56 protein-coding genes and 1 riboswitch (1 of these 57 only partly in view) are annotated in these 54,897 nt (G+C 63.7%); of the genes, 31 read left to right on the forward strand and 25 right to left on the reverse strand.

What is annotated here, in order from left to right:
• Window positions 1-63: 63 nt before the first annotated feature.
• A complete protein-coding gene (locus FSY59_RS26235; protein ID WP_043374402.1) occupies window positions 64-396 on the forward strand; it encodes a hypothetical protein in 333 nt (110 codons plus the stop codon).
• A gap of 875 nt (window positions 397-1,271) precedes the next feature.
• On the opposite strand, the gene FSY59_RS26240 is transcribed toward FSY59_RS26235, so the two are convergent.
• A complete protein-coding gene (locus FSY59_RS26240; RefSeq protein WP_003052696.1) occupies window positions 1,272-1,490 on the reverse strand; it encodes a hypothetical protein in 219 nt (72 codons plus the stop codon).
• A 199-nt stretch (window positions 1,491-1,689) separates the two neighbouring features.
• Between FSY59_RS26240 and FSY59_RS26245 the strand changes: the two genes are divergently transcribed.
• Window positions 1,690-2,079, forward strand: a complete 390-nt coding sequence (locus FSY59_RS26245) for a CidA/LrgA family protein (protein ID WP_148729976.1) — start codon at window positions 1,690-1,692, stop codon at window positions 2,077-2,079.
• Window positions 2,076-2,816: an LrgB family protein gene (locus FSY59_RS26250; RefSeq protein ID WP_003052689.1), complete on the forward strand. Its 741-nt coding sequence runs from the start codon at window positions 2,076-2,078 to the stop codon at window positions 2,814-2,816. Before FSY59_RS26245 ends, FSY59_RS26250 begins: the two co-directional genes overlap by 4 nt.
• A 49-nt stretch (window positions 2,817-2,865) precedes the next feature.
• Here FSY59_RS26250 and FSY59_RS26255 read toward each other — a convergent pair whose 3' ends face one another.
• Entirely contained in the window at window positions 2,866-3,795 is a 930-nt protein-coding gene (locus FSY59_RS26255) for a DMT family transporter (protein ID WP_255439784.1), read from the reverse strand.
• 87 nt (window positions 3,796-3,882) lie between these two features.
• Between FSY59_RS26255 and FSY59_RS26260 the strand changes: the two genes are divergently transcribed.
• On the forward strand, window positions 3,883-4,836 hold the full coding sequence (locus tag FSY59_RS26260) for a LysR family transcriptional regulator (RefSeq protein WP_003052684.1): 954 nt from the start codon (window positions 3,883-3,885) through the stop codon (window positions 4,834-4,836).
• 366 nt (window positions 4,837-5,202) lie between these two features.
• Here FSY59_RS26260 and tenA read toward each other — a convergent pair whose 3' ends face one another.
• Entirely contained in the window at window positions 5,203-5,874 is a 672-nt protein-coding gene (gene tenA, locus FSY59_RS26265; protein ID WP_148729977.1) for a thiaminase II, read from the reverse strand.
• 126 nt (window positions 5,875-6,000) lie between these two features.
• Complete coding sequence (locus tag FSY59_RS26270; protein WP_043008342.1) at window positions 6,001-6,966, reverse strand: LysR family transcriptional regulator; 966 nt, start codon at window positions 6,964-6,966, stop codon at window positions 6,001-6,003.
• Window positions 6,967-7,163: 197 nt separating this feature from the next.
• Between FSY59_RS26270 and FSY59_RS26275 the strand changes: the two genes are divergently transcribed.
• The 3 genes from FSY59_RS26275 (at window position 7,164) to FSY59_RS26285 (ending at window position 10,935) form a co-directional block, all read left to right on the forward strand.
• Window positions 7,164-8,357 (forward strand): acyl-CoA dehydrogenase, encoded by a 1,194-nt coding sequence (locus FSY59_RS26275; protein ID WP_003052673.1) that lies wholly within the window; start codon window positions 7,164-7,166, stop codon window positions 8,355-8,357.
• A gap of 273 nt (window positions 8,358-8,630) precedes the next feature.
• Complete coding sequence (locus FSY59_RS26280) at window positions 8,631-9,893, forward strand: CaiB/BaiF CoA-transferase family protein (protein WP_050871987.1); 1,263 nt, start codon at window positions 8,631-8,633, stop codon at window positions 9,891-9,893.
• A gap of 73 nt (window positions 9,894-9,966) precedes the next feature.
• Window positions 9,967-10,935, forward strand: coding sequence for a tripartite tricarboxylate transporter substrate binding protein BugE (locus tag FSY59_RS26285; protein WP_003052667.1), 969 nt, complete (start codon window positions 9,967-9,969; stop codon window positions 10,933-10,935).
• A gap of 122 nt (window positions 10,936-11,057) precedes the next feature.
• Here FSY59_RS26285 and FSY59_RS26290 read toward each other — a convergent pair whose 3' ends face one another.
• From FSY59_RS26290 to FSY59_RS26305, 4 genes are all read right to left on the reverse strand, one after another.
• Complete coding sequence (locus FSY59_RS26290; RefSeq protein ID WP_003052664.1) at window positions 11,058-12,107, reverse strand: porin; 1,050 nt, start codon at window positions 12,105-12,107, stop codon at window positions 11,058-11,060.
• A 72-nt stretch (window positions 12,108-12,179) separates the two neighbouring features.
• Window positions 12,180-13,400, reverse strand: coding sequence for a sugar transporter (locus FSY59_RS26295; protein ID WP_003052661.1), 1,221 nt, complete (start codon window positions 13,398-13,400; stop codon window positions 12,180-12,182).
• 77 nt (window positions 13,401-13,477) lie between these two features.
• Window positions 13,478-13,969, reverse strand: coding sequence for a DUF2127 domain-containing protein (locus FSY59_RS26300; protein WP_148729978.1), 492 nt, complete (start codon window positions 13,967-13,969; stop codon window positions 13,478-13,480).
• Window positions 13,970-14,134: 165 nt separating this feature from the next.
• Window positions 14,135-14,794, reverse strand: a complete 660-nt coding sequence (locus FSY59_RS26305; RefSeq protein WP_043374423.1) for an NAD(P)-dependent oxidoreductase — start codon at window positions 14,792-14,794, stop codon at window positions 14,135-14,137.
• Between the two features lie 108 nt (window positions 14,795-14,902).
• Here FSY59_RS26305 and FSY59_RS26310 point away from each other — a divergent pair, with 108 nt between their 5' ends.
• Complete coding sequence (locus tag FSY59_RS26310) at window positions 14,903-15,814, forward strand: LysR family transcriptional regulator (protein ID WP_003052651.1); 912 nt, start codon at window positions 14,903-14,905, stop codon at window positions 15,812-15,814.
• Between the two features lie 140 nt (window positions 15,815-15,954).
• Here FSY59_RS26310 and FSY59_RS26315 read toward each other — a convergent pair whose 3' ends face one another.
• Together FSY59_RS26315 and FSY59_RS26320 are read right to left on the reverse strand one after the other, a co-directional pair.
• The gene (locus tag FSY59_RS26315; protein WP_003052646.1) at window positions 15,955-17,091 is read right to left on the reverse strand and encodes a branched-chain amino acid ABC transporter substrate-binding protein; all 1,137 of its coding nucleotides are present in this window, start codon (window positions 17,089-17,091) and stop codon (window positions 15,955-15,957) included.
• A gap of 240 nt (window positions 17,092-17,331) precedes the next feature.
• A complete protein-coding gene (locus tag FSY59_RS26320; RefSeq protein WP_043006880.1) occupies window positions 17,332-17,874 on the reverse strand; it encodes a 6,7-dimethyl-8-ribityllumazine synthase in 543 nt (180 codons plus the stop codon).
• 90 nt (window positions 17,875-17,964) lie between these two features.
• Window positions 17,965-18,133: riboswitch (FMN riboswitch) on the reverse strand.
• Between the two features lie 247 nt (window positions 18,134-18,380).
• Between FSY59_RS26320 and FSY59_RS26325 the strand changes: the two genes are divergently transcribed.
• Together FSY59_RS26325 and FSY59_RS26330 are read left to right on the forward strand one after the other, a co-directional pair.
• Window positions 18,381-19,001, forward strand: a complete 621-nt coding sequence (locus FSY59_RS26325) for a hypothetical protein (protein ID WP_232536045.1) — start codon at window positions 18,381-18,383, stop codon at window positions 18,999-19,001.
• 87 nt (window positions 19,002-19,088) lie between these two features.
• Complete coding sequence (locus FSY59_RS26330) at window positions 19,089-19,772, forward strand: DUF4124 domain-containing protein (RefSeq protein ID WP_003052635.1); 684 nt, start codon at window positions 19,089-19,091, stop codon at window positions 19,770-19,772.
• A gap of 121 nt (window positions 19,773-19,893) precedes the next feature.
• Here FSY59_RS26330 and FSY59_RS26335 read toward each other — a convergent pair whose 3' ends face one another.
• Complete coding sequence (locus FSY59_RS26335; RefSeq protein WP_187427993.1) at window positions 19,894-20,841, reverse strand: NAD-dependent epimerase/dehydratase family protein; 948 nt, start codon at window positions 20,839-20,841, stop codon at window positions 19,894-19,896.
• A 110-nt stretch (window positions 20,842-20,951) separates the two neighbouring features.
• On the opposite strand from FSY59_RS26335, the gene FSY59_RS26340 reads away from it, so the two are divergent.
• Both FSY59_RS26340 and FSY59_RS26345 read left to right on the forward strand, forming a co-directional pair.
• Window positions 20,952-21,998, forward strand: coding sequence for a CDP-6-deoxy-delta-3,4-glucoseen reductase (locus FSY59_RS26340; protein WP_003052628.1), 1,047 nt, complete (start codon window positions 20,952-20,954; stop codon window positions 21,996-21,998).
• Between the two features lie 120 nt (window positions 21,999-22,118).
• Window positions 22,119-23,087, forward strand: coding sequence for a tripartite tricarboxylate transporter substrate binding protein (locus tag FSY59_RS26345; RefSeq protein WP_003052626.1), 969 nt, complete (start codon window positions 22,119-22,121; stop codon window positions 23,085-23,087).
• A 114-nt stretch (window positions 23,088-23,201) separates the two neighbouring features.
• On the opposite strand, the gene folK is transcribed toward FSY59_RS26345, so the two are convergent.
• From folK to hda, 4 genes are read right to left on the reverse strand one after another with little or no spacing between them, the layout of a single operon-like run.
• Complete coding sequence (folK, locus tag FSY59_RS26350; protein WP_148729979.1) at window positions 23,202-23,714, reverse strand: 2-amino-4-hydroxy-6-hydroxymethyldihydropteridine diphosphokinase; 513 nt, start codon at window positions 23,712-23,714, stop codon at window positions 23,202-23,204.
• Entirely contained in the window at window positions 23,707-25,272 is a 1,566-nt protein-coding gene (gene pcnB, locus FSY59_RS26355) for a polynucleotide adenylyltransferase PcnB (RefSeq protein ID WP_050872001.1), read from the reverse strand. Before pcnB ends, folK begins: the two co-directional genes overlap by 8 nt.
• Window positions 25,269-25,970, reverse strand: a complete 702-nt coding sequence (locus tag FSY59_RS26360; RefSeq protein WP_003052618.1) for an HAD family phosphatase — start codon at window positions 25,968-25,970, stop codon at window positions 25,269-25,271. The genes pcnB and FSY59_RS26360 overlap by 4 nt, the downstream gene beginning before the upstream one ends.
• 57 nt (window positions 25,971-26,027) lie before the next feature.
• Window positions 26,028-26,726: a DnaA regulatory inactivator Hda gene (hda, locus tag FSY59_RS26365; protein WP_003070849.1), complete on the reverse strand. Its 699-nt coding sequence runs from the start codon at window positions 26,724-26,726 to the stop codon at window positions 26,028-26,030.
• Between the two features lie 356 nt (window positions 26,727-27,082).
• Between hda and purM the strand changes: the two genes are divergently transcribed.
• Window positions 27,083-28,135: a phosphoribosylformylglycinamidine cyclo-ligase gene (gene purM, locus FSY59_RS26370; protein WP_003052609.1), complete on the forward strand. Its 1,053-nt coding sequence runs from the start codon at window positions 27,083-27,085 to the stop codon at window positions 28,133-28,135.
• Window positions 28,136-28,171: 36 nt separating this feature from the next.
• Window positions 28,172-29,230, forward strand: coding sequence for an AI-2E family transporter (locus FSY59_RS26375; protein ID WP_003052607.1), 1,059 nt, complete (start codon window positions 28,172-28,174; stop codon window positions 29,228-29,230).
• Between the two features lie 11 nt (window positions 29,231-29,241).
• Here the strand turns inward: FSY59_RS26375 and FSY59_RS26380 are convergent, their stop codons facing one another.
• Complete coding sequence (locus FSY59_RS26380; protein WP_003052604.1) at window positions 29,242-30,090, reverse strand: SirB1 family protein; 849 nt, start codon at window positions 30,088-30,090, stop codon at window positions 29,242-29,244.
• A gap of 104 nt (window positions 30,091-30,194) precedes the next feature.
• The gene (gene murJ, locus FSY59_RS26385) at window positions 30,195-31,760 is read right to left on the reverse strand and encodes a murein biosynthesis integral membrane protein MurJ (protein WP_148729980.1); all 1,566 of its coding nucleotides are present in this window, start codon (window positions 31,758-31,760) and stop codon (window positions 30,195-30,197) included.
• Between the two features lie 249 nt (window positions 31,761-32,009).
• On the opposite strand from murJ, the gene rpsT reads away from it, so the two are divergent.
• The 3 genes from rpsT (at window position 32,010) to FSY59_RS26400 (ending at window position 35,810) form a co-directional block, all read left to right on the forward strand.
• Window positions 32,010-32,303: a 30S ribosomal protein S20 gene (rpsT, locus tag FSY59_RS26390; RefSeq protein ID WP_003052598.1), complete on the forward strand. Its 294-nt coding sequence runs from the start codon at window positions 32,010-32,012 to the stop codon at window positions 32,301-32,303.
• Between the two features lie 325 nt (window positions 32,304-32,628).
• The gene (mqo, locus tag FSY59_RS26395) at window positions 32,629-34,323 is read left to right on the forward strand and encodes a malate dehydrogenase (quinone) (RefSeq protein ID WP_148729981.1); all 1,695 of its coding nucleotides are present in this window, start codon (window positions 32,629-32,631) and stop codon (window positions 34,321-34,323) included.
• Between the two features lie 110 nt (window positions 34,324-34,433).
• Window positions 34,434-35,810 carry an MATE family efflux transporter gene (locus FSY59_RS26400; protein WP_148729982.1) on the forward strand — a complete coding sequence of 459 codons (1,377 nt, stop codon included), beginning with the start codon at window positions 34,434-34,436 and terminating at the stop codon, window positions 35,808-35,810.
• Window positions 35,811-35,892: 82 nt separating this feature from the next.
• Here FSY59_RS26400 and FSY59_RS26405 read toward each other — a convergent pair whose 3' ends face one another.
• Complete coding sequence (locus FSY59_RS26405; RefSeq protein ID WP_003052588.1) at window positions 35,893-36,219, reverse strand: DUF3579 domain-containing protein; 327 nt, start codon at window positions 36,217-36,219, stop codon at window positions 35,893-35,895.
• A 237-nt stretch (window positions 36,220-36,456) separates the two neighbouring features.
• On the opposite strand from FSY59_RS26405, the gene FSY59_RS26410 reads away from it, so the two are divergent.
• The 4 genes from FSY59_RS26410 (at window position 36,457) to FSY59_RS26425 (ending at window position 39,383) form a co-directional block, all read left to right on the forward strand.
• The gene (locus FSY59_RS26410; RefSeq protein WP_003052583.1) at window positions 36,457-37,653 is read left to right on the forward strand and encodes an aspartate aminotransferase family protein; all 1,197 of its coding nucleotides are present in this window, start codon (window positions 36,457-36,459) and stop codon (window positions 37,651-37,653) included.
• Between the two features lie 17 nt (window positions 37,654-37,670).
• Window positions 37,671-38,594: an ornithine carbamoyltransferase gene (gene argF, locus FSY59_RS26415; protein ID WP_148729983.1), complete on the forward strand. Its 924-nt coding sequence runs from the start codon at window positions 37,671-37,673 to the stop codon at window positions 38,592-38,594.
• Between the two features lie 38 nt (window positions 38,595-38,632).
• The gene (locus tag FSY59_RS26420; RefSeq protein WP_003052575.1) at window positions 38,633-38,896 is read left to right on the forward strand and encodes a hypothetical protein; all 264 of its coding nucleotides are present in this window, start codon (window positions 38,633-38,635) and stop codon (window positions 38,894-38,896) included.
• Window positions 38,897-39,017: 121 nt separating this feature from the next.
• Window positions 39,018-39,383, forward strand: a complete 366-nt coding sequence (locus tag FSY59_RS26425) for a YkgJ family cysteine cluster protein (protein ID WP_003052573.1) — start codon at window positions 39,018-39,020, stop codon at window positions 39,381-39,383.
• A gap of 147 nt (window positions 39,384-39,530) precedes the next feature.
• Here FSY59_RS26425 and FSY59_RS26430 read toward each other — a convergent pair whose 3' ends face one another.
• The 3 genes from FSY59_RS26430 to FSY59_RS26440 are packed head-to-tail and all read right to left on the reverse strand — an operon-like array spanning window position 39,531 to window position 42,002.
• Entirely contained in the window at window positions 39,531-39,725 is a 195-nt protein-coding gene (locus tag FSY59_RS26430) for a hypothetical protein (protein WP_003052570.1), read from the reverse strand.
• A gap of 13 nt (window positions 39,726-39,738) precedes the next feature.
• Window positions 39,739-41,673, reverse strand: a complete 1,935-nt coding sequence (feoB, locus tag FSY59_RS26435) for a ferrous iron transport protein B (RefSeq protein WP_003052569.1) — start codon at window positions 41,671-41,673, stop codon at window positions 39,739-39,741.
• Window positions 41,670-42,002, reverse strand: a complete 333-nt coding sequence (locus FSY59_RS26440; protein WP_019042650.1) for a FeoA family protein — start codon at window positions 42,000-42,002, stop codon at window positions 41,670-41,672. The genes feoB and FSY59_RS26440 overlap by 4 nt, the downstream gene beginning before the upstream one ends.
• A 258-nt stretch (window positions 42,003-42,260) precedes the next feature.
• Between FSY59_RS26440 and FSY59_RS26445 the strand changes: the two genes are divergently transcribed.
• Window positions 42,261-42,581, forward strand: coding sequence for a YkgJ family cysteine cluster protein (locus FSY59_RS26445; RefSeq protein WP_003052565.1), 321 nt, complete (start codon window positions 42,261-42,263; stop codon window positions 42,579-42,581).
• A gap of 35 nt (window positions 42,582-42,616) precedes the next feature.
• On the opposite strand, the gene FSY59_RS26450 is transcribed toward FSY59_RS26445, so the two are convergent.
• Both FSY59_RS26450 and FSY59_RS26455 read right to left on the reverse strand, forming a co-directional pair.
• Window positions 42,617-43,348: a Stp1/IreP family PP2C-type Ser/Thr phosphatase gene (locus FSY59_RS26450; protein ID WP_019042649.1), complete on the reverse strand. Its 732-nt coding sequence runs from the start codon at window positions 43,346-43,348 to the stop codon at window positions 42,617-42,619.
• Window positions 43,349-43,532: 184 nt separating this feature from the next.
• Window positions 43,533-44,006: an Lrp/AsnC family transcriptional regulator gene (locus tag FSY59_RS26455; protein WP_003052561.1), complete on the reverse strand. Its 474-nt coding sequence runs from the start codon at window positions 44,004-44,006 to the stop codon at window positions 43,533-43,535.
• 133 nt (window positions 44,007-44,139) lie between these two features.
• Here FSY59_RS26455 and FSY59_RS26460 point away from each other — a divergent pair, with 133 nt between their 5' ends.
• From FSY59_RS26460 to kynU, 8 genes are all read left to right on the forward strand, one after another.
• Window positions 44,140-45,537: an amino acid permease gene (locus FSY59_RS26460; protein ID WP_148729984.1), complete on the forward strand. Its 1,398-nt coding sequence runs from the start codon at window positions 44,140-44,142 to the stop codon at window positions 45,535-45,537.
• A gap of 48 nt (window positions 45,538-45,585) precedes the next feature.
• Window positions 45,586-46,803 (forward strand): amino acid aminotransferase, encoded by a 1,218-nt coding sequence (locus FSY59_RS26465; RefSeq protein ID WP_148729985.1) that lies wholly within the window; start codon window positions 45,586-45,588, stop codon window positions 46,801-46,803.
• An 8-nt stretch (window positions 46,804-46,811) separates the two neighbouring features.
• Window positions 46,812-47,189 (forward strand): RidA family protein, encoded by a 378-nt coding sequence (locus FSY59_RS26470; protein WP_148729986.1) that lies wholly within the window; start codon window positions 46,812-46,814, stop codon window positions 47,187-47,189.
• A gap of 106 nt (window positions 47,190-47,295) precedes the next feature.
• Window positions 47,296-47,910 carry a LysE family translocator gene (locus tag FSY59_RS26475; RefSeq protein WP_148729987.1) on the forward strand — a complete coding sequence of 205 codons (615 nt, stop codon included), beginning with the start codon at window positions 47,296-47,298 and terminating at the stop codon, window positions 47,908-47,910.
• Window positions 47,911-47,937: 27 nt separating this feature from the next.
• A complete protein-coding gene (locus tag FSY59_RS26480) occupies window positions 47,938-48,723 on the forward strand; it encodes an AraC family transcriptional regulator (protein WP_148729988.1) in 786 nt (261 codons plus the stop codon).
• Window positions 48,724-48,823: 100 nt separating this feature from the next.
• The gene (locus tag FSY59_RS26485; RefSeq protein ID WP_003052550.1) at window positions 48,824-50,203 is read left to right on the forward strand and encodes an amino acid permease; all 1,380 of its coding nucleotides are present in this window, start codon (window positions 48,824-48,826) and stop codon (window positions 50,201-50,203) included.
• Between the two features lie 120 nt (window positions 50,204-50,323).
• Window positions 50,324-50,956, forward strand: coding sequence for an arylformamidase (kynB, locus tag FSY59_RS26490; protein WP_148729989.1), 633 nt, complete (start codon window positions 50,324-50,326; stop codon window positions 50,954-50,956).
• 163 nt (window positions 50,957-51,119) lie between these two features.
• Window positions 51,120-52,427 carry a kynureninase gene (gene kynU, locus FSY59_RS26495; protein WP_043374457.1) on the forward strand — a complete coding sequence of 436 codons (1,308 nt, stop codon included), beginning with the start codon at window positions 51,120-51,122 and terminating at the stop codon, window positions 52,425-52,427.
• A 36-nt stretch (window positions 52,428-52,463) separates the two neighbouring features.
• On the opposite strand, the gene FSY59_RS26500 is transcribed toward kynU, so the two are convergent.
• On the reverse strand, window positions 52,464-53,873 hold the full coding sequence (locus tag FSY59_RS26500) for an SLC13 family permease (RefSeq protein ID WP_148729990.1): 1,410 nt from the start codon (window positions 53,871-53,873) through the stop codon (window positions 52,464-52,466).
• 97 nt (window positions 53,874-53,970) lie between these two features.
• Here FSY59_RS26500 and FSY59_RS26505 point away from each other — a divergent pair, with 97 nt between their 5' ends.
• Window positions 53,971-54,546, forward strand: a complete 576-nt coding sequence (locus tag FSY59_RS26505; protein WP_003052541.1) for a helix-turn-helix domain-containing protein — start codon at window positions 53,971-53,973, stop codon at window positions 54,544-54,546.
• 14 nt (window positions 54,547-54,560) lie between these two features.
• Here the strand turns inward: FSY59_RS26505 and FSY59_RS26510 are convergent, their stop codons facing one another.
• A protein-coding gene (locus FSY59_RS26510; RefSeq protein WP_255439789.1) for a DNA-3-methyladenine glycosylase crosses the window boundary here: on the reverse strand, window positions 54,561-54,897 show its 3' portion. It continues 605 nt past the right edge of the window; only the last 337 of its 942 coding nucleotides appear in the window; the start codon falls outside the window, past its right edge; its stop codon occupies window positions 54,561-54,563.

Raw genomic sequence — 54,897 nt, forward strand, 5'->3', positions numbered from 1 at the left:
GATCCACGTACAGCGCAGCTGTATGACAATTAGTAGGCGTGATTCCTAATCCAGGAGGCCGCTATGGGAAAGACTCTAGCTCTTTTAGCGATGGCACTATGTGGCGCTTCGTCTCTGGCTGCACCCGACTCCAGGGCGGTCAATGAACCGTTGAGCATTCAGCGCCAGATCTTCGGAAGTGGCGAGCAAGGCGCGACGGGAGCGCAGCGAGCCGAGCCAGTGGGTGACTATGGCGTCTGGCATGTGCCCCAGTACCTGCCCGGTTACCCGACTGCCGCAACCATCTGGCCCCGCGCCATCCCTGTGAAATGCAGGGACAGGCAGTGCGAGGGCTATGTGATCACCCCGCAGATGGGGCCAGGTGAGTACCTGTTTTTCGTGCCTACAAGCGAGTAGGCCGCTCAAAGCCATCACAGCGCAACAGCACCTCCATTATGCTGACCGTCAGTCAAGCAACCAGGGCGGACTTACCGTCCCTGGTTGTTTTGCATCGCGCAAATACGCGCTCACCGTGTACTGAGAGCCGCAACCCGCATACCTTCAGGCAATGCAAGCCAGGCGAGGCAGCACGCCCGAGCTCATTCGGCACCAGGTGTTTTTTTGCCAGAAGAACGACTGGAACAATTGCAGCGCCCCAATATGGGCTACAATCCGCCTCCCCATGGACAAGCGCCAGGGCCCAGGAATCCCATGCTTTCGAGGCATGTCCCTGATTCCGGGCATCTCCGGCCCAGAGCTAGCTTCGCTGGCGCAGCCTCCTTTCTCCGTGTGAGAAACCGGAGCATCCAATACGCCACAGATACCTGTCTTTCCCCGTCTGACAAGGCTGGGCCGATCTTGTTCGCTCATTTTTTCGAAGTTGCACAGCCGCTGTGCATAACTTTGCCCAATCTGGTGCATCCACCTGCTTTCGGATCTCATGTCTGGTCGGGATCGCATCCTTGTTCCCTACAGATGCCGATTCGCTACGAGCGGGCTGCGCATACCTGTCTCCAGGATCTTTTCCCTCTCAAAGATCTGTTTTGAGCACCAGCAAAGCTGGACTGTCAACGAGACCTGTTGCTGTCAATCCTCGCAAGCCTGGCTTGATTCAGATCATAAAAAAATCGCTGTTCATGACAGCGATTTTTTCCACAGTTCATGTGGACAAGATTGTGGACATCCAGTGAAATCCTGGTGACAAAGGCTCACAAGCCCTTGTGCTTGCAGCCCGAAAGGTAGGTTGCCTTCAAATCAGGCAACTGCAACCCCGGGGTTAACCCTTGGGCTTTTCAGAGCTGGCGCCGGATCACCAAACGCCCCGACTCGGTGATATGCCAATGCTTCTCTGCATCCTGCTCCACCAGCCCCCGCTCCAGCAGGCGCCTGGAGAGATACTCCTTGGCCGCAGACCACAGGGAGACATCCTCGCCCAGCTCCAGCTTCTTGAGTGTTTCCAATTCATCGACCGTAGGTTCATACACAGGTGCGCGATAGACTGCGGTTTGCATGGTGACTTCTCCTAAGCTCGTGCGATGACTGGCCGCTTCGGTTCCGAAGTGCCTGAGATCCAAGATAAACCTGTCATCCGCGACACGCAATAGTTACCCGCCTGCTTTACCTTTATTCACCCAACCCATACCCCACCCTTACAGAGTTGGCAGCCTGACAACAGGCTGCCAACTCATTATTCAGGAGCTGACCACCTTTATGCTGTATGCGCTTGCCGTACTTTTCGCCTTTCAGCTACTGGGGGAGTTCCTGGCCCGCGTCACGGGCTTGCCTCTGCCGGGCGCGCTGATCGGTACCCTGCTTTTGCTGCTGGGCCTGCTGTTTTACAAACGCCTACCCAAGACACTGGAAGACACGGCTCAGGTGCTGTTACAGAACATGATGCTGCTTTTCATCCCCGTCATTGCGGGCGTGATGCTGGAATTCGACCATCTGCGCCGCGAATGGCTGCCGTTTGTGCTGGCCTGCATTGCCGGCGCTGCCATCACCTTCACCGCGACCGCACTCACCTTCCGCTTCTGCCTGCAGCGCCAGCGCACTCGCAAGCCGGATGACGAGTCCGCCCCAGAGCAGGAGGCCAACGTATGAGCTCCTCACTGCTTGAGCGCCTGCACACCGCCTGGCTGAGCCTGGCCGAAGGCTCGCCCCTGCCCTGGCTGGTGCTGACCATGCTGGTCTATATGGCGGCCATGGCCATCTACCGAAAAAGCGGCAACCGCCCCCTGCTGATACCGGTGTTCACGGGCGTGGTCGTCATCGTCGCCATTCTGATGATCACGGGCACGCCTTATGCGACCTATCGCAGCGGCGTCTCCCTGCTGGGCCTGATGATAGGGCCGGCCACCGTGGCGCTGGCCATCCCGCTGTACGCCCAGCGCGAACGCATCAGCCAACTGTGGCTGCCCATCAGCGTGGCACTGCTGGTGGGCTGTCTGGTCGCGCTGCTTTCAGCCCTGGGTATTGCCTGGGCTTTCGGCGGCTCTCAAGCCACGCTGATCGCCGTGGCCCCCAAGTCGGCCACCATTCCCATCGCCCTGCCCATGGCCGAGCGTTTTGGCGGAACACCCTCGCTGGCCGCCGTGGCCGTGGCCATCACCGGCATCAGCGGCACCATGATGGCACCGCTGCTGTGCCGCATCCTGCGTCTCAGGGACCCGGCGGTCCAGGGCTTTGCGATCGGGCTCACGGCCCATGCCATTGGCACGGCACGCGCCATTCAACTCAACCCCACGGCCGGTGCATTCTCCGCCCTGGCCATGGGGCTGAACGGCGTGGCCACGGCCGTGCTGATGCCACTGGTGCTGGCCATTACCCCCTGGATTTAAAAACAATAGCTACCAGCGCTTTATACATAAGCGCTGAAAGCCATTTTCACTAGGTTTTTCGCTCGCTGCGCCGGTAGGCTGCAAGCGCACCCAGAATCATGGCCATGCCCAGCCACTGCACCGGCTGCGGCCTGGCGCCAAACCAGAGCAGGTCCACCAGCAAGGCCATGACGGGGTAGATGAAGGACAGGCCGGCGATCGCCTGCGCCTGCAGTCTCTGAAATGCCGTGTACATCAATGTGTACATCCAGGCCGTATGCACCAGACCCAGCACCAGCACCGCACTCCAGGCCCTGGGGCCGAAGAGCGCCTGGTCGCGCAGTTCCCACACCCAGGGCAGCAAGCTCAGCGCTCCCGCCAGCATCTGCAGCATGGCAATCTGCGCCGGCGCGATCCGCTTGAGCCGCTGAGTGGCCAAAGTGGCCAAGGCATAAAGACCGGCCGCCAGCAGCGCCAGCCCAATACCCAGCAATTGCCCTTGCGATGCACCCTGGCCAGCCAGTCCCAGCAAGCCACTGCTCAGACCCACGCCAATCAAGGCCAGAACCAGCCAGGGCAGGCGATTGAGCGGCAGCGGCTCACGCTGAAGCAGGGCTGCCAGCAGCAACAGCAAAAAGGGCTGCACGTGATAGACCACCGTGGCGATGGCAATGCCGCTGTACTCATAGGCACGGAACAGGCACAGCCAATTGACGATGAGCGCTGCCGCGCCAAGCAACAGCCAGCCGCACTCGCGCCAGCTAAGCAGTGACCACTGTCCCGACCAGCCAACCCAGGCCGCCAGCCCCAGGCCACCAAGCAAACAGCGCAGCCACACTACCCACAGCACGGGCAGATCGCTTTCCACCACCAGCAGACCGATGGTGCCGGACAGCGCCATGGCCAGCACCATGCGCCAGGTACCACCAGACGGTGGCGCAGCGGCCAAAGCCGGCTTCGAAGCCAGCGTTTGCAAAGAGGAGGAAATCTGGGAAGTCATGACGGCATCGTCCGTCAATCACATCCATGCATCAATACATCCTCATTCCACTTACTATTGCCTGTCAATCAACAATCAAGTCGACCCATGAGCACAGAACCCGGCCTGCTCCCTGAAATGCTGGTTTTCGCCAAGGTGGTGGAGCTGCGCAGCTTTGCCGCCGCTGCGCGGCAACTGGATCTGACCACCTCGGCGGTCAGTCGCAGTGTGGGGCGGCTGGAAGCCCATTGGGGCGTGCAGTTGCTGCACCGCACGACCCGCTCCCTGTCCCTGACCGAGCTGGGTGCCGAGGTCTATGCTGCCTGCAGCCAGTTGGCGCAGACGGCCAGCGATATCCACGCCATTGCCGGCCATTACAGCGGCGTGCCGCGCGGCACGGTGCGGCTGACGGCGCCGACCATTTTTGGTGAAATCTGGCTCAGTGCCCAACTGCCAGCGCTGCGCCGCCAATGGCCGGAGCTGGAGATCGCCGTCAGTCTCAGCGACCAGATGCAGGATCTGGCCCAGCAAGGTCTGGATCTAGCCATTCGCCTGACCCGCCCGGAACAGCTGCCACCCCATATGGTGGCGCGCGAGTTGCGCCAGGTGCGCTATATTGCCGTGGCCTCGCCAGCCTACCTCCAGGGTCTGCCCAAGCCGCCCGGCCATCCGCTGGAGTTGGGCCGCCAGCATGGCGTGGCATGCATCACGCTGGGCTATGGCGACTTTCAGAGCCGGCTGCAATGGCTGCACGGCCAGGATCGCAGCCCGGCGCCTGCCGTGACCGAAGTCGCCGTTCACGCACCTTTGTCCATGGACAGCAGCACGGGCATCATCAATCTGGCGTTGCAGCACCAGGGCATAGGCCTGGTGGCAGACTTTGCCGCCCAGGCCGTGCTGCACAGCGGTGCGCTGATACAGGTTCTGCCCGACTGGCAGCTGACGGGCAATTACGCGCCGCGCACTGCCTATGCGCTGTATATGCCTTCGCGTCACCTGCCACTCAAGGTGCGGGCGCTGATCGACCATCTGGTCGAGGCAGGCCGGCGCCAGCGCTTCTGAAGATCCGGCGCTGCCGTCCACACAGGGGGCAAGTTCTCCCCACCCAGGCACTACAAGCTTGTGGACAAGGCTCGGCAGTGAGCGGGATAAGCAGATCAAGCCATTGTTTTCAAATGATTTTCAGGAACCCGCCCATTTTTTAGGCAAACCACACCCTGCGGCACCCAGAACCCTCAAACTCTGCATTTCATAGCAGCCCAGGCAAGTCTGAATTGGGCTGCAGAGCAGTTCTCCCCAACAAATCGCTACAAGCTTGTGGACAACCCCCGGCAACGCCTTGAATAAGCGAGTTAAGTCCTTATCGGAACTGGATAATCCGAGCGCTGATTATTTTTTAATCAACACGCCATCGGCATCACCAGGCTCTCAGCGCAGCGGCCCTTGCCAATCGGCGAGGCGATAGGCACTGTCCCAGAACAGCCATTCCAGCCGGGCCGCATCCTTGTAGGCTGCATGCATGGCCGCACGCGTGGTCTCGGTGGCCTCCTCGGCCAGGCGATCCACCGTGGCGCAGACGCCGCGCACTGCCGCGTGGAACTCCTCGCTGGCATAGGTATCCACCCAGGCCTGATATGGATTGTCTTTGGCCGAGCGCGCATGAATGTCGCGCCCCACCTCGGCGTAAATCCAGAAACAGGGCAGCAGCGCGGCCACGGCCACCGGGTAAGTGGCGCTCCAGGCCGTGGCCAGCAGATAGCTGGTGTAGTGATGGCAGGCCGGCGTCAGCGGCGTGGCCGCAAACTGCTCGGGCGTGATGCCGAAATCGCGCATGAAGCCGCCATGCAGGGCGCGCTCCACCACCACGGCCTCATTGGCGGCATTGGCAAACTGCACCACGCCTTCGGCGTTATCGGATTTGGCCGCCGCCACAGCCAGCGCGCGGCCATAGGCGACGAGGTAATGCGCATCCTGAATCATGTAGTGGCAAAAGCGCTCCCGACCCAGAGTGCCGGCCGCCAGCTCCTGGTTGAAGGGCAGCTCCAGGGTGCTTTGAAACAGCGCCTGGTTGGCATTCCACAGGCTTTGGCTGAAAGACATGATTCGACTCTCCACTGCAAGAATTCATAGCAGCCAGCGCTTTGCTGACTGGGCAAGCAATCATTCTTGCTGAGATACATGCTTTGGCAGCCCAAATCCCGGCAGATATCCGGTCAAAGCTGTATTTCAAGGCTGGCGCTCTGGCTTGCGGCCAGCGGCCTCCTGCGCCTTGTGCTGCAGCCACTGACTGAACACCCGCAGCGCCGGCGAGGCTTGCGCCTCGGCCGCCAGCTCGGGCGTGACCAGATAGTAGGCGCGGTTGCCGCGCAGCGGCTGCGGGCAGGCGACGATGAGATCGCCACGTGCAATCTCCTGCTCGATCAGCATGGGCGGGATCAACGCCACGCCCAGCCCCTGGCTGGCGGCCACGGCCAGCATGGAGAACAGCTCAAGCCGCATGCCGTCGAGTGCCCGCGGCGCATCGACATGCATCGCGTCGAACCACTGGCGCCAGCCCTGCGGACGCGTGCTTTGCTGCAGCAGCGGCAGGCGCGCAATCACCTCGGGGCCCACCGGCAGCCAGGCACGGCCCGGATCGCGCTGCTGGGCCGTGGCCAGCAATTGCGGGCTGCACACGGGCACGACTTCTTCGTCCATCAGCCACTGCGCCTGCACGCCAGGCCAGCGTTCCACCTGCCCGGGCGTACCCGCATAAAGAGCTGCATCGAACACGGTGTCGGCAAACAGAAAAGGCCGGGTCTGCACATCAATGTGGACGGTGATATCGGGATGCTGCTGGGCCAGCTGCGGCAGGCGTGGCAGCAGCCAGCGGGTGGCAAAAGTAGGCACGGCCGCCAGATTGATGGGGCCGCCCTCGCCCTGGTGGCTCATCAGATCCAGGGTGTCACGCTCCAGCCCCTGCAGCCAGCGCCCGACCTGGGTGGCGTAATGCCGGCCCGCATCGGTGAGCAGCACGCCATGGCGCGTGCGCCTGAACAGGGCCAGCCCCAGAAACTCCTCCAGCGCAATGATCTGGCGCGAGACCGCGCTTTGCGTCAGCGACAGCTCCTGTGCGGCCTTGGTATAGCTGATATGGCGGGCAGCCGATTCGAAGCAGGCCAGGGCCTGGGTGGAGGGAAGCACTCTGCGCATATTACGTATTCCTTGGACGCATTCATAAAAAGCAGATCAAAGTCAAAATCAGATCTATTCGACTTATACATGCATTTCTCTCATCCATAGATGATTATTCATCGTTTGCCAGCCTCTATTTCGGCCACCTAAGATGTGTGCAAGCACTCAGGCGAGAAAGCGCCTGCAGCCCGACACCTTGCATTCAGGAGACGAACATGGCCAATGGCTACCAGTGGGACGACTGCTTCCAGCTCGACCAGCAACTGACCGAAGACGAGCGCATGATCCGCGACGCCGCACGCGATTACTGCCAGGACAAGCTCAAGCCCCGCGTGCAAGCCATGTTCCGCAATGAATCGGTGGACATCAGCATCTTCCGTGAGATGGGCGAGCTGGGCCTTCTGGGCCCTACCATCCCCACGCAGTACGGCGGTGCAGGCCTGAACTATGTGAGCTACGGTCTGGTGGCGCGCGAGATCGAGCGCGTGGACTCCGGCTACCGCTCCATGGCCTCCGTGCAATCGTCCCTGGTGATGGTGCCCATCAACGAGTTCGGCACCGAAGCGCAGAAGATGAAATATCTGCCCAAGCTGGCCTCGGGCGAATTCATCGGCTGCTTCGGCCTGACCGAGCCCGACCACGGCTCCGACCCCGGCTCCATGGCCACTCGCGCCTACAAGGTCGACGGCGGCTATCGCCTCAAGGGCAACAAGATGTGGATCACCAACAGCCCCGTGGCCGACGTGTTCGTGGTCTGGGCCAAGGAAGTGAGCGAGGACGGTACGGTGGGCCAGATCCGCGGCTTTGTGCTGGAAAAGGGCATGAAGGGCCTGTCCGCCCCGGCCATCCACGGCAAGGTGGGTCTGCGCGCCTCCATTACCGGTGAAATCGTGATGGACGACGTGTTCTGCCCCGAAGAGAACGCCTTCCCCGATGTGCGCGGCCTCAAGGGCCCGTTCACCTGCCTGAACAGCGCCCGCTTCGGCATTGCCTGGGGCGCCCTGGGTGCGGCAGAAGACTGCTGGCACACCGCCCGCCAGTACACGCTGGACCGCAAGCAGTTCGGCCGCCCGCTGGCCGCCAACCAGCTGATCCAGAAGAAGCTGGCCGATATGCAGACCGAAATCACGCTGGGACTGCAAGCCGCGCTGCGCGTGGGCCGCATGAAGGACGAGCACCAGAACGTGATCGAGATCACCTCGCTGATCAAGCGCAACAACTGCGGCAAGTCGCTGGACATCGCCCGCATGGCGCGTGACATGCTGGGCGGCAACGGCATCAGCGACGAGTTCGGCGTGGCCCGCCATCTGGTGAACCTCGAGGTGGTGAACACCTACGAAGGCACGCACGATGTGCATGCGCTGATCCTGGGTCGTGCCCAGACCGGTATTGCGGCGTTTGCTAATTAACTCCCCCTGAGCGGCTATGCCGCCGTCCCCCTCCCTGGCGCTTCGCGCCGGAGGGGGACGGGAACCTCGCTGCGGGACGGCCCTTGCTCGTTACCCTTGCGAAAGAGGCGGTGCCGGCCTCCAGCAATAAAAGCCCTTCCGCTATCTATTTGTTAGCTTCTACCGCTTTATTTGCATGGGTTTTGGATAGTTTTTCTATCAAAATCCATACCAATAAAGCGCAAGCAGCTACTGTTTTCATAGTTTTCCACCCGGTTTCTGGACTTCTCCGACATGAATGCATCGACAACCACTCCCACCGGCGCGCTGGCAGGCATCAAGGTGCTGGATCTGTCGCGCGTGCTGGCGGGTCCATGGGCCACGCAGATGCTGGCCGATCTGGGGGCCGATGTGGTCAAGGTGGAGCGCCCTCTCGCCGGCGACGACACACGCCACTGGGGGCCTCCGTTCCTCAGGGACGACGCGGGCAACGATACGCGCGAGGCCAGCTACTTCACGGCCTGCAACCGCAACAAGCGCAGCATCACCGTGGACATGGCGCACCCCGATGGCCGGGCGCTGCTGCAGCGCATGGCGCAAGAGGCCGATGTGGTGGTGGAGAACTTCAAGACCGGAGGACTCGCGCAATACGGTCTGGACTATGAGAGTCTCAAGGTGCTGAACCCGCGCCTGGTGTACTGCTCCATCACGGGCTTCGGCCAGGACGGCCCCTACGCCGAACGCGCGGGCTATGACCTCATGGTGCAGGCCATGTGCGGCCTGATGAGCATCACCGGCCATGCCGATGGCGAGCCCGGCGGCGGCCCCTTGAAGGTGGGCGTGGCCGTGATCGATGTGTTCACGGGGCTGTATGCCAGCAATGCCATCCTGGCCGCGCTCAACGCCCGCGACAACGCGAGAAATGGCAGTGGCCAGGGTCAGTACATCGATATGGCGCTGCTGGATGTGGGCATGGCCGTGCTGGCCAACCAGGCCGCCGGCTTTCTGGCCACCGGCCAGGCGCCGGGCCGCGCCGGCAACACCCATCCCAGCCTGGCGCCGTATCAGGACTTCCCGACGCTGGACGGCAATGTGCTGCTGGCCATCGGCAATGACGGCCAGTTCGCGCGCTTTTGCGCAGCGATCGGCGAGGAAGCCTGGGCACAGGATGCGCGCTTTGCCACCAATACCGCCCGCGTGCGCAACCGCGCGGCGCTGCTTGAGCTGATGAAGCCGCAGATGCGCCAGCGCAGCACCGCCGACTGGATTGCGCTGCTGGAGGACAAGGCCGTGCCCTGCGGGCCCATCAACACCATCGCCCAGGCTTTTGACGACCCGCAGGTCAAGGCCCGAGGCATACACAAGACATTGCCGTCGAGCGCGGGCCACGGCATCTCTGCCATGGCCACCGTGGCCAGCCCCATGCGGCTGTCCGCCACGCCCGTGACCTACCGCAACGCACCGCCCGCACTGGGTCAGCACACTGACGAGGTGCTGCTGGAGTTGGGGCTGAGCCCTGCCGATCTGACGTTGTTGCGGGAGCGCGGTGCGATCTGACACCCTTTTCACCTGGGCAGAGCACGGCATAGATCGGTGCCTGCCTTTCACACATCACACCAAGGAGACAAACATGTTCAAGTTCACCGCCACCGTCGTGGCCGCCCTCGCCGTTTGCGGCGCAGCCCAGGCGCAGAGCAACTACCCCAACAAGCCCATCAGACTGCTGGTGCCCTTTGCCGCCGGCGGCACGACCGACCTGATTGCCCGCATCATTGCCGAGCCTCTGAGCCGTGAACTGGGCCAGTCCGTGGTGGTGGAAAACAAGGGCGGCGGCGGCGGCAGCATCGGCGCCTCCGAAACCGCGCGCGCGGCCCCCGATGGCTACAACCTCGGCATTGCCACCGTCTCCACCACGGCGACCAATCCGGCCATCAACCCCAAGATTCCCTACAACGTGGCCACCGACTTCACGCCCATCGTGAACATTGCCGCCACGCCCAACATCATTGCGGCCAACCCAAAGTTCGCCGGCAAGGACTACAAGAGCTTCCTGGCCGAGATAAAGAACCATCCCGCCAAGTACTCCTACGCATCGCCCGGCCTGGGCTCCATCACCCACCTGATGATGGAAATGTTCAAGCTGGAAACCAAGACCGAGATGACCCACGTGCCCTACCGTGGCTCGGGCCCTGCGCTCAACGACACCGTGGCCGGTCAGGTGCCGCTGATTTTCGACAACCTGCCCTCCACTCTGCCCTTTGTGAAGGAAAAGCGTCTCACGGCCCTGGTCGTCGCCGCTCCGCAGCGCATTGCAGCCCTGCCTGATGTGCCGACCTTCAAGGAAGTCGGCCTGCCCCAGGTCAACCGCATGGCGTACTACGGCATCGTCGGCCCCAAGAACCTGCCCAAGGACGTCGTGGCCAAGATCAACGCGGCCGTGCGCAAGGCCGTGCAGGACCCCAACGTGAAGAAGCGCATCGAGGAAAGCGGCTCCATCATCATGGCCGACACCCCCGAAGCCTTTGCCAAGCAGATGGCCGAAGAGCTGGCCGTCTACAAGAACGTGGTGCAAAAGCAGAACCTGAAGATGGACGAGTAAGCGTCTTCGGCACATGAAAAAAAGTCCTCGCCGGCACATACCGGCGAGGACTTTTTCTTGGCCCCGCCTCATGCACAAGCCAGGTGCTCATGCATGAAACTGGTGCAATGCAAGACCTGTTCTCAGAAACGGTGGCGGATACCCACCAGGGCGCTGGTGCCGGACTTGTTGGGAATGTCCATGCTCACGCGGTCATACATGGCCACCGCATAGACATCGGTGCGCTTGGACAGGAAATGGTCGTAGCCGAGGCTGACGGTGGTGCGTGTGCCGCTGACGTTGCCCACTTCCGACTTGGTGCGTGCAGCCGCTGCCTTGAAGGTGCCAGGCGTGCCGCTGACGGGGATGTCCAGACCCAGCGAGTAGGTGGTGTTCTCGCGATCCTGGGCATTGATCTTGGCCTGGCCGTACGTCGCATAGAGCTTGGCCACGCTGAAGTCATAGCTGCCGCCCACCATCCAGTTGCTCTTGGTCGGCATCACCGCCAGCGATACCGGGTTGTTGATCTGCGCACGCTCGTAGAACGCGGTCAGGCTCAGCGGTCCGCCCGAGTACATCAGGTTCAGGCCCACATTCTTCTTGCCCTTGTTGCCGCTGCTGGTCTGCTCGCCGAACTGGTAATGCACATTGGCCCTGAGGCCGCCGAAACTGGGCGTGGAATACAGGATCTGGTTGCTCCAGCCGGTGTTGGAGGCCGTGGTCAGGCTGTCCGTTCCCCAGGCCGCGGTCGTCATATTGGCATGCAGCACCAGCGGCGAGACCGTGAAGGAGTCGCCAAACGGATTGGTCAGCACCGTGGGCAGGAAGTTAGGCGCCAGGCCACGGCCCAGGCTCACGCGGCCAAAGCTGCCAGCCAGACCCACATTGGCATCACGCGAGAAAAAGGGGTCGGCATCAAAGCGGCCGGGGGTACCGGTATCGGCACGGAAAAAGCTCGTGATATTGAAGTCGGCCTTGAGGCCGCCGCCCAGATCCTCCACGCCCTTCACACCCCACCAGGAAGTGGTCAGACCGCCGGAGCCGACCGAGGCCACGCGCTGCTGGCCTGCCAGCTTCATGGAGCCGGCATAGCTGTCGATGGTGCCGGTGAGCTGCACGGAGCTCTGGGCCTGGGCCGACAGGCTGGCCGCAGCCAGGGCGATGGTGGTGAAGGTAGCGGCAAACGCTTTCATGGGTGGTTTCCTCTCTAAAAAAATTTGAGACAAACCACCCATGCAAGAGTCAGGCCAGTTTTGTATACAAAACTAGGACTTCAAACGAAAGCTGTCGGCCAGCTTCAGCATCATGAACAGCCAGAGCGCGCCGCCCAGCGCAATCAGCAGGCCGCCCACCAGACCGATATGTGTCATGCCCCAATGCTGGCTGACGATGCTGCCCAGCAGCGCGCCGCCGCCAATGCCGATATTGAAAATGCCCGAGAACATGGACATGGCCACATCGGTGGCATCCGGCGCCAGATTCAGTACCTTGGACTGCATGGACAGCGCAAAGCAGATCATGGCAATGCCCCAGACCGAGCTTTGCAGATACAGGCTCCAGACATGCGTGCTGCTCATGACCAGCAGCAGCAGGCTCAGCGCCAGCACGCCGATGGACGACAGCAGAAAGCCCCGCGGAAAGCGCATACCGAACCAGCCGAACAGCACGCTGCCCACAATGCCCATGCCGCCATACAGCAGCAGCACGGCCGTGGTCACATCGCCGGCGTGGCCGGCAATGTCCTGCACAAAGGGCTCGATATAGCTGTAGGCCGTGAACTGACCGGTAATCACCACCACCAGCAGCACATAGATACCTACCAGGGCCGGGCGCCTGAACAGCATGGGCACACTGGACAGGGAGCCCGCGTTCTCGCTGGGCAGCAGAGGCAAGAGCTTGCCCAGCACCAGCATCACCGCCGCCGCCACCCCACCGATGGCCAGAAACGTCATGCGCCAGCCCAGCCATTCACCCACGATGCGACCCAGCGGAATGCCCAGCACCATGGCCACGGAGGTGCCCGTGGCCAGCAGGCTCAGCGCCATGGCCTTCTTGCCCGGCGGCGCCACGCGCACGGCCAGCGAGGCCGTGATGGACCAGAACACCGCATGCGACAGCGCAATGCCGATGCGGCTGATGACCAAAGACGCATAGCTCCAGGCCACGCCCGAGAGCAGATGGCTGAGCACAAACACCGCGAACACGCCCATCAGCAGCTTGCGCCGCTCCACCTTGCGCGTGAGCAGCATGAAGGGCAGCGAGGCCAGCGCGACCACCCAGGCATAGATGGTGAGCATCAGCCCCACCTGCTCAACCTGCATCTCGAAGCTGGCGCCAATGCTGCTGAGCAAACCGACGGGCACGAACTCGCTGGTGTTGAAGACAAAAGCGCCCAGCGCCAGCGCAATGACGCTGAGCCAGGCCTGGGCGGGGGATCGGGCAGGAGATATCGAGGTGGAGATCGGAGAGGCTAAGGGCTCTGTCATGAATTTGCAGCTTGCTGCAACGCAGCATAAAGACCGAATTGTGCGCGCCCATGCGTCAAACAGGGCGCACAGTCCGCTTATTCCGCAGCCATTGCAGGGACGAGGGCCTGCCTGCGCTTCTGAATGAGCCTGGCCAGCAGCACCAGAACCAGTGCAATATTGAAGGCCAGCACCAGCATCGCCTGCCAACTGCTGCGATGCAGCAGATGGAGCAGCTCAAACGGCAGGTACACGGTGCTGGCCAGTACGCCGAACCACTCCCCCCAGGCCTTGTCCTGCCACAGCCCCCAGGCCTCGATGAAGCGCACGGCCGCATAGAGACAGCCGAGCAGCACCAGCGTACTGACCGGCGTGACGTTGAGGGCATCCGCGGCCTGCAGCAGCAGGGCCAGATAGCGTTGCTGAGGCGACAGGCCCGCATGGCCGATCAACTCCAGCACCAGGCGATGGATATCGTGGTGCAGCAGACTCAGCACGCCCCACAGCCCCAACAGCGCCGCCACGCCTTTGGTGGCCTCGAACACGGCCATGGCCTTGACCGCAGTGCGCAGTGACGACTGTGAACTCATGGGCGTTTCCGTCGCTGAAAGCACCACTATAGAAACAACTGCCGGATAGCGCTCGCGCTGACCTTGTGCAGACACGCACCGCCATCCGCGGCAGCTCAAGTGGCTCTAGACGCCTGCGCCCCAGGTAAAGCGCAGGCCCAAGCAGCAGCAGGATCTACGGCAGAATCAATAGGCCACCGTGAAGCGCTCACGCACATGGAGGCCCTGCTCCAGTGCATCGATCAGCGCCACGGCCAGGTCTTGCACCGAAATATCGCCGGGCTGACCGTCAGCCTGCATCAACGGTTCGTCCTTGCCCGTGCGGTACTCGGCAGTGCGGCCCCTGGATTGCGCATCGGAGCCGCCATGAAAGCCCACGGCCGGACTCAGCATGGTCCAGTCCAGAGCGACTTCCCTTTGCAACTCGGCAAACATGTCGCGCGCCGCCGAGGCGCCGGGCTTGATGAACGCCGGGAAGTCGGGCGAATCCACCAACTGCTGGCCATTCACATACAGGCTGCCGGCGCCGCCCACGACCAGATAGCGCTTGATGCCCGCAGCCTTGACACCTTGCACGATGGCACGCGAGCCCTGCATGAAATCGGCATAGATATCGGGATTGTTCCAGCCTGCGTTATAGGCGCTGACCACCGCGTCGCAGCCGGTCACGGCTCGCTGCACCTCGTCGGCGTTGAGCACATCGGCCTTGACGAACTGCACATGCTCGCGTGCGGCAGCGGCCTCGGGCTTGCGTACCAGGGCCACGACATCATGACCGCGACGCAGCAGCTCATCCAGCAATCCGGCACCGACAAAACCCGTGGCGCCAATCAATGCAACTTTCATGAAAAAACTCCTTGTATCTTCAACAGGGCTAAAGATTAATCGGCATTAATCGCGAAAAAAACCCCCTTCAGCCACCATGACCTTGAAGCTGCACTTCAAAATAGCCTCATGGAAGATTTCAGACGCATGGCCATTTTTGCCGCCGTGGTGGAGCGCGGCAGCATGAGCGCCGCCGCCCGCCAGCTCGACATGACGCCCTCGGCGGTCAGCCAGCACATCCGTCAGCTGGAGCAGGAGGCCGGCCTGACACTACTGCACCGCTCCACGCGCCAGCTGACGCTGACTGATGCCGGCCAGCGCTTCTACATCCAGTGTGCCGCCATGTGCGAAGCTGCCAGCCGGGCACGCGCCGAACTGGCCGCCGAGCATCAACGCCCCAGCGGCGAGCTGCGTCTGGCCGCCCCAGCCGGCTTTACCCAGCATGCGGCACCGGCGCTCGGCAAGTGGCTGGCCATGCATCCTGAGCTGCGGCTGCGCCTGCTGATGGATGACGCCCCCATAGACCTGATTCAGGCGCGCGTGGATCTGGCGCTGCGCTTCGGCAATCTGCAGGACTCCAGCTGGGTGGCCCGCCATCTGGGGCGCAGCGCCACCGTGCTCTGCGCCTCGCCGCATTGGATCAAGGCGCATGGCAGCACTCCTCGACACCCGGGCGAGCTGGCGCAGCTGCCCTGGCTGGAGATGAGCCGCAGCGACGATGCCCAGGCCGACTTTCTATGGCGACAGCAGGGCACGAACCAGGAGTTCCGGCTGCAGGTGCGCCCGCTCATGGTCAGCAACCACCGCAGCGCGGTGCAGCAATTTTGCGAAGCGGGTCTGGGCCTTGCCCTGCTCTCGGCCCATGACGTGGCAGCCAGTCTGGAGTCTGGCAGCCTGGTGCGCCTGCTGCCCGACTGGAATATGGGCATGCTGGACATCTGGGCCGTCACCGCCAGCCGCGACACCCTGCCCGCCAAGGTGCGCGAGGCCATCGAGGTGCTGCGCGAGTATTTCGGTCAGCTCCAGGGTATGCAGAACTAGCGCAATCCTCAAGCATGCGAGGACCTGGCACCCATCCAGGCCTGCCGCCCAAGCGCTGAAAGCAAAAAAGCCTGCAAATGCGAGGCATCTGCAGGCTTTGCAAAACAGGCCACACCACATGGCCCTGCGCACTCAAACCATCATTTCAGATCAATAGGCGTCTTGTTGCCGTTCACATAGCGGCTCAGCGTATAGCTGGGGTTCTTCATTTCGCCGTTCTTCTCGAACTGGATCTTGGAGGTCACACCCGAGAAGTCGGACTTCTGCAGGAAGGGGATATAGACCTTGGGGTCCCAGGAGTTGGCACGCTTCATGGCGTCGGCCAGCAGCATGGTGCCGTCATAGAAATAGGGGCTGTAGACCTGGAACTGGCCCGGATACTTGGCGTCATAGCGCTTCTTCCACTCCGTGCCGCCAGGCATCTTGGCAATCGAGGCACCGCCATCGGCGCAGACCACGTTCTCCAGCGGCTTGGCGCCTGCAGCCACCTTGGCCAGCTCGGTCACGCAAATGCCGTCGCCGCCGAACATCTTGACGTCATTCATGCCCAGCTGGGCCATCTGGCGCAGCATGGGGCCGGCCTGACCGTACATGCCGCCGTAGAAGATGGCATCGGGCTTCTTGGCCTTGATGGAGGTCAGAATGGCCATGAAGTCCGTGGCCTTGTCGTTGGTGAACTCGTTGGCAACGATCTTGATGCCCTGCTTTTCGGCATCCTTCTTGAACACATTGGCCAGACCCTGACCATAGGCCGTGCGGTCGTCGATCACGGCAACGTTCTTGAGCTTGAGGTTCTTGGCCGCATAGGTGGCCAGTGCAGCACCCAGGGCGTTGTCGTTGGCAATCACGCGATAGGTGGTGTTCCAGCCGGGCTTGGTCAGGTCGGGGTTGGTCGCCGCGCCCGTGATCATGGGAATGCCGCAGTCCTGGAAGACCTTGGACGAAGGAATCGCCACGCCGGAGTTCACAAAGGCCACGGCACCGGCGACCTTGTCATCGCAGAGCTTCTGCGAAGCGGCCGTGCCCTGCTTGGGGTCGGCCACATCGTCTTCGGCCACCAGCACGAACTTGACCTTCTTGCCGCCGATTTCCATGCCCTTGGCGTTCAGGTCCTCGATGGCCATGCGCACGCCGTTTTCATCGTCCTTGCCGAAGTGAGCCTGAGGGCCGGAGGTCGGGCCGATGTGGCCGATCTTGATGATCTGCTCCTGGGCCATCACCCCGCCTGCCATACCTGCTACGACTGTCGCGATACACAACTTGCCAAAATTCTTCATTGCGCACTCCACTCGGTTGAGACAAGACGCAACCTTATGCCCCGCGGCAGGCAATTGGCAATGAGGCAATCACATAGGTGCAGGGAGTGCTACACCGGCACAACAATCAGTGTTTTCAGGGATCGGCAAGTGCGCCGGGCTGTGCTGGAAAAAGCCGCCGCCAACCCATGCTCGCGAAATGGCAGCAGGACCCAAGAAGAACGCCCCAGACTGGGGCGTTCCTTTATCAACAACTGCCGCTCAGGCTGCCTTGGCCTGCAGGAACGCATCCACCTTGGCATGCTGGTCCAGCGTGCTCAGACAGGCATGGGCCACTTCCACGCCCTTCTTCACGAAGTGCTGGCGGAAGAACTCCACATGATCGCCATGTTCGTGGAAGTCGCGCGGCGTCAGCACAGCGGAGAACACGGGCACTTCGGAGTCCATCTGCACGCGCATCAGCCCGTCGATCACGGCCGTGGTCACGAATTCATGGCGATAGATACCGCCGTTGACGATCAGTGCCGTGGCGATCACTGCATCGAAACGACCGCTTTGTGCCAGCTTCTTGGCCAGCAGCGGGATTTCAAAGGCACCGGGCACGCTGAAATGCGTGATGTTGCCTGCCTGCACGCCTTGTGCCTGGAGCTCGGCCTGGGCGGCATCGCGTGCCTGGTAGACCACTTCGGTGTGCCAGCTGGCACTGATGATGGCAATGCGGCTGCGGCCGGCCACAGCCTTCCAGGGCGTACCGTCGGAAGTCGCGTGAGTGGCAAAGTTCATGGAGATGGGGGTCTGATTCATGGTGGTATTTCCAGAAAATTCCAATGAATCAGGGCGTGCGCGAGAACACCTGCCCATGCGGCAGCGACAGCTGCACCACGGACCAATGCTGCGCGATCTCTTTCATCCGGACTATGACCGTCGGCTCTGGCATCTCACCAGATCTGCTGACCCTGCAGGCTCTGGCGAGACTGCAGGCGCTCGCGGGCTGCTGCAGTCAATGCAAGGCATTGCCGCAGATACCGCCGGTGGGGAATTGCACCCCGCCCTGAGAACGCTGCTTTGCAGTGAACCTGAATTCACCGCAAGACGAAGTCATTCTAGCGAGGCTTTGGCTGCGCTTTTGACAAAAGGGTCACTATGGCGCCAATCTGAAAAATCAAGACAAACTGCCATCATCTCCCGTCCACAAAGCGAAGAAAGCTCTCATTTGAGGAGCACTTGGCATCATGAAGTCAACCCGGAACAGCCGCCGGACGTTGAGAGCACAAAGCCTTGTTTCCACCCACACCTCCAACCGACCCGCCATGAAGTCATCCCTGCAGGCAATGATGTCCACCTCCACACGCTGGGCCAGCATGGGGGCTTTGGCGGTGCTGTGCACGGCGTGCGCGGTTCCCGGCGAGTACGACTCCGGCTATGGCGGTGGCTACGGTGGCAGCTATGGCTCCACCACCGTCTACAGCACCCAGCCTGCTTATCCGGCCTATCCCGCCTACCCGGTGTACCAGGGCCAGGACCGCAATGACTGGGCATGGCGCGAACGTGAACGCCGTCAATGGGAGCGCCAGCGCGAGCTGGAACGCGATCGCGCCCAGAACATGCGCGATCGCGAGCAATGGCAGCGTCAGATGGAACGCGACCGCGCTCAGCAACAGCGCGACCGGGACCAGCAGCGCCGCGACTGGGATCGTCAGCAATCCCAGAATCGCCGCGATCAGGACCAGATGCGCCGCCAGCAGGAGCGCGAGCAGCAACAGCAATCGCAGCAGCGCGAGCGTGACCGCATGCAGGCCGAACGCGATCGCCAGCAACAGGCCCGCGACCGCCAACAGCAAGACCGCGAACGTGAGCGCGATCAGCGCCAGCAGCAACGCCCGCGCGAAGGCCAGCAGCAAGGCTTTCCTCCTCGCGGCGACTGGCGCTGACCGGATGCTGCGGCACGGCACCGCTTCTGCTTTTCCTGCCGCCACTTCATAATTTGCAGGCAGTCAAACGCCTTTGAAGGAGCGGTCATGTCAGAGCCCCTATCTCCCACCGTCATCATGCGCAAGCTGCCGCTGGGCTTGCTGCTGGGCTGGGCGCTGATCGCAGGCACGGCCCAGGCTCAGGTCATGCGCTGTGTCGATGCCAAGACCGGCGAGGTGACCTATACCAACGGCCGCTGCATCCCGGGCGAAATGAGCACGCAGATTCAGGCGGCGCAAAGCGCCGAGGAAATTGCGTCCGAACGCGCCAATGCCAGCCAGGCGCGGGAGCGCAGCAAGGCCCAGATGGCGCGCGACGATGCCCAGCGCCGTCAGCGCGAAGAGCAGGAGCGCAAGGAGCGCGAAGCCGCCGAGAGAGCCCAGGCCCGGGCCGGTGCCAATCTGGAAAACACGGCCGCCTGCCGCCAGGCCCGCGAGCGCTACAACGCCATACTGGCCGAAGCCAGCCCCGATCCGGCCACCTGGGGAGAGCGCAGCCAGGCGGCCCAGGCCCAGATGGAGATGAGCTGCCTGGGCGCAGCCGCCTACCAGCAACTGCAGCAAAGCCGGGCGCTGCAGCCCAATGCCATCAACCGCCCGCAGTGGGGCTATGGCTATCCCAACCGCTACCCGCCGGCACGTCCCACGCCATCGCAGCCACCCGCCAAGATCGTCAACTGCAATGTCTTCCGCTGCTATGACAACCGCGGCGGCGTTCATCCGATACCGTAGTCCCCCTGAGGCGCTGTGCGCCTTCCCCCAGGGAGCGACAGCTTCGCTGCGCGGCGGCGCTTGCTTGCTGCCCAATGCCTGACCGCGCCAATTTTGGACGATCGTGCTCTTGGCCCCCTGCCTAGCTTTGCAGGCCCTCAGTCACCGTGGGATAGCGCAGCCTGAGCCGCAATTCGCGCTTGAGCCGCCGATTCGACAGCCGCCGCGACTCGCTCATGAAGCTCAGCAGACTTGCGGGCAGTTCGGTCTGCGCCTGCTCGCGTGAGATGCGCGGCGGCCTGGCCAAGCCGTAGAGATCGGCCGCCAGATCGAAGTAATCCCCCATCTTCAACTGCGTGTCGTCGCTGGCGTGATAGATGCGCTGCGCCTTGCCACGCCACAGCGCAAGCAGGCAGGCACGCGCCAGGTCATCGGCATGAATATGGTTGGTATAGACATCGTCTTCGGGCTGCAGCACGGCGGTGCCACGCTGCAGCCGGGTGCGGGGCGTACCGCCCTCCCGATCTGGGGCATAGATGCCGGGAATGCGCAGCAGGCTGGTCCGCAGACCCGAGCGCCCTGCAAAGCGCACCGCGAGTTCGGCATTCACGCGGCGCTGAGCTCTGGCAGTCGTCGGCGCAACGGATCGGGTTTCGCTCACCCACTGCCCCTGGCAATCGCCATAAACGCCCGAGGTCGATGCATAGACCAGGCTGCGCGGCAGGCTGCGCAGGCGCAGTGCCCGCAGCAGCGCCGTGGTGCGGGTGTCCAGCCACCAGCGTTCATCCCCGGCAGCCGGTGCCGGAGGCGGCGCCAGGTGCAGCACACGCGTCGCGATACCTGCCAGTCTGCGCAGGCTGGCCGGATCATCCAGATCCCCCCACAAAGGCCTCACGGCCTGGGCATGCAGCAAACCGGCCCGCTCCGGATTGTGGCTCAAGGCCAGCACTTGGACTGCCTGCCTGCCGCGGCCCGAAGTGAGCAGCAATCGGGACACGCGCCGACCCACATCGCCGTGGCCGACGATCAATAGACGTTCACGACGAAAGCGCGCTGGCAGCGCGCCCAATGGGCTTTGGTTTGAGGGCAAAATCGGGACCTGGTGCGTACAAGTTCTAAGGAGCCGCTGGCGTTGCTGCGACAGCAGCAGCGCCGACAAAAAAGGCTGCCGGATACGCCTTCAAGGATAACCAAAACGTCATGACCGAGATTGCCCACGCTTCGTTTGAAATTACCGTCCAGCCCAGTGGACGTGCTTTTGCCACTCAGGGCGCTGAAACCATTCTGGCTGCGGCGATTCGTACCGGCGTCGGCCTGCCCTACGGCTGCAAGGACGGTGCCTGCGGCTCCTGCAAGTGCAAGAAGCTCAGCGGTGACGTCAGCCATGGCACGCACTCGGACAAGGCTTTGAGCGCCGAGGAGGAAGCCAGCGGCTATGTGCTGACCTGCTGCGCCACACCCCACAGCGATGTGGTGCTGGAGTCGCGCCAGGTCACGGATGCCAGTTCCTTTCCCATCAAGAAGATGCCCGTACGCGTGGCTGCGCTCGAGAAGAAGTCGCATGACGTGATGCAGGTGCGCCTGCAGTTGCCGGCCAGCGAGAAGTTCAAGTACCACGCCGGCCAGTATGTGGAGTTCATACTGCGTGACGGCGCCCGCCGTGCCTATTCCATGGCCACCGCGCCTCATGTGCAGGAAACGGCGCCCGGCATCGAGTTGCATATCCGTCACATGCAGGGCGGCAAGTTCACCGACCATGTCTTCGGTGGCATGAAGGAAAAGGAAATCCTGCGTGTGGAGGGGCCGTTCGGCAGCTTCTTCCTGCGCGAGGACTCGGACAAGCCCATCATCCTGCTGGCCTCGGGCACGGGCTTTGCCCCCATCAAGGCCCTGATCGAGCATATGCGCCACAAGGGGATCAACCGCCCCGTCGCGCTGTACTGGGGCGGCCGCCGCCCCTCCGATCTGTACGACGCCAGCTGGATTGCCGAGCACACGGCCGCGATGCCCCAGTTCAGGTATGTCCCCGTGATCTCCGACGCCCTGGCCGAGGATGCCTGGACAGGCCGCACCGGCTTTGTCCACCAGGCCGTGCTGGACGACTTTGCCGACCTGTCCGGCTACCAGGTCTATGCCTGCGGAGCTCCCATCGTCGTGGATTCGGCTCGCGCCGCTTATACCAGCGAACGCGCCCTGCCTGCCGAAGAGTTCTACGCCGACGCCTTCACCTCCGAAGCGGACAAGTAAGAGCGCTGTTTTTCGCAAGCCCCGATGCATTCCATGACGCATCAGGGTTTACGCGCAATTTTCTTGCACAAGTAACCGCCAGTTCCGGAGCCGCTGCAATTTTTTGCACAATAGAGCTCTATGAACCGTAGAAACAGCCTTCTCTCGGTCATGGCGGCCGTTGCTGCCTTGGCCTCTCCTCTCTCCCAGGCCCAAGAACCCATCCGTCTGATCGTGCCCTATGCGCCCGGTGGTCCGCTGGACATCACCTCCCGCGCTCTGGCAGAGCGGGTGCGCGATTCTCTGGGCGTCGTCATCATCGACAACAAGGCCGGTGCCGGTGGCAATATCGGCGCCGACGCCATTGCCAAGGCCCAGCCCGACGGCCTGACCATAGGCCTGGCCGCCACGGCCACGCATGCCGTCAACCCATGGCTCTATACCAAGATGCCCTATGACGCGGGCAAGGACTTTGCCGGCATCACCCAGATGGTGCGCGTGCCCAATGTGCTGGTGATGAATGCCGCCAAGGCCGAGCAGCTCAAGATCCATAGCGTGGCCGATCTGATCACCTACGCCAAGGGCCATCCCGGCAAGCTCAACTACGGCAGCGGCGGCAATGGCTCCGCAGGCCATCTGGCCGGCGAGATGCTCAAGCAAAAGGCCGGCATCTTCGCCCTGCACGTACCCTACCGTGGCGCCAACCCCGCCCAACTGGCCCTGCTGTCTGGCGAGGTGGACTTCAATATCGACAACCTGGCTGCAGCCGCTCCCAATATCAAGAGCGGCAAGCTGGTGGCCCTGGCGGTGACTTCGCTCAACGCCTCGCCGCTGCTGCCCGGCGTGCCCGCGCTGTCCAAGACCTACCCCGGTTTTGCCATCGACACCTGGTGGGGACTGGTGGCCCCGGCCGGCACCCCCAAGCCGGTGCTGGACAAGCTGAGCAAGGCCTTCAATGATGCCCTGCACGCACCGGAAACCAAGACCCGCTTCAACGCCCTGATGGCCGAACCCGTAGGCTCCACGCCTGCAGAATTCGACAAGTTCATGGCCGCCGAGCGAGCCAAGTACCAGCCCATCGTCAAGGCCTCCGGCGCCAAGGTCGACTGACGGGCCCTGACACGGATAAAAAAGCCCCGGCAGCCTGACGGCCCCGGGGCTTTTTTCAGTCAGTTTCAGCCTCAATCGCTTGCCAGGCAAGCGCAAGAAGCTATCAAATCTGAACTACGCTGACAGTTCTATCCACCAGCCCTGAACCAGGCTGCGTTCTATGCCCTGATCTGCCACGGCCTGCAGTTGTTCGGCGCTCACGCAGCCGGGCGCAATTTCGGCCAGTGGCACCAGCACAAAGGCGCGCTGCCACATGCGCGGGTGGGGAAGAATCAGCTCGGGAGCCTGCGACTGCCTGTCGCCCCATAGCTCGATATCCAGATCCAGCGTGCGCGGTGCATTGCGGTAGGGGCGTTCGCGTCCGGCCTGCAGCTCGATCGCCTGCAGCGCGTGCAGCAGATTCAGCGGCTCCTGCTCGGTGCGCAGCAGCGCCACCGCATTCAGATAGTCAGGCCCGGAAGAATCAATGGGTTTGCTGCTGTAGAGCGAGGAAACGGCCAGCAGCTCGGTCCGGGCCAGCCCGGCCATCGCCGCCACGGCCCGGGACAGGGTCTGGCGCGCATCGCCCAGATTGGCCCCGAGACCGACGGCAACCGTATCGGTCGCCAGGGCAGGCGGTCTATTCATCGCCACCGGCTGCAGGAGCAGCGCCAGCGGATGGTTTGCGGCGACGGCGGCGGCGCTTTTTGGGCGCGGCGGCATCTCCTTCTGCAACGACCTGATCCAGCGGGCTGTCCTGCTCGCCTTCGGCTTTTTTCTTCGCCACGCGATGCACCTTGGGAGTCGTTTGCTGCTGGGCGCGCTGGCGGGCACGCTGCTCGTCGCGGGCCTGGGCAATCAAGTCATCGCGCTGGGCATCATCGGCCTGCTGGAACTCCTGCCACCAGCTGGCCAGGCTTTCCTCGACCTCGCCGATATCGGCACGCAGGCGCATGAAGTCAAAACCGGCCCGGAAGCGCGGCTGCGCCACCATGGAGAGCGGGGTGGCTCCGGTGCGCTTGTCAAAGCGTGGCTGCATGACCCAGATCTCGCGCATATCGGCGGCCAGCTTGCCCCGGCCCGAGACATCGCCGATACGCTGATCGAACACCTCGTCGATCGACTCCTGCAGTGCAGGGAAAGGGTGATAGCTCTTGGCCAGACGCTTTTCCCAGCCCTGCTTGACGTCCTGCCACAGCACGCAGGCCAGCAAAAAGCTGGGCGCCACGGGCTTGCCTTCGGCCACGCGGCGGTCGGTATCCATCAGTGCGGCCTGCACGAAGGGATGGTCGGCGCGCTCCATGACCACGTCCAGCAGCGGATAGATGCCGCGAGACAGACCCAATTCCTTGAGCTGTGCCACCGAGGCCAGCGCGTGACCGGTCTGCAGCAGCTTGAGCATTTCGTCGAACAATCGGCTTTGCGGCACTTCCTGCAGCAGCGGCTCGCACTCGACCAGAGGCTTGGCGGTCTTGGCTTCGAGCTTGAAGCCCTTGCTGCTGAGCTTGGCGGCAAAGCGCACGGCACGAATGATGCGCACCGGGTCTTCGCGGTAGCGCGTGGCCGGATCGCCGATCATGCGCAGCACCTTCTTCTTGGCATCCGCAATGCCGCCGTGATAGTCGACCACGATCTGTGTCTCGGGGTCGTAGTACATGGCGTTGATGGTGAAGTCGCGGCGCGTGGCGTCCTGGTCCTGCGGGCCCCAGACGTTGTCGCGCAGAACGCGGCCACTGGCATCCACGGCATGTTTCAGCCCTGCGAGCTGATTCTTGCTGGTACGTTCATTGCCGCTGACCTGCTCGGCCGCACTGTTGTCCAGAAAGGCCCGGAAGGTGGACACCTCGATGACTTCGTTTTCACGGCCACGGCCATAGACCACGTGCACGATCCGAAAGCGCTTGCCGATGATGAAGGCACGGCGAAACAGATTCTTGACCTGTTCGGGCGTGGCATCGGTGGCCACGTCGAAGTCCTTGGGGCGCAGGCCCAGCAGCAGGTCGCGCACGGCGCCGCCGACGATATAGGCCTCGTGGCCAGAGCGCTTGAGAGTCTGCACCACGTCGATGGCGCGACGGTCCACCAGGTTCGGGTCTATGCCATGAACCTGAACCGGCACTTCCTCACGCTTGCCGAACTTGGGCTTGCGCGAGCGGGGAGCTGCGGGCGCCTTGCCCAGCAGCTTGTCAATAATGGTCTTGATCATGGTGCTTCGCTAAATAGGTCCACGATGCGCCAGCCGCGTTCCTCGGCCAGGGCACGCAAGCGCGCATCGGGGTTGGTGGCCACCGGGTGATCCACTTTTTCAAGCAGCGGCACATCGTTCATGGAGTCGCTGTAGAAGGTCGCCTCGACGTCCTCCCAGCGCAGGCCGCGCTGGGTCAGCCATTCGGTCATGCGCACGACCTTGCCCTCGCGCATATTGGGAGTGCCGGCGATCTCGCCGGTGAACCAGCCGCTGTCATCACGCACCAGCTCGGTCGCCAGCAGATGATGCACGCCGAAAGCCTGGGCGATGGGACGCGTCACAAACTCGTTGGTGGCCGAGGTGATGACCACGGTATCGCCCGCATCCAGGTGCTGCTGCACCAATGCCAGGGCGGCAGGCTTCATGGCGGGACGAATCACTTCATCCATGAAACGCTGGTGCGCAGCCATGGCCGCAGCCGCGCCGCGCTGAACCACAGCAGCCGTGGCAAAGCGCACATAGTCGGGGATGTTGAGACGGCCGGCCAGATAGTCGTCAAAAAAGGCATCGTTCTGGCGCCCGAACTCCTCGCGGTCGCACCAGCCGATGGCGATGGAGAACTCGCCCCAGCCATGGTCGGAGTCCAGCGGCAGCAGCGTATGGTCCAGGTCAAACAGGGCCAGCCTGGGCTTGATAGCCAATTCAGAAGTCGACATTCAAATCCAACAAAAAATGCTGTGGCATGGCCAAAGCGGGGAGCGTGACCGGAGGCCTCACTCGGTTTCCAGCATGGTCTTGAGCAGCGGGATGGTGATGGCGCGCTTGTTGCGCAAGGCAAAACCGTCCAGCATGTCCAGCAGCTGCATCAGCGAGCCCAGATCGCGAGAAAAGCGTCTGAGCATGTAATCCATCACTTCGTCGCTCAAAAACACGCCACGGGCATCGGCTTCCTGACGCAGCACGGCACGCCGTGCCGACTCGTCGAGCAGATGCAGCTGATAGACATGACCCCAGCCAAGACGGGTGCGCAAGTCCTCACGCATCTTGAGATCGGCGACTGGCAGCTGACCCGCAGCCAGCACCCAGCGCGGCAGGCCGGTGGCGGGACTGGTGGCATTCACAAACCAGTTGAAGGCACGCGCCTGCTGGAACGGTGTGTAGATATCCACATCGTCCATGAGCACGGCGGCCCAGCGCTCGTCGAACTCGGGCGGGAACGGCGTGGATGCATCCATCCAGCCCACCATCGCGCCTTGCTCGCGCAAAGCTTCTCGCACCGCCTTGAGCAAATGACTCTTGCCGGACCCGGCCTCTCCCCAGAGATAGGTGGGCACAGGCGTGCGCGACTGCTGCAGCTGACCATCGCCCACCCAGTGACGCAGATGATCGATCAGCGCAGCATTCGGGCCGACGAAGAAACGCGCAAGCGTCGGGCCGGGCGCCATGCTGATATCCAGAGCCAGCTGCTTCATCTGCGACATACGCGCAGCGCCCCCTTTCCTGGGCATTCAACAGCCCATGCGGCGAAATCTGGCAGGAGATTCATCGGCATCAATGGTGAAAGATACAAAGGCCCGGACGCGCATTTAGATCAGGCCCTGCAATATGCCCTAGCGTGATCACTCGGTAACAAAAGCACTAATTTTAGTCTGCACTCGCAGCCCCGGGCGGGTTCGGGCTGATTTTGCCTACTGCCGTTGTTGCAGCCAGACCATGAATGCTGCAGCAAAACCCTTTGACGCATGTCCGGCCGCCCCCGCTGCACGGGCAAGCGCCGTAGAATCCCGGGGTTTCCGCCCAGCAGGGCGCCCCCGCACCGGATCCATCGATGAGCTCTTCCGCACCCTCCTCTACTCCCATTTCCTACAAAGACGCCGGTGTTGACATCGACGCAGGCGACGCCCTGGTCGAACGCATCAAGCCCCTGGCCAAGAAAACCATGCGCGAAGGCGTGATGGCCGGCATCGGCGGCTTCGGCGCCCTGTTCGAGGTGCCCAAGCGATACAAGGAACCCGTGCTGGTGTCCGGCACCGACGGCGTGGGCACCAAGCTCAAGCTGGCCTTCGAGTGGAATATGCACGACACCGTGGGCATCGACCTGGTGGCAATGAGCGTGAACGATGTGCTGGTGCAAGGTGCCGAGCCCCTGTTCTTCCTCGACTACTTCGCCTGCGGCAAGCTGCATGTGGACACGGCCGCCGCCGTGGTGGGCGGCATTGCCAAGGGCTGCGAGCTGTCCGGCTGCGCGCTGATCGGTGGTGAAACCGCCGAGATGCCCGGCATGTACCCCGATGGCGAATACGATCTGGCCGGCTTTGCCGTCGGCGCGGTCGAGAAGTCCAAGATCCTCAGCGGTCAGAACGTCAAGCCCGGCGACGTGGTGCTGGGCCTGGCCTCGCACGGCGTGCACTCCAATGGCTTCTCTCTGGTGCGCAAGTGCATCGAGCGCGCCGAAGCCCAGGGCAGCCTGCCCGAGACCCTGGACGGCAAGCCCTTCAAGGCCGCCATCATGGAGCCCACGCGCCTGTATGTGAAGAACGTGCTGGCCGCACTGGACAAGCACCCCATCAAGGCCCTGGCCCACATCACCGGCGGCGGCCTGCTGGAAAACATTCCCCGCGTGCTGCCCGAAGGCACCGCAGCCCATCTCAAGGCTGGCAGCTGGCCTCAGACCGAGCTGTTCGCCTGGCTGCAAAAGACCGCCGGTATTGACGACATCGAGATGAACCGCACGTTCAACAACGGTATCGGCATGGTGGTTGTGGTGGCCGCTGAAGACGCAGAAGCCACGGCAGCCACACTGGCCGAGCTGGGCGAGAAGGTCTACAACATCGGCGCCATCACGGAAATCGGCTCCGGCAAGCCCGTTGAAGTGCGCTAAGCAGGTCTTCATCACAGCCCCTCTATCCCGACCTGAATGACGCAGCATTTGCCCGCCCCCATCACTACGCAACCGGGTGCTTCACCCAAGGTCATACTGGCCAGTTACATATTGATGGGGGCAGCGCTGCTGCTCGTCATGCATCAGGGGATTCTTCCCGGACTGCTGTGCGTATGCGTGGGTTTCATGCTGACCCGCGCCCTGTCTCGCCTGCTGTCCCGGCTCAGTCCTCGCGCCTTTGCCCGCAATCAGCTGCCGCACTGGGCCCAGGTGGCGGCGACCACCGTCGTGATTCTGGCGCCCCTGGCCCTGCTCAGCGGCGCCCTCTCCCAAACCCGCACCTACATCACCGAGGCCCCCGCCCAGTACAAGGAACTGCTGGACTACCTCGCGGCCACGGTGCTGGAGCTGCGAGAGAAACTGCCCTCGGACATTGCCGATCAACTGCCTGACGGCGCCCAGGAGATTCAAAGCAAGCTGGCCGGCTATCTGGCCGCCAAGGCCGGCGTGCTGGCCACTGCAGGCCGAGCCTGGCTTACCGGCCTGCTCTACGCCTATGTGGGCCTGATCATCGGCGCTCTGGCCGCCGTACGCCCCATCGCCACGCGCCACCCGCCGCTGGTGCAGGCCCTGCAGCAGCGCATCGGACACTTTGCCCTGGCCTTCAAGCAGATCGTGGCCGCCCAGTTCTGGATCGCCGCCTTCAACACCTTGCTGACCTCCATCTTCCTGCTGGCCATATTGCCGATCTGGAAGCTGCAGCTGCCCTATACCCCCGCGCTGATCACGCTGACTTTCATCGCCGGCCTGATCCCCATCGTCGGCAACCTGCTGTGCAACGCCGTACTGACGCTGGTCGGCCTGTCGGTGTCGCCCGTGGCCGCCGCCGCCTGCCTGGGCTTCCTGATCCTGATCCACAAGGCCGAATACGTGATCAACGCCAAGGTCGTGGGAACGCGCACGCACATGGGCGTATGGGAGCTGCTGGCCGTGATGTTCGTGGCCGAGTCCGTCTTCGGCCCCGCCGGTCTGGTGGCGGCACCGCTGTTCTACGCCTATCTCAAGAAAGAGCTGGAAGCCGCACAGCTGGTGTAGGCTGGCAGCTTTCAGCCCGCGCGGCGCAGCCGGGCGATGGTCTTGACGATGTAATCGGCCTCCTGCCCCTGCGCAGCGGGCGCATAACGCTCCAGATCCGATAGCGCTCTTTCAACTACCCCCCATTGGGCATAGGCCATGCCTCGGTCCCGGTACAGCTCTTCGCGACCGGGCTGCAGCAAAATCAGGCGATTGAGCACGGCCACCAGCATGGGCCAGTCCTTCTGGACCTGATGAATCTCCTGCAGATTGCGCAGCATGCGCGCCATGACATCACGCGGATGGGCTGCCTGCAGATACAGACCCAGCGGCGGCGCATCGTCGGGCGTTATGCCTGCCTGATCGAGAAACGGCTGCAGGCGCTCCGCCAGCGCACTTGCGGAATAGGAATCGCCCGTCAGCGGGTCCTGCACCACCTGGCCCTGCGGCAGCATGGCCTTGACCAGGAAATGCCCCGGAAAGCCTATGCCTTCCACCGTCAGACCGATGCTGGCAGCCAGTTCCAGCCAGATCAGCGCCACGCTGATGGGAATGCCGCGCCGCGTCTGCAGCACATGGTGGATATAACTGTTGGCGGGGTCGTAGTAGTTGTTGAGGTTGCCGGCAAAGCCCAGCTCGCCATAGAAGAACTTGTTGAGCACAGCGAGCTTGTGCAGGCCGTCTTCCTCACCAGCCAGACGCTGCACCAGACGCACCTGCAGCCTGTCCAGATCGGCCTGCACGGCCTGCAGGTCAAGATCAGGCTCGGCATCCTGGGCAATGCTGATGGCCGCTTCCATCAGGGCAAAGTTATCGTCGCTCTGCACCAGGGACGCAAAATACTGCAGGGCCGTGGGGTACTCGTCAATCGTCCAGCTCATAAACCGGTTTGTAAGCCGCCTTGGCAGGCCACGCAAGCGGAATGCCCTTGATACGCCTGTAAAAACTGCACTGGCCGCTCACTTTTCCAATAGCAGCGCGAGCTCTAGCGGCGCAGCAACTGACGCAGATTCAGGCCTGACAACCTCAGCGCGCCGAAGTAGAGCACGGCGGCCCCGGCCATCATGGCGGCCAGCAGCCCAGCACGCAGCAAGCCATTGCTACGCAGGCCCACCCAGTCGAAATGTTGACTGCCCCAGAGCAGCAGCACCGCCAGCAAGGCACTGGCAGAGATCACCTGCAGGATGAACTTCAGCCACCCCGGTCCGGGCTTGTAGGTGCCGCGACGCAGCAAGCCGATGAGCAGCCAGGTCGCATTGACCAGCGCAGCTAGGCCGATGGACAGGGCCAGCCCCGTGTGCTTGAGCCAGGGCACCAGCACCAGATTGAGCAACTGCGTAATGACCAGCACCACGATCGCGATCTTCACGGGTGTGCGGATGTCCTGGCTGGCGTAATAGCCTGGCGCCAGCACCTTGATGGCCACCAGGCCCAGCAGGCCAGCGCCGTAGCCCATCAGCGCCAGGGCGATCTGTCCCACATCGCTGTCATGCAGGGCGCCACGATGGAACAGCGTGGCTACCAGCGGCGTGGCGAAGGTCAGCAGGCCCACGGCGCAGGGCACGGCCAGCAGCACCACCAGTCGCAGCCCCCAGTCCAGCATATTGGAGTAGCGCTCGCCGTCACCGGCCGCCCTGGCGGACGCCAGCTGCGGCGTCAGCACCACGCCCAGGGCCACGCCCAGCAGGGACGTGGGAAACTCCATCAGACGGTCGGCATAGAACAGCCAGGTCACGCTGCCGGGCGCCATATAGGAAGCGATCTGGGTGTTGATCATCAATGAAACCTGGGCCACGCCAACCCCCAGCAGCGCCGGCCCCATCAGCGCCAGGATACGGCGCACGCCTGCCTCGTCCCAGGCTGCGCGAATGGCTGCAGGCGAAAAGCCGATCCGGGGCATCAGCCCCATGGAGCGCAGCGCCGGAATCTGCACCGCCAGCTGCAGCACCCCGCCCAGCATCACGCCGCCGGCCATGGCGTAGATGGGCTCTATGCCCTGCTTTTCGAACCAGGGTGCTCCCAGCAGAGCCGCCACGATCATGCTGAGATTGAGCAGCACGGGCGTGGCGGCCGATACCGCGAACTTCTTCCAAGTATTGAGAATGCCTGCCGACAACGCCACCAGCGACATGAAGCCGATATAGGGGAACATCCAGCGCGTCATCACCACAGCGGCGTGATAGCCGTCGGGCGACTGGCGCATGCCACTGGCCAGCAACCAGACCAGCAGCGGAGCGCCGATCACACCCAGCACGCAGACCACCAGCAGCGCCCAGAACAGCAGGGTTGCAACATGACTGATCAGGTGGCGCGTGGCCTCCTCGCCATCCCGGGTCTTGCTCGCGGCCAGCACCGGCACAAAGGCCTGACTGAAAGCGCCCTCGGCGAACAGACGACGAAAGAGATTGGGAATTCTGAAAGCGACATTGAAGGCATCGGTCAGCGCATTGGCGCCGAACATGGAGGCCATGAGCAGATCGCGCACCAGCCCCGAAATACGGGAGGCCAGCGTCAGAAGAGATACGGTGGAGGCGGCTTTGAACAGTGACACGCAGCGAAGTGTATGCGTTCATGCCAAGCGCTGCAGGCTGATTTGCGGCGCTTTTCACTCTGTAGCAATCCAGCGATCTCAAACCAGACAAGGCCCAACACAGAGACATCGAGCAAGGGCCTTGGCGGCCCCGCCACCCCGCAGCGAGGATGTCGTCCCCCTTAAAGGGGGAGGCGGCAAAGTCGCACAGGGGGTGATACAATCCAGGGTTTTGCTGACATCATCCTCAGACACACAAGGAAATAAATCATGGCAACTAAAGCCAAAAAGAACCCCCGCCTGGCTTCTGGCCGCAAGCGCGCCCGCCAGAACGTCAAGCTGAACGCTGCGAACACTTCGCTGCGTTCCAAGTACCGTACTGCTGTCAAGAATGTCGAGAAGGCTGTTGTGGCCGGCGACAAGACCAAGGCAGCTGAACTGTTTGCCAAGGCTCAGTCCGTGATCGACGCGATCGCCGACAAGGGCATCTTCCACAAGAACAAGGCAGCTCGCGACAAGAGCCGCCTGTCCGCCAAGGTCAAGACCCTGGCTCTGGCTGCTTAACACCAGCCTCCCTCAAGCACGGATGACTTCGGTCATCTGCCGTTTGTAACGGGTGCGCTGTCAGCAAAAACATCAAAACCGCCTTAGGGCGGTTTTTTTGTTGTCCGCGCTCGACAGATAACTGACTTATCAGCGCATGCGCAAACCGCCTCTCCCTCTAGCACAAAGCGTCCTAATACGAATTGATTAGCGTCAGATTTTGACTTCCCTAGGACAATCCCCAGGTCGGGGAGTCTCATGTCTTTTATAGGACTTGCCCCGTATCTTCGCAAAAAGCCTGCAGCCTGCCCGCAGGCTTTTTTGATACTCAAGTCTAGAAAAAGTCATGAAAAAGTCGATCAAAGCAGGACTGGGAGCCGTCGCGGCCCTGGTCCTGGCCGCGCTATTGTTTTTGTTTTGGCCAATATTTCCTCGCTCCGTCCCCAAGGCCGAGAACGAGCAGCCCGTTGATGTGGTGATGGTGGGCGCCGGTGTGATGAGCACGACGCTGGCCACCTACCTGCAGGAGCTGCAGCCCGACTGGAAGATCGAGGTCTTCGAGCGCCTGGACGGCGTGGCCCTGGAAAGCTCCAACGGCTGGAACAACGCCGGTACCGGCCACTCGGGCTTTGCCGAACTCAACTACACGCCCCAGCTGCCCGATGGCAGCGTGGAAACCAAGCGTGCCGTGGGCATTGCCGAGCAGTTCGAGGTGACGCGCCAGTTCTGGGCCCACCAGGTCGGCCGCGGCCATCTGCAGTCGCCCGAGACTTTCGTGAACGCCACGCCCCATATGAGCTTCGTCTGGGGTGATGACAACATCGCCTTCCTCAAGAAGCGCCAGCAGGCCCTGGTCCAGAACCCCCTGTTCTACGGCATGGAGTACTCCGAAGACCAGGCACAGATCAAGAAGTGGGCCCCGCTGATGATCGAAGGCCGTGATCCGGCCCAGAAGATCGCCGCCACCTATATGCCCCTGGGCACCGACGTGAACCATGGCGTCTGGACCGAGCAGCTGATGGCCTCGCTCCAGAAGGGCCCCAACTTCCAGCTGCACCTGCAAAGCGAAGTCACGGCCCTGCGCCAGAACGCCGACAAGACCTGGAACGTGACCGTGGCCGATCTGGCCAAGGGCGGCCAGGAAAAGACCGTCAAGGCCAAGTTCGTCTTCGTCGGTGCCGGCGGTGCCGCACTCAAGCTGCTGCAGGCCTCGGGCATCCCCGAATCCAAGAACTACGCCGGCTTCCCCGTGGGCGGCCAGTTCCTGGCCATCGAGAACCCCGAGCTGGCCAAGCGCCACGACGTCAAGGCCTACGGCATTGCCTCCACCGGCTCACCCCCCATGTCCGTGCCCCACCTGGACGCCCGCCAGCTCGACGGCAAGCCCGTGGTGCTGTTCGGCCCCTTTGCACTGGCCACCACCAAGTTCCTCAAGAACGGCTCCTGGTGGGACCTGTTCTCCTCGGTCACCCATGACAATCTGATGGGCATGCTGCGCGTGGGCATCCACAACCTGGACCTGGTCCAGTACCTGATGCAGCAGGCCGAGCTGACCGACGCAGACCGTCAGGCCGTGCTGGCCCAGTACTTCCCCGAAGCCAAGCGCGAGGACTGGAAGCTGGTCACCGCCGGCCAGCGTGTGCAGATCATCAAGCGCGACCCTGAAAAAGGCGCCGTGCTGCAGTTCGGCACCGAAATCGTGGGCTCGGAAGACGGCAGCATCGCCGCCCTGCTGGGTGCCTCGCCCGGTGCCTCGACCGCTCCCCACATCATGCTGAACCTGCTCAAGAAGTCCTTCCCCGAGCAGATGGCCAGCACCGAGTGGAAGGCCCACATCCAGCAGATCGTGCCCTCCTACGGCCGCAAGATCAACGAGGATGCCGCCTATACCAACGAGATCCGCCGCATGACCAGCTCGGCCCTGAAGCTGCCCTATGTGGATGTCCCTGCCGATCTGGGCAAGAAGGCCGAAGCGGCTCCCGCGCCTGCCGCAGCTCCCCAGAACCCCACCCAGCTGAACAAGGAAATGCAGGCGCTCTAGGCCCGGCACTCCCCGCACCGGCCTGCCGGTGCCCGCCCCGCCGGCCTGTGCCGCGCGGGGTTTTTTCTTGCAGAGTCCGCCGCCTGGTGCTCTGCAATTTCCTTTACCCCATGCACCAGCCCCTGACCCACGCACCGATAGGCCGCGCCCTGCTGCGTTTTTCCCTGCCTCTGTGGGGCGGCTATGTGCTGCAGTCGCTCAATACCTCGGTCAATGCCTTCTGGATCGGACGCCACCTGGGTGAGAGCGCACTGTCTGCTGCCCTGCATGCCAACAATCTGCTGTTCGCACTGATCGCTCTGGTCTTCGGCATCAGCCAGGCCGCCAATCTGCTGGTGGCTCAGGCCGTGGGCGCGGGCCGCTGGACCCTGGCCCGCCGCATCACGGCCACCAGTGCCAGCCTGTTTCTGGGCATGTCCCTGCTGATGGCCGCCCTGGGCTGGCCGCTGGCAGTCCCCATGCTGGACGCCGTGGGGGCCGATCCCGCCACCGCCGCGCTGGCCGTGGACTATCTGCGCGTGCTCTTTCTCGCGCTGCCGCCCATGCTGCTGCTGATCTTCGTGGCCGCCGTGCTGCGCGGCACGGGCGACAGTCGCACGCCTTTCGTGGCCCTGCTGGGCGTGGCCCTGGGCGATGCCCTGCTCAACCCCTTGTTCATCTTCGGTGCCGGCCCCCTGCCCGGCCTGGGCATGGCAGGCTCGGCACTGGCCACCCTGGTGGCCAACAGCCTGGGCCTGGCGGGCCTGCTGGCCTGGCTGCGCTGGCAGCGGCTGCCGCTATGGATAGGCTGGCGCCAGCGCCGCCATTGGCGGCCAGTGCCTGAGCTGCTGCGCTGCCTGGTCATCAAGGGCCTGCCCATGGGCCTGCAGATGCTGGTGGTCTCGCTCTCCCTGGTGCTGATGCTGGCCCTGATCAACACCCATGGCACCCATGTTTCTGCCGCCTACGGCGCGGCCCTGCAGCTATGGGCCTATGTGCAGATGCCGGCTATTGCAGTGGCCTCGGCCTGCACCACCATCGCCGCCCAGAACGTGGGCGCCGGTCACTGGCCACGTGTGGCGCGCACGGCGCGTGCCGGCGTGGCCTGCCACCTGCTGCTGACCGGCGCCTGCGTGGCCCTGCTGCTGGCCTGCGACCAGTCCGTGCTGGCCCTGTTTCTGCCCGAGGGCAGCACGGCCCTTGAGCCCGCGCGCCACCTCAACCGCATCGTGCTGGGCTCGTTCGTGCTGCTCGGCGTGAGCAGCGTGCTGGCCGGCGTGGTGCGTTCCACGGGGGCGGTGCTGGCTCCTCTGGTCATCCAGGCCCTGGCGCTGTGGGGCCTTCGCCTGCCTCTGGCCTGGGGGTTGCAGCCTCTGTGGGGGCAGGATGCGCTGTGGTGGAGCTTTCCGCTCAGCGCGCTGGCATCCATGCTGCTGTCCATCGCCTACTACCGCTGGGGCCCGTGGCGCCAGTCACGGCTGCTGGACAGCACGACAGCGCAGAACTAGCCCGCCCGCAGCACACAGATACAAAAAAAGCTTCCCGTGGAAGCCTTTGTCGTTTGCGCGGCGCCTCTGGGCACCTGAAAAATCACTTCTTGCCAGCTGGCAGCTTGTCAGGCAGCAGGCAGGCCTCGGCCACTTGCAGATCGTTGTCCTTGGCGAAATTCAGACAGAAGTCCCAGGCCATGGGTTCGTAGTCGCGCAGATCCCGGTTGATGACCACGCATTTGGTGCCGTTCATCACCGTGGGCACGCACCAGGGAGAGTAGCTCAGATGGCTTCCGGCGCAGGCACCACCAGGACGAAACTGACTCATGACACCGGCCAAGCGCTCGGCCCAGTCGCTGGGTCGAAAGGTTTTTCCGGCATGAGTCATACCCATGATGAACAGTTCTTTGCTGGAAGGGGTAACCATCAAATATTCGCCAAAAAGATCCGGCAACCAGGCGGGATCCCCGCCAACATGCCTAAACGACTATTCTAACTCTTGTATAAGAGCCATGCTGTCAACCCCACAATGGCGTAGGTTGATTGCATGGCAGCGATGCGCAATCCGCAATGTTGGGGGCTATCCGGGCACTCTAGAATCAAAGCTCTCATTTTTCAGGTGCCGCTGTGCGCCGTTGACCTTCCTTCTCAGGAGACTCTTGCAATGACCGCTTTCATCGAGGCAGCTTCGCCCCACGTTATGCCCACTTACGGCCGCGTACCCATCGCGCTGGAGCGCGGCCAGGGCTGCCGCGTTTGGGACGTGAACGGCAAGGAATACCTGGACGCGCTGGGCGGCATCGCCGTCAACACCCTGGGGCACAACCACCCCAAGCTGGTGCCCGCGCTGCAGGATCAACTGGCCAAGCTGATCCACACCAGCAACTACTACCATGTGCCCGGCCAGGAAACCCTGGCCAAGCTGCTGACCGAGCGCTCGGGGATGACCAATGTGTTCTTCTGCAACACCGGCCTGGAAGCCAACGAGGCAGCCATCAAGATCGCCCGCAAGTACGGCGTGGACAAGGGCATCGCCAAGCCAGAGATCGTGGTCTACGACCATGCTTTCCATGGCCGCTCCATTGCCACCATGAGTGCCACCGCCAACCCCAAGGTGCGCGACGGCTTCGGTGCTCTGCTCGACGGTTTCACTCGCGTGCCCCCCAATGACTTCGAGGCACTGACTGCGGCCACCGAAGGCAATCCCCATATCGTCGCGGTGATGATGGAGCCCATCCAGGGCGAAGGCGGCCTGCACCCCATGCGCGCCGACTACCTCAAGAAGGTGCGCGAGCTGTGCGATGCCAAGGGCTGGCTGCTGATCATGGACGAGGTGCAGGCCGGCATGGGCCGCACCGGCAAGTGGTTTGCCCACCAGTGGGCCGGCATCACCCCCGATGTGATGACCCTGGCCAAGGGCCTGGGCTCGGGCGTGCCCGTGGGCGCCGTGGTGGCGCACAAGGCGGCTGCCGAAGTGCTCAAGCCCGGCAACCACGGCTCCACCTTTGGCGGCAACCCGCTGTCCATGCGTGCCGGCGTGGAAACCATCCGCATCATGGAAGAGGACGGCCTGCTGTCCCATACCACCGAGGTGGGCGACTACCTGAAGGCTAAACTGCAGTCTGAACTGGGCAGCCTCGAAGGCTTTGTCGAAGTGCGCGGCCAGGGTCTGATGATCGGCGTGGAGCTGGCCAAGCCCTGCGGCGAGCTGATTGGCCAGGCCGCAGAAGCCGGCCTGCTGCTGAGCGTGACCGCCGACACCGTGATTCGCCTGGTGCCGCCGCTGATCCTGAGCAAGGCCGAAGCCGACGAAATCGTCGCCAGGCTCAAGCCCCTGGTTCAAGCCATCCTGGCCGCCTGATCCTCAAGGAATACTGCATGAAGCATTACCTGCAATTTAGCGACTTCACCGCCGACGAATACGACTACCTGCTGGAACGCGCAGCCCTGATCAAGAAGAAGTTCAAGGGTTACGAAAAGCACCACACGCTGACCGACCGCACCATGGCCATGATCTTCGAGAAGGCCAGCACGCGCACCCGCGTCAGCTTCGAAGCCGGCATGTACCAGCTCGGCGGCTCGGTGGTCCATCTGACCACGGGCGACAGCCAGCTGGGCCGCTCCGAGCCCATCGAGGACAGCGCTCGCGTCATCAGCCGCATGACCGACCTGGTCATGATCCGCACCTTCGGTCAGGACAAGATAGCGCGCTTTGCCGAGTACTCGCGCGTGCCCGTCATCAACGGCCTGACCAACGAGTTCCACCCCTGCCAGATCCTGGCCGACATCTTCACCTTCATCGAGCACCGCGGCTCGATCAAGGGCAAGGTGGTTGCCTGGGTGGGCGACGGCAACAACATGGCCAACACCTGGCTGCAGGCGGCCGACCTGCTGGGCTTCACGGTCCACGTCAGAACGCCCGGCGGCTACGAGGTGGACGAACAGCTGGCCTTCAACGGCAAGCCCGTCAACCCCGGCTGCTACAAGGTGTTCAAGGATCCTCTCGAAGCCTGCAAGGGTGCCGATCTGGTCACCACCGATGTCTGGACCAGCATGGGCTACGAGGCCGAGAACGAGGCGCGCAAGAAGGCTTTTGCCGACTGGTGCGTGGATGCCGAGATGATGGCCTCGGCCAAGTCCGACGCCCTGTTCATGCACTGCCTGCCTGCCCACCGCGGCGAGGAAGTGGAGGCCGAAGTCATCGACGGACCGCAATCCGTGGTCTGGGACGAGGCCGAAAATCGCATGCATGTGCAAAAGGCACTCATGGAGTACCTGCTGCTGGGCCGCCAGCCAGGCTGATTCGGCACGTCCGGGCTCATCTGCATACCTTCACCTCCATGCACCTGAGCCACATCACATCCCCACACCGCCAGCGGGCCCTGCGCCAGCTGGCGGTGTTTCTGTTTCCGCTGCGCCCCACGCAGGGCGATGCGCGCTACGGCCAGCGCGGCGGCCTGCTGGCGCTGCGCCAGCCCCACATGGCACGCCACACGCGCGTGCCATCCGTCTTCGGCCCGCGCAAATCCTTTGCCGCGCGCGTGCGGGCGCTTCATGTCCGCATCCACACCTTCTATCTGAAGTTTCTTCAAGGCCATACCTAGTGGCCCGGCACCGGAAGCCGCAGGCAGCCCTGCGCGCCGGCTTCTTCCCTCGACCTCCAACAGCCGTCCTTGCCCGAGGAGGACGGCGTGACCCCGATGCCTGAATCCTTGAAGAAACACGATGTCCGAATCCGTCCACCCCTGCCTGAACTGTGGCGCCTGCTGCCAGAACTACCGTGTGGAGTTTTCCATTTACGAGCTGCAGTCCATGGGCGGCACCGTCCCCGATGAACTGGCCCATGAAGTGCCCGGCAAGGGCAACCGCGCGCGCATGAACGGCACGGAACGCCACCCGGTGCGCTGCGTGGCGCTGCGCGAGCTGCCCGAAGTCGGCGCAGGCTGCATAGGCTGCGGCATCTACGAGCAGCGCTCGCGCCCCTGCCGCGACTTTCCGTTTGCCTCTTACGGCTGCCACGACACACGCGAGAAGTTCGGCCTGCCGGCGCTGAGCGAGGAAGAAGTCCAGCCCTGGCTGGAGGCCGCCTGAGATTTCGACAAACCGGCCAGCGCTATCAAATAAAAAGCTGCCTGCGCTTGCCAATCAGGGAATTCAGATACAAAAGCATCTGAATTGCAGAGATAGCAAGCGCAGGCAGCTATATTTTTAGCTGATTTGATCAGGCTCCGCCTGTGTTCAGGCCTTTCGGGTGTCCGAGCAGCTGTCGCCGCCACAGGCGCTGCAACCGCCGCAGCTGCCGCTCTTGGCCGCCGGAGCCAGCGAAGGATGAACCCGCGTCAGCTTGCGGCGCAGACCGGCCGGCATGAAACGCCAGGCCAGCGATACGGCGGCCACCAGCACGATGGCGCCGACTATCAGTTCCTGCCACATAGACAATCCTTTCTCAGCCCCAGCCCAGGGCCACGGCGATGCGATAGGTCACGAAGCTGGCCAGATAGGCCAGAGCAAACAGATAGCCGGCCATCAGCAGCGGATAGCGCCAGCCATTGGTTTCGCGCTTGACCATGGCCAGCGTGGAGATGCACTGGGGCGCAAACACGAACCAGACCAGCAGGGACAGCGCGGTCGCCATCGACCAGCTGCTGGCGATCAGCGGGCTCAGCTGCTGGGCCATCGCGTCATCGCCCACGGCCGACAGCGCATACACCGTACCGAGCGCCCCCACCGCCACCTCGCGAGCGGCCATGCCGGGCACCAGCGCAATGGCGATCTGCCAGTTGAAGCCGATGGGCGCCAGCACCACTTCCAGGGCACGGCCGATCTGGCCCGCAAAGCTGTAGCGAATCGCGCCTTCGGTCACGCCCTCGGGAGCGCCGGGGTAACTGGAGAGGAACCACAGCACGATGCTGACGGTCAGGATGATGCCGCCGACGCGGCGCAGGAAGATCATGGCCCGCTCGTACAGGCCCAGCACCAGGCTGCGCAGGCTGGGGATGCGGTAGGAAGGCAGCTCCATCAGCAGCGGCGTGCGGGTCTTGACCCTGGTGGCCAGCTTGCCCACCCAGGCCACGGCCATGGCACTGACGATGCCGCCGACATAGAGGGCAAACAGCACCAGGCCCTGCAGATTGAAGAAGCCGGCCACGGTCTGCTCGGGGATGAAGGCACCGATCAGCAGCGTGTACACGGGCAGGCGTGCCGAGCAGGTCATCAGCGGCGCGATCATGATGGTCAGCAAACGGTCGCGCCAGCTCGAAATCGAACGCGTGGCCATGATGCCGGGCACGGCACAGGCAAAGCTGGACAGCAGCGGAATGAAGGAGCGTCCGGACAGGCCCACGCTGCCCATGATGCGGTCCAGCAAAAAGGCGGCGCGCGGCAGATAGCCCGAGTCTTCCAGCACCAGGATGAAGAAGAACAGAATCAGGATCTGCGGCAGAAAGACCACCACCGAGCCGGTGCCGGCGATCACGCCGTCGACCAGCAGGCTGCGCAGCACGCCATCGGGCATCACGCCATGCACCCATTGGCCGAAGTCGCTGACCAGGCCTTCGATGCCGTCCATCAGGGGCTCGGCCCAGCTGAACACGGCCTGGAACATCAGGAACAGCGTCACCACCAGCAGCAGCGTGCCCCACAGCGGGTGCAGCACCACGGAGTCGATGCGATCGTCACGCTGCGTGGGAGCCGCAGGCTCCTGCACGGTCTGGCGCATGATCTCGGCCACCTGCTGGTGCAGGGCCAGCAGCTGGGCGCGCGAGTTGCTACCCGTCACGGGCTTGAACTGGCCTTCGAGCGTCGGAGCCTTGAGCTGCCTGGCCTGATCGCTGTCCAGCCAGGTCAGCAAATCCCTGGCGCCGGACAGATGCACGCCCACGCTCTCCACCACGGGCACGCCCAGCAGCTCGCTGAGCTTGGCCTTGTCGATGACCAGGCCCTGGCGACGCGCCATATCGCTCATATTGAGCACCACCACCATGGGCAGGCCCAGGGCGCGTGCTTCCAGCACCAGCCGCAGGTTCAGGCGCAGATGGGTGGCATCGGTCACGCAGACCAGCAGCTCGGGCGGCGCTTCGCGCGGGTGCTGGCCCTTGACGATGTCGCGCGTGATGCGCTCGTCCTCGCTGTGCGCATCCAGGCTGTAGGTGCCGGGCAGGTCCAGCACGCGCACGCGGCGCTTGCCGGGCGTGCTCAGCCAGCCTTCCTTGCGCTCCACGGTCACGCCTGCGTAGTTCGCCACCTTCTGGCGGGCGCCGGTCAGCAGATTGAACAGCGCCGTCTTGCCGCAATTCGGGTTGCCCAGCAGCGCTGCGCGCAGGGGCGCCTGCTCCGCAGCTTGAGGGCTCATCATGGTGATCTGGGATTCGCGCGCGTTCATGCTGCGGCCTCCAGCTGCACCAGCACCTGGGCCGCCTCGTGGCGGCGCAGCGCAAACGTCGCCTGACCTATGCGCACGGCCAGCGGGTCGGGGCCGGGAAAGCCGGTGGCGACGACGCGCACGGACTCGCCAGGCAGAAAACCGATTTCCATGAGTCTGAGCAACAGGCTTTCATCCTCGCCTTCGGAGGAAGCCAGATCCACCACCCGGGCTGGCTGATTCACCACCAGCTGATCCAGGCCCATGACGGGCCCGGTTGCGGCGGCCGTGGCTGCAGCGCTGGAAGATGGCACGCCGGATTCAGACGCTTGAACAGAAAAAGCATTCATGGACGAAGTAACTGACACTGCCTCAGACCTCGCCGAGGGGGACTGCAAAGAACTCATAGCGCATTATTAATTGATTTTGATTCTCATTTTCCATTGACTGTAGGCGATTGGTGCACAACGGTGGCGAATTGACACCAGCAGCATGGATTATTGGGAGGGTATTGCGCAACGCGGTTGACAAATCGGCAGCCCGGCACAACCCAAGGATTTGCACAGCTGCGAAAATCGCCGTCCCACCGGAAAAATTCCGCCTCTCCCATGACTCATCCCTGCCTTAGCTGCGGCGCCTGCTGTGCGTCCTTTCGTGTCGATTTTTCCGTACACGAGTCCCAGGAGCATGGGGGCAGCGTCCCCGCCGGGCTGGTCGAGGAGGTCACCGACTACACCTGCCGCATGCGCGGCACGGACTGGGCCAGGCCGCGCTGTGCCGCCCTGGTGGGCAAGGTGGGAGAGAAGGCGTACTGCGGCATCTATGAATGGCGCCCCTCGCCTTGCCGCGAGTTCGCCGCGGGCTCGGATGCCTGCAACCGCGTGCGCCAGCGCCATCAGCTGCCGGTGCTGGAAAGCGGCCTGATCTAGGAGCCTGGCCAGCCATAGGCCGCCAGATCCGGGGATCAGGCGTCCTGCTCGATCAGCACCACGCCGATATTGTCCTTGCCGCCTGCGGCATTGGCCGCCTCGATCAAGGCCTCCTGCAATTGAGCCAGCGGCAGGTTTTCATCGAACAGGGATTCAAGGCTGGCGTCGCTGAGCATATCGGTCAGGCCGTCCGAGCACAGCAAAATGCGATCCCCCTGCTGCAGCAGCCAGTGACTGAGCTCGGGCTCCACCTGGGGCATGACACCCAGCGCTCTTGTCACCAGATGGCCGTAGCGCGAGGTCCTGGCATCGGCCTCGCTGATCAGGCCGGCATCGATATCCTGCTGAACCAGGGAGTGATCCCGCGTCAGGCGCTGCAGCCGGCCGCCCCGCCAGGCATAGGCCCTGGAGTCGCCCAGATGGGCGATCAGCACCTCGCTCGCCAGCACCAGGGCAGCCACCACCGTGGTGCCCATGCCGCTGCAACCGGGCGTGGACTGCGCGGCGGCATAGATGGCCGTATTGGCCATGTGCAGGGCGTCGGTCAGCTCCTGGGCAACCAGGTCCGGCGAATCCTCACTGTCGGAGCAGTGCTGTACTGCCGCCGCAATCAGGTCCACCGCCATGGTACTGGCCACCTCTCCCGCGTTATAGCCGCCCATGCCATCGGCCAACACGGCAGCAGGCCATGGCTGGAGCTGGGGATGGATGCCAACGGCGTCCTCGTTATTGAGGCGCTGCTGTCCAATATCGGCACGGGCCACCATGCGCACGGCGGGCCACACGCTGGAAGAACCGGGGGGGGCGGCTAGAGACATCTGAGAATCAGGGAACGACGAAAAATGGTGTCAGCTCTCGAGCGTAGCGCAGCCATTGGCAACCCAAACATCGGAATAGTCCCATATTCTAGGCTGCGCGAAGCCTTAAGTGCTCCGAGGCCCGAAACGTCTTTCACAGCGGCACCGGCAGGCCTCCTATCCGCCCCTTGAACTCCTGCAGCGAGAAATGCGTGTGCACCTGGCGCACGCCCGGCAGGCGGTGCAGCTTGCGCTGCAGCAGATCCGAATAAGCATCGAGATCGCGGGCCACGATGACCAGCAAAAAGTCCTCGGGACCCGAGATGCCGTGGAACATCACCACCTCGGGAATCGCGCACACGGCCTTCTCGAAGTTCAGCGACGACTCTTCGTTCTGGTGATCGATCGCCACCATCACAAAGGCCAGCACGCCAAAGCCCACGGCCCGCCGGTCCAGCGCAGCGTGATAGCCGGTGATCACACCCTCGTCCTCGAGATGCTTGATGCGCCGCCATGAAGGCGACTGCGACAGATTGACTCGCTGCGCCAGCTCGCCGGAAGTCAGCCGTGCGTTGTCCTGCAGCGCTTGGACCAGCAGACGGTCGGTCTTGTCGAGCTCACCTTGCATAAAAATACTCACCCATCTTAAATTATTAAATTAATTATCCAATTTAATAGGCGTTTATGGATAACCATTAAATCATCCCACAGGTCGGCAAATAGCATGGCTCTCCAAAGCCAAAACCACCACGGAGACACCCATGCCGGCCTTTGAGGAAATCGTCCAGCGAGAGTCTGGACTCAAGCAACAACTGTCCGCAGGACAGATGACCATGATCGCCATCGGCGGTGCCGTCGGCACCGGCCTGTTCCTGGGCAGCGGCTTCGCCATTGGCTTTGCCGGGCCTAGCGTGCTCATCAGCTATGCCGTCGGCGCCGTGATCTCGCTGTTGCTCATGGGCTGCCTGGCCGAGATGACCGTGGCCCATCCGACCTCGGGCTCGTTCGGCGCCTATGCAGAGCACTACATCGCGCCCATCGCCGGCTTTCTCGTGCGCTATGCCTACTGGGCGGCCGTGGTGCTGGCCGTGGGCACCGAGGTGACGGCCATAGGCCTGTACATGGGCTACTGGTTCCCCGAAGTGCCGCGCTGGACCTGGGTGGTGCTGTTCTCGGCCCTGCTGATAGGCGTGAACATGATGAGCGTCAAGGCCTTCGGTGCCGTGGAGTACAGTTTCTCCCTGGTAAAGATCGTGGCCATCGTGGCCTTCATACTGATCGGCGCCTGGGTCGTCTTCGGCACTCGGCCCGCCGGCGTGGGTTTTGGCAACTACGTCAACAACGGCGGCTTCTTCCCCAACGGTGCCTGGGGAACCTGGGTGGGCGTGATCATCGCCATCTTTAGCTACCTGAGCATCGAGATGATCGCCGTCGCCGCAGGCGAAGCCAAGGACCCGCAGCGCGCCGTCACCAGCGCCTTTCGCTCCACCATGGTGCGCCTGGTGGTTTTCTACCTGGCCACCATCGCGCTGATGCTGGCCATCGTGCCCTGGGCCACGGCTGGCAAGGAAGGCAGCCCCTTCGTGAAGGTGATGGAGATCATCGGTATCCCTGGCGCGGCCAGCGTGATCAACTTCGTGGTGCTCGTCGCCGCACTGTCGGCCATGAACAGCCAGCTCTACATCACCACACGCATGATGTTCAGCCTCTCGCGCGCCGGCCATGCGCCCGCCGTGCTGGGACGCGTCAACTCGCGCGGCGTGCCCCTGCCAGCGCTGCTGCTGTCCTGCCTGGGCATTGCCGTGGCCACGCTGTTCAATATCGTGAACCCCGAGCAGTCCTTCATGCTGATGATGGCCGTGTCCATGTTCGGAGCCATGTTCACCTGGTTCATGATCTTCGTGACCCATCTGTTCTTCCGCACCCGCCGCGCACGCCAAGGCGCTGCGCCGCTGGCCTTCCGCATGCGGGGCTTCCCGGCGCTGACGCTGCTCGGTGCCGCACTCATGCTGGCCGCGCTGGTGTCCACGCTGTTCACAGACATATTCCGCCTCACGCTGCTGACCGGCGTGCCTTTCTTGCTGCTGCTGGCTGCCGTCTATGGGCTGTGGTATCGCAAGCCCACCACAGCGGCCACTGCCGCCCAGACCATTGTCTAGGCCGCAGCCGCCCGTTCTATCCGATTTCATCTGCAAGCAAACAACACCATGACGACTGCCTCCGCCTCCGTTTTCGCCCATGTCCCCCCCTACCCCGGCGACCCCATACTCTCGCTGATGGAAGCCTTCCAGCAGGATGCACGCGCCGACAAGGTCAGCCTGAGCATCGGCCTGTACTTCGACGAGCAGGGCCGCCTGCCCGTGCTCAACTGCGTGCGCCAGGCCGCCCAGGCCCTGGCAGGGCACATCCCCCCCTGCGGCTATCTGCCCATCGAAGGCATTTGCGAGTATCGCCAACGGGTGCAGAACCTGGTGTTCGGTGCCGACCACGAGGCCGTGCACGCCAGGCGCATCGCCACACTGCAGACCTTGGGTGGCTCCGGCGCGCTCAAGGTCGGCGCCGATTTCATCAAGCACTATTTCCCCGATGCCGAGATCTGGTTCAGCGACCCGACCTGGGAGAACCACCTGGCCATCTTCGAAGGTGCAGGCCTGCACACGCACAGCTACCCCTACTACGACCCGGCCACGGGCGGCCTGCGTTTCGATGCCATGCTGGATACGCTGCGCGGCATTCCCTCGGGCAGCGTGGTGCTGCTGCATGCGAGCTGTCACAACCCCACGGGCGTGGACCTGTCACGCGAGCAGTGGCAGCAGCTGATTCCCGTGATCGTCGGGCGCGGCCTGATCCCCTTTGTAGACATGGCCTACCAGGGCTTCGGCGACGGCATCGATGACGACGCCTGGTCCGTGCGCGCTCTGGCTGCTGCCGGTGCCCAGGTCTTTGTGGCCAATTCGTTCTCAAAGAACTTCTCGTTGTACGGCGAACGCGTGGGCGGCCTGAGCGTGGTCTGCAACGACGCGGCCACGGCTGCCAATGTGCTGGGCCAGCTCAAGGCCACGGTGCGCCGCAACTATTCCTCGCCGCCCACCCAGGGCGCGCGCCTGGTACAGCAGGTGCTGCAGTCTGCCGAGCTCAGCCAGTTGTGGGTCGAGGAGCTGGCACAGATGCGCGGCCGCATCAAGGACATGCGCGCCCAGCTGCAGCAAGCGCTGCACGAGCGCTTCGGCGAGCGCCGTGACTTCGGCTTTCTGCTGAGCCAGCGCGGCATGTTCAGCTACACCGGCATCACCGAACCCCAGGTCAACCGCCTGCGTGAGGAGCACGGCGTCTACCTGATCCGCTCGGGCCGGATGTGCATGTCGGGTCTGTCTCGGGCCAATGTGCAGCATGTGGCCGACGCCATCGCCCACGTGCTGGCCTGAGGTCCGCCATGAAGCAAGTGATCGATATAGGCCTGCCGCCACTCAAGCAGCCCTTCTCCTGGGCCGTCAAGGCCTGCGGCAGCATGCTGTTCACGGCCCATGGTCCCGTGCGCGAGGACGGAAGCATAGACACCGGCACCATAGCGGAGCAGGCGCGCCTGACATTTGCCAACCTGCGCCGGGCCGTGCACGCGGCCAATGGCACGCTTGCCGACGTGACGCAGGTGCTCATCTACATGACCGAGGTAGGCGACATGCCTGTGATCGACGCCGTGTATCGCGAGTTCTTCGATGCCCCCTACCCCAACCGCTCCAGCATGGGCGTGGCCGCTCTCGTCGTGCCGGGCATGAAGATCGAAATAGTGGCCTACGCCATGCTGCCCTGACGAGCACTGGCATGCCAGCCCGCCGAGCGCAATTGCGTTCAATACAGGGCTGGTGCGCCGCGCGACACTGCAGCCCTTGTGCAGTTCCGCGTCCGCGCGCATCCTCATGTCCTCCTCACTGCTCGCCATGGGCATCTTCACCCTCGTCGGTGCCATCACCCCCGGCCCCGTCAACGTGCTGGCCCTTCGCCACGGCGCAGCAAGGTCCCGCCTGGCCTGTGCCTGCTATGTGCTGGGCGCCAGCGGAAGCTATGCCGCGGTAGTCTGGGTCATGGGCCAGGGTGCCCATTGGCTGATGCAAGCCCTGCCGCACCTGTCCACTGCGGCCGAGTGGCTGTGCGCCGCCTATCTGCTATGGCTGGCCTGGCGGCTGGCCCATGCGCCTGTGGAGACTCCTGTCACCGAAGCGCAGAAGCACAACGATTCGGCCCGCATGCTCCAGCTTCTGCTGCAGGGTGTGGCCGTCCAGACCCTCAACCCCAAGGCCTGGCTGGTGGCGCTGGCCGGTATCGGCCTGTTCGTGCTGCCTCAGGCCAATAGGGCCATGGCACAGTGGCAGTTCTGTACCATGTCACTGCTGGCCTGCCTGATCGGTGTGGGCTGCTGGGCGCTGCTGGGCCAGTGGCTGTCGGGCTGGCTGCACACACCGCGCCGCCAGCGGCGGTTTTACCGGCTGCTGGCCCTGCTGCTGGTGGCCAGCGTGGCGGCCATGCTGGCATGATGGCCGGCAGCGCTCACCGACACAGCCATGACTATCTCGCCACACCGCTTTCACCGCCACCCAGCCGCCCCCTGGGCCGAGCTGCGAGACAGCGCGCCTTCGCCGCATTGTTTCCGGCTGCACATGCATGCCGAGTATTCGATAGGCATCGTCGATGCGGGCTGCACCGTCTTCCACCATGCGCATGGACCGCAGCCCATCGAAGCCGGAGGGGTAGTACTGCTAGAGCCCGGTGCCTGGCATGCCTGCAATCCCGAGCCCGGCGCCCCCTGGGCCTACCGCATGCTGTTCGTCGATGCTGACTGGCTGCACGCGCGGCTGGGCGTCACCGCGATGCGCTTTGCGCAGCGGGCGCTTGCCGACGCGAACATTGCCCGCCTGGTGGACAGCCTGTGCCGTCCCGTCAACGGACCGACCGCGGCGCGGCGACTGGCCCTGGGACTGGAGCGGTTGATGGCCCGCTGTGCTGAACCTGCTGCAGCGCCTTTGCACGCCAATAGTGCCGAACTCCAGGCCGCTTTGAGGCGCCTGCATGCAGAGCCCGATGCCGGGATCACCGTGCAGTCCCTGGCCCAGGAATGCGGCATGAGCGCCACGCGCTTCATCCGCCGCTTCAAGGCCGCCACGGGCATGACTCCCGGCAGCTACCGGCTCAATCTGCGCCTCAACGGAGCGCGCCGCCTGCTGGCCTCCGGCACCGCGCTGTCCGAGGCCGCCCATGCCATGGGCTTTGCCGACCAGGCCCATATGCAGCGCGCCTTCAAGGCCCATCATGCGCTGACGCCCGGCAACTACGCCGGGATGCCGCGCTGAGCCGGCTGGGCCTGCGCCAAGGACATTCGCCGCCACGCCGCTGCAGCCGGTCATTCGCGGGATACTTGCCGCTTCGATTTTTCGCATGCGCAAGTCAGCAATGGCCAACTTTGACAGTATTCAGCAACGCGAGACAGGCTTGCAGCAGCACCTGAACTCCGCCCAGATGACCATGATCGCCATCGGCGGCGCCATCGGTACCGGCCTCTTCATGGGCAGCGCCTTTGCCATCGGCTTTGCCGGCCCCAGCGTGCTCATCAGCTACGCCATCGGCGCCTTCATCGGCCTGCTGCTCATGGGATGCCTGGCCGAGATGACCGTGGCCCACCCCACCTCTGGCTCCTTCGGCGCCTATGCCGAGCACTACATCAGTCCGCTGGCCGGCTTTGTGGTGCGCTATGCCTACTGGGGGGCCGTGGTGCTGGCCGTGGGCATGGAGGTCACGGCCGTGGGCAAGTACATGGCTTACTGGTTCCCGGCCGTGGACCCGTGGATCTGGGTAGCACTGTTCTCGGTCCTGCTGGCCGCCGTCAACGCCACCAGCGTCAAGGCCTTCGGTCAGGTCGAATACTGGTTTTCCATGGTCAAGGTGATTGCCATCGTGGCCTTTATCCTGATCGGCGCCTATGTGGTCTTCGGCACCCGGCCCGAGGGCGTGGGTTTCGACAACTACTTTGTCGACGGCGGCTTCTTCCCCAACGGCTGGTGGGGCACCTGGGTGGGCGTGATCGTGGCCATCTTCAGCTATCTGAGCCTGGAGTCCATTGCCATTGCTGCCGGCGAAGCCCAGAACCCCAAGCAGGCCGTGACCCGTGCCTTCCGTACCACGGTGCTGCGCCTGGTGCTGTTCTATCTGCTGTCGCTGGCACTGATGCTGGCCATCGTGCCCTGGAGCCATGCGGGCACGGACAAGAGCCCGTTCGTCAAGGTGATGGAGATTTTGCAGATTCCAGGCGCAGCCGCGGCCCTCAACTTCGTGGTGTTGCTGGCCTCGCTGTCGGCCATGAACAGCCAGCTCTACGTCACCTCGCGCATGATGTTCAGCCTCTCGCGCGGCGGCTATGCCCCCAAGGGACTGAGCAAGCTCAGCAAAAGCGGTGTACCGCTGGGCGCGATTGCCGTCTCCTGCCTGGGCATGGCCGTGGCCATGGTGCTCAACGTGCTCAAGCCCGAGCAGTCGCTGGAGCTGATGATGTCGATCGCCATGTTCGGCGCCATGTTTGCATGGTTCATGGTGTTCGTGACCCATCTGTTCTTCCGCCCGCGCTGGCTGCGCGAGCATCCTGGCCAGAAGCTGGAGTTCCGCATGTGGGGCTTTCCCGTGCTGACGCTGGTCGGGGCGCTGCTGATGGCGGGCGTGATCGTCACCACGCTGTTTACCAAGGAGTTCCACACCACCGTGCTGGTGGGCGTGCCGTTTCTGATCGTGCTGGTGCTGGTCTATGCTCTCTGGTATAGAAGGAAGAAGGTTACCCCCTGAGGCGCTAGCGCGCCTTCCCCCAAGGGGGACGACAGCCTTTGCTGCGGGACGGCCCTTGCTGGCTGTCCCGCACTCGGGCCTGTTATCGATCAAGAGCGACCGAACCCATTCATACACACCATGACACGCCAGATCTGGGATATTTCTCCTGCCATCCATCCTGCCGCACCGGTGTTTCCGGGCGACACGCCCTATAGCCAGGAATGGGTGGCCAGCATTGGCCCGGGCTGCCCGGTCAATGTCAGCGCCATTCATCTTTCACCCCATGTGGGCGCGCATGCCGATGCGCCGCTGCACTACGATCCGCAGGGCGCGGCCATCGGTGCCCTCGATCTGGATGCCTTTCTCGGCCCCTGCCGCGTGATCCACGCCATAGACTGCGGACCGCTGATCGAATGGCGTCACATAGCGCACGCCATCGATGCCGGCCTGCCCGAGCGCGTTCTGGTGCGCACCTACAGGAAAGCGCCCACCGGCTGGGACGCCGAGTTGGCCGCCTATGCCCCCGAGACCGTGCAAAGGCTGGCCGACCTGGGCGTCAAGCTGATCGGCATAGACACTGCCAGCATCGACCCCGCCAGCAGCAAGAGCCTGGACAGCCATATGGTGATCCGCCAGCGTGGCCTACGCGTGCTCGAGAACCTGGTGCTCGATGAAGTGAGCGAAGGCGACTATGAGCTGATCGCGTTGCCGCTCAAGCTCACCGAAGCCGATGCCTCGCCGGTGCGTGCCATCCTGCGCAGCCTGCCCTGAAGCGCTGGGCGCGAAGAAACCGATGTCCGCGCTGCGAGGCGGCTGGGCCGCCCCGGTCTCGGACACAATAAGCGGTTCCCGGTCCAGCCAGATTTGAATCAAAACCCGCTTCAGCGCAGACACAATCAGCGTCAGAAGCTATCAAAATGAGAGAAGGAAGACAATGACCACTTTGCAGGACTGCCAGGCTCTGGACGCCCAGGACCCGCTGCGCGCGCTGCGCGAACGCTTTGCCCTGCCCCAGGGCATGATCTACCTGGACGGCAATTCCCTGGGTGCCCAGCCCAAGGCCGCCGCCGCGCGCGCGGCCGAAGTGGTGACGCAGGAATGGGGCCAGGACCTCATCACCTCCTGGAACAAGGCCGGCTGGATCACGCTGCCCGAGCGCCTTGGCAACCAGTTCGCTGCCTGGCTGGGCGTGGGCCAGGGCGAACTGGTGTTCACCGACACCACGTCCATCAATCTCTACAAGGTGCTGAGCGCTGCCGCGCGCATCGCCCGCGAAGATGCGCCCGGCCGCAAGAAGCTGATCAGCGAGCGCAGCAACTTCCCCACCGACCTCTATATCGCCCAGTCCGTGTGTCAGGAATACGGCCTGGAGCTGGTGCTGCTCGAACCCGAGGAAATCGCCGACGCGCTGCAGACCGATGTGGCGATCTCCCTGCTCACCCATGTCAACTACCGCACCGGTGCCATGCACGATATGGCAGCCGTCACGGCCGCCGCCCATGCCAAAGGCATTCTCTGCGTCTGGGATCTGTGCCATAGCGCAGGTGCCGTGCCCGTGGACCTCAAGGGCGCCGATGCCGACTTTGCCGTGGGCTGCAGCTACAAATACCTCAACGGCGGCCCCGGCGCACCGGCCTTTGTCTGGGCGCATCCGCGCCTGATCAACCGCTTCTGGCAGCCGCTGTCGGGATGGTTCGGCCACGCCGAGCCTTTCAAGTTCGTGCCCGACTATCACCCCGCCCAGGGCATCCAGCGCTATCTCTGCGGCACCCAGCCCATGATCAGCATGAGCGTGCTGCAATGCGGCATCGACATCTACACCGAGGCCGAGGCTTTCGGCGGCATGGCCGCGCTGCGCCAGAAATCGCTGGCGCTGACCGACCTGTTCATCCAGCTCGTGGAAGAGCGCTGCCAGGGCCACGGCCTGGGTCTGGCGACACCGCGCGAGCATGCAGCACGCGGCTCCCAGGTCTGCCTGACCCGGGAAGAAGGCCTGGGCCTGGACGGCCAGAACAGCGGTGCCTACGCCATTGTCCAGGCGCTGATCGCACGCGGCGTGATCGGCGACTTCCGCAAGGGCGACGGCGGCACGGGCAAGCACAGGGACATTCTGCGCTTCGGCTTCACGCCGCTGTATGTGGGCTTTGCCGATGTCTGGAACGCCGTCGAGCATCTGCGCCAGGTGCTGGAATCGGGCGAATGGCAGCGGCCCGAGTTCAATACCGTGCATGCGGTGACCTGAGGCCTGCAGCCCGGGCACGGGCCGGCCGGCATCCGGTCAGGCCCGTGCCCAGCTCCAATTGAGTACGCCCATCAGCGCCACGGCGGCCAGGTCCAGCATCAGCACGCTTTGCTGCACCCAGCGCCGCTGGTCAGCCCCCTGCTCCAGCAGTTGCACGGCCATCTCCACCTTGCCGGGCGAAGCCATGAGCAGCAGCGAGGCACTGACGTTGTGCACCGCCATGAATGGCAGCAGCGGCGCGCCCAGCGCACGGGCGATCTCGGCCTGCGTGGCCGCAAACATGGCATTGGCCCCGGTATTGGAGCCGGTCACGAAGCCGCCCAGCGCTCCCACAAAGGGTGCGGCCAGCAAATACAGCGGCCCGCTGCGGGCCAGCACCTGCGCCAGCTGCGCGGCCATGCCCGAAACCGCCATCAGCACGCCCAGCACAATGAACAGCGCCGTGACCGGTGCCACCTGCTGCCAGGCGCGCCAGACCTTTGCCAGCGATGGGCGCGCCGGCCGGCCTCGCGTGAAAAAAACCGCAGCCACCAGCAGCCACAGTCCCGGCGAAGCCAGCCCATGCCAGGCAGCGGGCAGATCCAGGGTGCGCATCAGCGCTGCGGCCGCCAGCACGCCACCCAGCAGCAGCGCATAGGCGGCCAGCGCACGCCGCCCCGGTGCGCTCAGGGGCGGCTTGTCCGCGTCCGCTTGCGACACGCGCAGGCGCAGCAGATGCCAGCCCACCACCAGCAAGGCACCGAGTGCCCCCGCGGGCGCCGTGCCGGCCAGGGTATTCATCAGAGCCACGGTCGCCGTCAGCAACAGACCCGACAGCAGGCCCTGCAGCAGAGCCGGCCAGCGACGGTCCGGCGCACTCGCCAGAGCCGCCGCCGCCATGCCGGTGATGACAAACGGAATCACGCTGACCAGGGCCGAAGCCTGACCCAGCTCCTTGAACGGCAGACCTGCCATGGTGGCCGCCACCAGCGTCCCCGGCCCCATGGAACCCCAGGGCACCGCGCAAAGGCCCAGCAGGCCGATGAGCACCACCTTGCGCGGCGGCAAGCCGAAGTGCGCGAGCAGCGGTATGCCGATGGTCACACCCACGCCAAAGCCGGTGACCGACTCGGCAAACGGCGTGATGCCATGCACCACCAGCAGCACGGCGCCCGTACCGCTGCCGGCCCTGGCCAGCAGCCAGTCGGCCAGGACCTTCTGCGCTCCCGACGCGCGCAGCACCTCGGACAGCAGCAGCCCGCCCCCCACGATCAGCAGCACCTCCAGCAACACCGGCGCCCAGTGCATGCCCGCGGCCAGCCATGTCGCAGCGGGCTGCGCAAAGGCTGCAGCAATCACCAGTAGCGCCACCGCCACGCCCAGCGCTGCGGCATGCAGCGAGCGCCAGCCCGCCAGCAGGACGGCGATGACGGTGGCCACGGGCAAGGCACTGATAAACATGTACATTGCATTCATCCTCGAAAAATAATTTCCTATACGCAAAATTATTTTCTCATAGGAAAATTTTCAATACAAGAACAGACGCCATGAAAAGGAGCCAGGCTTGAACTCCACCACTGCATCGCAGGCATCGGAGCAGGATGCGCTTTTCGGCGCCGCCGTCCGCGCGCGCCGCGCCCAGCTGGGCATCACACTGGATCAGCTGGCCCAGGCCAGCGGCGTCTCACCGGGCGCGCTGTCGCGCGTGGAACGCGGCCTGCTGGCCACCAGCCTGCGCAATGCCATGGCAATTGCACAAGGTCTGGGCTGCGAGCTTGGCGAGCTGGTGCAAAGCGCACCCAGCGCGCAGATCACGCGCGCCGGCGAGAATCTGCGCTTTGTCGACGAGGCCAGCGGCGTGGAGCGCCTGGCCCTGGCCAGCCCCAGCGCGGGTGTGAACCTCGTGCATTACCGCTTTCCGCCGCATGCGGTCTCCAGCCATTTCGCGGCCCATCGCGCAGGCACGCGCGAGGTCTTTCACGTGCTGGAAGGCAGCATCGAAGTCTTTACCGCCCAGGAGCAGGTGCTGCTGCACGCGGGCGACACGGCCACGCTGGTGGTGGACAGCGAGCACCGGCTGGCCAACGCCTCGGGCCAACCCGCACGCTTGCTGCTGCTGGTGCTGTCGCCGCCGCTCTGAAGCGCTGCCGCCTGTCAATAGGCGCTGTCGGCCAGCGAGGCCCAGAGGTGCGCTGCCACCAGCGCGCGCCAGGGCTTGAACTGTTCCAGCCAGTCGCTGGCGGCACGCGCATCGGGCTTGTCGCTGCCGTTAAGCAGGCCTATGGCCCGGCGCACTGCCACATCCCCATGCAGGCTACCGTCGGGCCAGCCATAGCCGCGCAGCAAGGTGTAGTTCACCGTCCACGGCCCGATGCCCTTGACCGCCAGTAATTGCGCCGAGGCAGCGGCCACATCCTGCTCCTGCCACTGGCCAGCGGCGCTGCGGGCGGCCCAGTCGTCCAGCGGCAGGCTATCCTCGGCAACGGCCTGG

It is taken from the genome of Comamonas sp. Z3, assembly GCF_008121565.1.
Classification (GTDB): domain Bacteria; phylum Pseudomonadota; class Gammaproteobacteria; order Burkholderiales; family Burkholderiaceae_C; genus Comamonas; species Comamonas brasiliensis.

Bases quoted from the DNA above. Each gene is read 5' to 3' on its own strand.
- FSY59_RS26235 (WP_043374402.1), top strand. From the start codon at position 64: ATGGGAAAGACTCTAGCTCTTTTAGCGATGGCACTATGTGGCGCTTCG.
- FSY59_RS26240 (WP_003052696.1), bottom strand. From the start codon at position 1,490: ATGCAAACCGCAGTCTATCGCGCACCTGTGTATGAACCTACGGTCGAT.
- FSY59_RS26245 (WP_148729976.1), top strand. From the start codon at position 1,690: ATGCTGTATGCGCTTGCCGTACTTTTCGCCTTTCAGCTACTGGGGGAG.
- FSY59_RS26250 (WP_003052689.1), top strand. From the start codon at position 2,076: ATGAGCTCCTCACTGCTTGAGCGCCTGCACACCGCCTGGCTGAGCCTG.
- FSY59_RS26255 (WP_255439784.1), bottom strand. From the start codon at position 3,795: ATGACTTCCCAGATTTCCTCCTCTTTGCAAACGCTGGCTTCGAAGCCG.
- FSY59_RS26260 (WP_003052684.1), top strand. From the start codon at position 3,883: ATGAGCACAGAACCCGGCCTGCTCCCTGAAATGCTGGTTTTCGCCAAG.
- tenA (WP_148729977.1), bottom strand. From the start codon at position 5,874: ATGTCTTTCAGCCAAAGCCTGTGGAATGCCAACCAGGCGCTGTTTCAA.
- FSY59_RS26270 (WP_043008342.1), bottom strand. From the start codon at position 6,966: ATGCGCAGAGTGCTTCCCTCCACCCAGGCCCTGGCCTGCTTCGAATCG.
- FSY59_RS26275 (WP_003052673.1), top strand. From the start codon at position 7,164: ATGGCCAATGGCTACCAGTGGGACGACTGCTTCCAGCTCGACCAGCAA.
- FSY59_RS26280 (WP_050871987.1), top strand. From the start codon at position 8,631: ATGAATGCATCGACAACCACTCCCACCGGCGCGCTGGCAGGCATCAAG.
- FSY59_RS26285 (WP_003052667.1), top strand. From the start codon at position 9,967: ATGTTCAAGTTCACCGCCACCGTCGTGGCCGCCCTCGCCGTTTGCGGC.
- FSY59_RS26290 (WP_003052664.1), bottom strand. From the start codon at position 12,107: ATGAAAGCGTTTGCCGCTACCTTCACCACCATCGCCCTGGCTGCGGCC.
- FSY59_RS26295 (WP_003052661.1), bottom strand. From the start codon at position 13,400: ATGACAGAGCCCTTAGCCTCTCCGATCTCCACCTCGATATCTCCTGCC.
- FSY59_RS26300 (WP_148729978.1), bottom strand. From the start codon at position 13,969: ATGAGTTCACAGTCGTCACTGCGCACTGCGGTCAAGGCCATGGCCGTG.
- FSY59_RS26305 (WP_043374423.1), bottom strand. From the start codon at position 14,794: ATGAAAGTTGCATTGATTGGCGCCACGGGTTTTGTCGGTGCCGGATTG.
- FSY59_RS26310 (WP_003052651.1), top strand. From the start codon at position 14,903: ATGGAAGATTTCAGACGCATGGCCATTTTTGCCGCCGTGGTGGAGCGC.
- FSY59_RS26315 (WP_003052646.1), bottom strand. From the start codon at position 17,091: ATGAAGAATTTTGGCAAGTTGTGTATCGCGACAGTCGTAGCAGGTATG.
- FSY59_RS26320 (WP_043006880.1), bottom strand. From the start codon at position 17,874: ATGAATCAGACCCCCATCTCCATGAACTTTGCCACTCACGCGACTTCC.
- FSY59_RS26325 (WP_232536045.1), top strand. From the start codon at position 18,381: ATGAAGTCATCCCTGCAGGCAATGATGTCCACCTCCACACGCTGGGCC.
- FSY59_RS26330 (WP_003052635.1), top strand. From the start codon at position 19,089: ATGTCAGAGCCCCTATCTCCCACCGTCATCATGCGCAAGCTGCCGCTG.
- FSY59_RS26340 (WP_003052628.1), top strand. From the start codon at position 20,952: ATGACCGAGATTGCCCACGCTTCGTTTGAAATTACCGTCCAGCCCAGT.
- FSY59_RS26345 (WP_003052626.1), top strand. From the start codon at position 22,119: ATGAACCGTAGAAACAGCCTTCTCTCGGTCATGGCGGCCGTTGCTGCC.
- folK (WP_148729979.1), bottom strand. From the start codon at position 23,714: ATGAATAGACCGCCTGCCCTGGCGACCGATACGGTTGCCGTCGGTCTC.
- pcnB (WP_050872001.1), bottom strand. From the start codon at position 25,272: ATGATCAAGACCATTATTGACAAGCTGCTGGGCAAGGCGCCCGCAGCT.
- FSY59_RS26360 (WP_003052618.1), bottom strand. From the start codon at position 25,970: ATGTCGACTTCTGAATTGGCTATCAAGCCCAGGCTGGCCCTGTTTGAC.
- hda (WP_003070849.1), bottom strand. From the start codon at position 26,726: ATGAAGCAGCTGGCTCTGGATATCAGCATGGCGCCCGGCCCGACGCTT.
- purM (WP_003052609.1), top strand. From the start codon at position 27,083: ATGAGCTCTTCCGCACCCTCCTCTACTCCCATTTCCTACAAAGACGCC.
- FSY59_RS26375 (WP_003052607.1), top strand. From the start codon at position 28,172: ATGACGCAGCATTTGCCCGCCCCCATCACTACGCAACCGGGTGCTTCA.
- FSY59_RS26380 (WP_003052604.1), bottom strand. From the start codon at position 30,090: ATGAGCTGGACGATTGACGAGTACCCCACGGCCCTGCAGTATTTTGCG.
- rpsT (WP_003052598.1), top strand. From the start codon at position 32,010: ATGGCAACTAAAGCCAAAAAGAACCCCCGCCTGGCTTCTGGCCGCAAG.
- mqo (WP_148729981.1), top strand. From the start codon at position 32,629: ATGAAAAAGTCGATCAAAGCAGGACTGGGAGCCGTCGCGGCCCTGGTC.
- FSY59_RS26400 (WP_148729982.1), top strand. From the start codon at position 34,434: ATGCACCAGCCCCTGACCCACGCACCGATAGGCCGCGCCCTGCTGCGT.
- FSY59_RS26405 (WP_003052588.1), bottom strand. From the start codon at position 36,219: ATGGTTACCCCTTCCAGCAAAGAACTGTTCATCATGGGTATGACTCAT.
- FSY59_RS26410 (WP_003052583.1), top strand. From the start codon at position 36,457: ATGACCGCTTTCATCGAGGCAGCTTCGCCCCACGTTATGCCCACTTAC.
- argF (WP_148729983.1), top strand. From the start codon at position 37,671: ATGAAGCATTACCTGCAATTTAGCGACTTCACCGCCGACGAATACGAC.
- FSY59_RS26420 (WP_003052575.1), top strand. From the start codon at position 38,633: ATGCACCTGAGCCACATCACATCCCCACACCGCCAGCGGGCCCTGCGC.
- FSY59_RS26425 (WP_003052573.1), top strand. From the start codon at position 39,018: ATGTCCGAATCCGTCCACCCCTGCCTGAACTGTGGCGCCTGCTGCCAG.
- FSY59_RS26430 (WP_003052570.1), bottom strand. From the start codon at position 39,725: ATGTGGCAGGAACTGATAGTCGGCGCCATCGTGCTGGTGGCCGCCGTA.
- feoB (WP_003052569.1), bottom strand. From the start codon at position 41,673: ATGAACGCGCGCGAATCCCAGATCACCATGATGAGCCCTCAAGCTGCG.
- FSY59_RS26440 (WP_019042650.1), bottom strand. From the start codon at position 42,002: ATGAATGCTTTTTCTGTTCAAGCGTCTGAATCCGGCGTGCCATCTTCC.
- FSY59_RS26445 (WP_003052565.1), top strand. From the start codon at position 42,261: ATGACTCATCCCTGCCTTAGCTGCGGCGCCTGCTGTGCGTCCTTTCGT.
- FSY59_RS26450 (WP_019042649.1), bottom strand. From the start codon at position 43,348: ATGGTGGCCCGTGCCGATATTGGACAGCAGCGCCTCAATAACGAGGAC.
- FSY59_RS26455 (WP_003052561.1), bottom strand. From the start codon at position 44,006: ATGCAAGGTGAGCTCGACAAGACCGACCGTCTGCTGGTCCAAGCGCTG.
- FSY59_RS26460 (WP_148729984.1), top strand. From the start codon at position 44,140: ATGCCGGCCTTTGAGGAAATCGTCCAGCGAGAGTCTGGACTCAAGCAA.
- FSY59_RS26465 (WP_148729985.1), top strand. From the start codon at position 45,586: ATGACGACTGCCTCCGCCTCCGTTTTCGCCCATGTCCCCCCCTACCCC.
- FSY59_RS26470 (WP_148729986.1), top strand. From the start codon at position 46,812: ATGAAGCAAGTGATCGATATAGGCCTGCCGCCACTCAAGCAGCCCTTC.
- FSY59_RS26475 (WP_148729987.1), top strand. From the start codon at position 47,296: ATGTCCTCCTCACTGCTCGCCATGGGCATCTTCACCCTCGTCGGTGCC.
- FSY59_RS26480 (WP_148729988.1), top strand. From the start codon at position 47,938: ATGACTATCTCGCCACACCGCTTTCACCGCCACCCAGCCGCCCCCTGG.
- FSY59_RS26485 (WP_003052550.1), top strand. From the start codon at position 48,824: ATGGCCAACTTTGACAGTATTCAGCAACGCGAGACAGGCTTGCAGCAG.
- kynB (WP_148729989.1), top strand. From the start codon at position 50,324: ATGACACGCCAGATCTGGGATATTTCTCCTGCCATCCATCCTGCCGCA.
- kynU (WP_043374457.1), top strand. From the start codon at position 51,120: ATGACCACTTTGCAGGACTGCCAGGCTCTGGACGCCCAGGACCCGCTG.
- FSY59_RS26500 (WP_148729990.1), bottom strand. From the start codon at position 53,873: ATGTACATGTTTATCAGTGCCTTGCCCGTGGCCACCGTCATCGCCGTC.